This window comes from Rhodococcus sp. ACPA1 (genome assembly GCF_002300195.1).
GTDB classification, from domain to species: Bacteria; Actinomycetota; Actinomycetes; order Mycobacteriales; family Mycobacteriaceae; genus Rhodococcus_F; species Rhodococcus_F opacus.
The window spans coordinates 397,609-455,279 of the sequence record NZ_NSDX01000012.1; the positions used below are offsets into that span (position 1 = coordinate 397,609).

Consider the following 57,671-nt stretch of genomic DNA (forward strand, 5'->3'; position numbering starts at 1 on the left):
TTCGCGGAACGGTGGAACCACAGCGCCGGCTGCCGGCGCTGGTTCAACGCCGTACGCGACACCGCCACCTACCGATTCCACAGCGTCTACCGCTTGGACGAGCAGAAGCCGACGATATCGTGAACGCACCCTTCCGCACCCGCCAGGGCGGTCGCCTCGACCGCGACACCTCCTACACCTTCACGTTCGACGGCCGGGAACTGACCGGTCACCCCGGTGACACGCTCGGTTCGGCCCTGCTCGCGAACGGCGTCCACCAGATCACCACCAGTATCAAGCTCGGCCGGGCCCGCGGCATCACCGCGGCGTGGGCGGAGGACACCGGCGGCCTCGTGCAGATCGAGGAGCCGTTCCCCGAGCCGATGCTGCTCGCCACCACCGTCGAGTTGTTCGACGGACTCGTCGCCCGCGGCATCCCCGGTCAGGGACGGCTCGCGGAGATCCCCGATTCGGCGAAGTACGACGCCAAGCACGTCCACACCGACCTCCTCGTCGCCGGCGCCGGACCGGCCGGTCTCGCCGCCGCGCTCACCGCGGCCCGGGCCGGTGCGCGGGTGGTGCTCGTCGACGAGCAGAGCGAAGCCGGCGGAGACCTCCTCGGCAGCACGGACCTCATCGACGGCGCACCTGCCCTCGACTGGGTCGCGGCCGCGGTCGCCGAACTCGCGACCTACCCGGATGTGCTGCACCTGCAGCGCACCACCGCGTTCGGCAACTACGACGACGGCTTCGTCCTCGCGCTGCAGCGTCGCACCGATCACCTCGGTGTCGAGGCCCCCGCCGCGCTGAGCCGCCAACGGGTCTGGCGTATCCGCGCCCGGCACATCCTCGTCGCCGCCGGAGCGCACGAGCGTCCCGTCGTCTTCACCGACAACGACCGCCCGGGCATCATGCTCGCGCACGGCGCCCGCACGTTCCTGCACCGCTACGGTGTCAAGGTGGGCGAGCAGGCCGTCGTGTTCACCACCAACGACAGCGCGTACGAAGCCGCGATCGACCTGCACGATGCGGGTGTCCGCATCAACTCGATCGTCGAGGCCCGCGACGAGGCACCCGCCCGCTGGCAGCGTGAGTGCGACGCGCGCGGCATCACCATCCGTACGGCGTCGGTGGTGTCCGGCACCCGCGGCAACGGCCGGATCAGCCACGCCGTCGTGTCGCACCGCACGGACACCGATCACCGGTTCCGCGTCCCCCTCGCCTGCGACGTCCTGCTGGTCAGCGGCGGCTGGAACCCGGCCGTGCACCTGTTCTCCCAGGCCCGCGGCAAGCTCCGCTACGACGAGAACCTCGGTGCCTTCGTGCCCGGCGAGGACCTCGATGGAATCTCCGTCGCCGGGTCCGCGAACGGTGTGTTCGACCTGGACGGGTGCCTGCGCGACGGGCAGACCGCCGGCCAGTCGATCATGCGCGACCTCGGGTACACCGTTCCCGATCGCACGATCGACCCGGAACCTGCACCCACGATCGAACAATCCACTCCGCTGGTTCTCTGGCGGGTGCGGGACGTCGCCGGTGAGGACACCCAGTTCGTCGACGTGCAGCGCGACGCGACGGTCGCCGACCTCGCCCGCGCGGTCGGTGCGGGGATGACGTCGATGGAGCACATCAAGCGCTACACGACCATCGGCACCGCGCACGATCAGGGCAAGACGTCCGGTGTGATCTCCTCCGGCATCACGGCCGAACTGCTGGGCAGGCCGATCGAGACACTGGGCACCACCACGTTCCGGCCGCCCTACACCCCGGTCGCGTTCGCCGCCCTCGCCGGCCGCAGCCGCGGCGCCCTCTTCGACCCCGAACGGGTGACGGCGCTGCACGATTGGCACGTCGGCCGCGGCGCGGTGTTCGAGGACGTCGGGCAGTGGAAGCGTCCCCGCTTCTACCCCCTCCCCGGGGAGGACATGGACGCCGCCGTGCTGCGCGAATGCGCCGCCGTGCGCCGCAGCATCGGCATCCTCGACGGCTCCACCCTCGGCAAGATCGACGTCCAGGGTCCGGACGCCGGGGTGCTGCTCGACATGGTCTACACGAACATGATGAGCACCCTGAAGGTCGGCATGGTCCGCTACGGCGTCATGTGCGGCGTCGACGGCATGGTCATCGACGACGGCACCGTGATGCGCCTGGCCGACGACCGGTTCCAGGTCTTCACGACCACCGGCGGCGCCGCGAAGATCCTCGACTGGATGGAGGAATGGCTGCAGACGGAGTGGCCGCACCTGTTGGTGCGGCTCACCTCGGTCACCGAACAGTGGGCCACGTTCCCCGTCGTGGGGCCGCGCTCGCGCGACGTGATCGGTGAGGTCTTCCCCGACCTCGACGTCACCAACGACGCGTTCCCGTTCATGGCGTGGCGCGACACCTCCCTCGGCGGCGTCCACGTACGGGTCGCGCGGATCAGCTTCTCCGGCGAACTCGCGTTCGAGGTCAACGTCGACGGCTGGCACGCACCCGCGGTGTGGGCGCGCCTGATCGCCGCGGGTGAGAAGTTCGACATCACCCCGTACGGCACCGAGACCATGCACGTCCTCCGCGCCGAAAAGGGTTACCCGATCATCGGTCAGGACACCGACGGCACGGTCACCCCGCAGGACCTCGGGATGAGCTGGGCCGTGTCGAAGAAGAAGCGCGACTTCATCGGAAAGCGCTCCTTCACCCGAGCGGAGAACCAGAACCCGCTGCGCAAGCAGTTCGTCGGACTGCTGCCCCTCGACAAGCAGACCGTGCTGCCCGAGGGCGCACAGATCATCGAAGAGGCGTTGGACGGCATCCTGCCCCCCGCACCGGTGCCGATGCTCGGGCACGTCACGTCGAGCTACCTCAGCGCCGAACTCGGCCGCCCGTTCGGGCTCGCCCTCGTCAAGGCCGGCCGGGCCCGGCTCGGCGACACCCTGCACGTCCCGGTGGACGGAAACCTGGTCGCCGTCGAGGTCACCAGTTCCGTCCTCGTCGATCCCGAAGGAGCACGTCGCGATGGCTGACACCCTCGTCCCCCTCAGCCCCCTGCACGGCTGGGACCAGAAATTCTCCGAACTCCCCGAGTCGGTGACCATCACCGAGGAGCCGTTCGTCGCGATGGTCGACCTGTGGGTCGACCCGGCGGGACCGGGAGCCGCGGCCGCCGCGGCGGTCCTCGGGTTCGACCTCCCCACCGCGGCGTCGACATCCGCCGGCACCGACGCGACGACCGCGGTCTGGCTCGGTCCCGAGGAGTGGCTGATCACCACGCGGTCACAGCCGGCGCCCGCGCTCGAGTCGGACCTGCGGGCGGCGGTGACACCCCACGGCGGTGCCGCGATCGACGTCTCCGGACAGCGAACCACCCTGCGGCTGCGCGGCGCTCACGCCCGCGACGTCCTCGAGAAGGGGTGCTCACTGGATCTGCATCCCACGGTGTTCGTCCGCGGCACCGCGGCGCAGACCATGCTCGGCCTGGCGGGCGTGATCCTGATCGCGCTCGACGACCGGGGAACCGACTACCGGATCCTCGTGCGGTCGTCGTTCGCCCGGTATCTCGCGGAGTGGCTGATCGACGCCGCCGAGGAGTTCGGCGTCGACCCCGTGTAAGCGACAGCGTCGGTTCGGTGGACGGCGCGGCGTCGTCCACCGGACCGATTCCCCATTCTGGAAGGAGGTGCGCCCGAATGGTTCCGTTGCCGACGCTCACCGCCACCGGCCCCGGCCGACTGCTCGAGGCTCTCGCACGCGATGTTCCCCTGGTCTGCGGGATCGTCAACGTGACCCCGGATTCGTTCTCCGACGGTGGCCGGTACCTCGACACCACTGCGGCGGTCGAGCACGCCCTGTCTCAGGTCGCGGAAGGCGCCGACCTCCTCGACGTCGGGGGCGAGTCGACCCGCCCCGGGTCCCGCCCGCCGTCCGTCGCGGAGGAGATCGCGCGCGTGGTGCCGGTAGTCGCGGCCCTCGCGATGTCGACGTCGGTCCCGATCTCGGTCGACACCTCGAGACCGGACGTGATGCGGGAGGCGGTTGCGGCAGGCGCGTCGATGATCAACGACGTTCGTGCCCTGCGACTTCCCGGTGCGCTGCGCGCTGCCGCCGATCTGGACGTGCCCGTGTGCCTGATGCACATGCGCGGCGAGCCCGAAACGATGCAGACGTCGCCGGAGTACGGCGACGTCGTGTCCGAGGTGCGCCGGTTCCTCGTCGACCGTGTCGGCGCCTGCCGGGGCGCGGGAATCCCCCTCGAGCACCTCATTGTCGACCCGGGTTTCGGCTTCGGCAAGACCCTCGCCCACAACCTTGCACTGTTGTCCGAGCTTGGGCAGATCACGGATCTCGGTGTTCCCGTGATGGCCGGACTGTCCCGGAAGGGCATGCTGGGCACGATCACCGGTCGCAGCGTCGACCACCGTCAGGCCGCCTCGGTGGCCGCTGCGCTGATCGCCGCACAGAACGGGGCAGCTGTACTCCGGGTGCACGACGTGGCCGCCACCGTGGACGCGGTGTCCGTGCTCCGCGCGCTCGTATATCCTGGTCGCGCCAACTCCAGTCACGCGTCGAATCGAGCCTCCGCACTGTGAACACCTCCGTGTCCGCCGCCGGTCTCGCGACCATCGGAATTGCCGAGGCACAGCTGATCGGTGCCGGTGCACAGCTGATGGAGACGATGTATCACGATCCGCGGACCGGCCTGCGGCACGCGGAGCGTCACCTGCGGCGTCTGGCCCGTTCCGCGGCCGTGCTCGGGTACGAGTTCCGGGAACGAGACGTCCGGCGCCGGCTCACCCAGCGGCTGTCCGGCCTCGGCGCGGCTCGGGTCCGCGTGCGCCTGCACCGCGACGGCGGTGTGGACGTCGACGTCTTCGGGCCGCCGGTCGCACCCGCGTCGGTGTCTCTCGTGCTCGACGACGAGCCCGTCGACTCCCGGGACGTCCTCCTCGGACACAAGACGACGTTGCGCGAGCGATACGACCGCAGACGGCACCGCCATCCCGGGGCCGGCGACGTCGTGCTGGTCAACGAACTCGGACATGTCACCGAGACCACGATCGCCAATCTCGCCGCCCGCATCGACGGCGTCTGGTGGACACCACCATTGGCGTCGGGGTGCCTGCCGGGTGTCGAGCGGTCCTGGCAGCTCGACCGCGGGCTGATGCGCGAACGCGTTCTCACGCCGGGCGATCTCCTGACCGCCGAGGCGCTGGCCGTGACGAGCTCACTCAAAGGCATGCTGCCCGCGACCCTGCAGCCGTAGCCGCTTCGTTTCCGGACGTTTTCCAGACCACCTCTTGACCCGCCTCCGCGGCTGACCTACTGTTATCGCACACACTGATATATCAATATCAGACCTATTGGATCACACGCGCGACTCCGCGACCACAACGCCCGACTGTCAAAGGAAAAGGCATGAGAGCTGGAAAGATTCCCTCGGATCGACGGTTCACGGCAACGCACAGCTGGTTGGCCCTCGCACCGGGACAGAGCTTCTCCGACTACCCGCTCCGGGCCGGGGTCACGGACACGGCACTCGACGAGATCGAGGTGGTCGGGCTTGAACTTCCGGCAGTGCGCAGCACGATCGAGGCGGGCGCACCCTGCGCGCTCGTCTGGACGTCCGCGCGGACCGTCGTCACGGTGTTTGCGCCGATCAGCGGACTCGTCACGATGACGAACACCGACGCCCTCGCAAACCCGCAACTCGTCGCCGACGATCCGTTCCACCGCGGCTGGCTGTTCGCCGTCCTCCCCTCGCCGACGTCGTCCGCCTACGGACTTCTCACCCCAGCGCAATACGCGAACGAACTCAGTGAGGCGGTGTAATCCCATGACTATCAGCGTGTTCGACCTGTTCTCCGTCGGCATCGGCCCCTCGAGTTCGCACACCGTCGGACCGATGCGGGCCGCCGCACGGTTCGTCTCCGACGTCCGCGCCCTCGACGCTCTGCCCGCAGTCGCGGACATCCGCGTCGACCTGTACGGGTCGCTCGCAGCCACGGGAGCGGGCCACGGAACGATGTCCGCGGTGCTGCTCGGACTCGAGGGGTACTTTCCCGAGAAGATCGAGACCGAGGAGATGGAACGACGTCTCGAGGAGATGCGCAGCACCCGGCACATCAGGGTCGGCGGATCCCACGAGGTCGCGCTCGCCGAGGACGAGATCGTTCTCCATCCGCTGACCATCCTGCCGCTGCACCCGAACGGGATGAGAATCACCGCGTCCACCGCCACCGGCGTCGAGATCCACAGCGAAACCTATTTCTCCATCGGCGGCGGCTTCGTCGTGACCGAAGCGGAGAGCGCGGAGCCACCGGCCACCGCCACCGGCGGACTGTCGTTCGGGTCCGCCAAGGAACTCCTCGACGTCGCGGCCCGCCACGGCTACGCCATCAGTGACGTGATGCTCCAGTTCGAACGCGAAACGCGGTCGACCGTGGAGATCTACGAACGGCTCCTCCATATCCGCGACGTCATGGTGGAATGCGAGAAGCGCGGGATCGCGCGCGACGGGATCCTTCCCGGCGCTCTGCGCGTGCGCCGGCGTGCACGGGACTGGTACCTCCGCCTGAATCAGGAAGATCCGCACCGTGATCCCGCCTTCGCCGAGGACTGGGTCAACCTCGTCGCACTGGCCGTCAACGAGGAGAACGCATCCGGCGGCCGGATCGTCACCGCGCCGACCAACGGGGCCGCGGGCATCATCCCCGCGGTGCTGCACTACGCGGTTCACTACACCCCGGCCGGGAAGTCGGATCCCGACGACACCGCGATCCGCTTCCTCCTCGCCGCCGGCGCCGTCGGATCGCTGTACAAGGAACGCGCGTCGATCTCCGGAGCCGAGGTCGGCTGCCAGGGCGAGGTGGGTTCCGCGGCGTCCATGGCCGCTGCCGGGCTTGCGGAGATCCTCGGCGGCACAACGGAACAGGTGGAGAATGCCGCGGAGATCGCGATGGAGCACAGCCTCGGACTCACCTGCGATCCCATCGAAGGGCTGGTGCAGATTCCGTGCATCGAACGCAACGCGATCTCGGCGGGCAAGGCCATCAACGCCGCTCGCATGGCCCTGCGCGGCGACGGCACCCACCGGGTCAGCCTCGACCAGGTGATCGAGACGATGCGCTCGACCGGCGCAGACATGCTGTCGAAGTACAAGGAAACGTCGACCGGCGGTCTGGCCGTCAACGTCCCGGTCAACTATGTCGAGTGCTGACGTGATCACCGACGAACTTCGCCTTCTCCCCGCCCGCGCCGCGCAGTTCATCCGGCGGCACCCGGTTCCGAAGCGCGGCGACTACACGCCCGAGACCCGGCTGTCGGTGCTCGACGTCCTCGTGCACTGTGCACCGGTCCGCGGCGACGCGTTCGTGGCCTTCCAGCTACTGAGCCGGCGCGAGCTGCCCGGCTCGTACCTTCTCCACGTCGACGTCGTGGACGACGCGCTGTCCGCCCTCGACACGTTCGCCGTCACCGAGAACGAATGCGAGCAGAGTTTCGGCCCGAACTGGCAGGACGTCGTGCGACACGCCGTGGAAGCGGCAGCCCTTTTGCACGGGGACTTCGGAGCACTGACGCGGACGACAAGCGTCGTCGACAGCCGCAGGCGGCTCGGCGCGTGGGCCTGCGCACGTGATGCGGCCTGGGAAGCGGGCCGGATCAAATCCTGGTACCGCGCCCAGGACGCCGCGTGGGAACGGCACTTCATGGACGAGGCGACAGTGCGCGAGGACGAGCAACTGTGCGCGGACATCGCGACCGCGGTGCGCGACGCGGCAGCAGCGCACGCCGTGTCGGATCTCGTCGGGCGGCACGATTTCACCAGCGCGCACTTCGACACCCTGCTCGCCCCGTGGCGGACGGCCGCCGCGCACCTGCTGCCGCGAGGCGATTACTGCGCGGCCGCGAGCACGGTGTCGACGAACGTCCGCGGCAGGTCGGGATGACCGTTCTCCCGCAGCGCCGCCAGCGCCGCGAGGACGTTCGGGCCGCCGTCGGGTAGGAACCGGGTAAGCCCGTGCCGGGCGCACTCCGCCGCCGCCGGCAGCAGCATCGCCTGCGCCTCGTCGCGACGTCCGGCCGCCCACAGGCACGACACGAGCAACCGGACCGCCTGCAGCCGGGCCCGGTGCCGCCCGGTCCCGTCGAGTTGCCGAACCCAGTCGTTCGCCCATTCGCACGCGAGATCCGCGTCCGCCGGATCGCCCTGCGCCGCGAGCAACGTGATGGCCGCCTCTTCCTCGAGTTGCGCCGTCGCCAGGTCGAGCCCGTTCGCCGGGGTGCGCCGGGTCTCGCGTGTGACGGGCACGAACCCGGGTGCCGGGGGCAGCCCGATCCGCACCCGCTCGTTGTCGACGGCGGCCCGCAGCCGGGGCAGGGAGAACGTCTCGGCCGTCCGCACCCCCTCGTCGAGTTGTCGTGCCGCGGCGTCGCGATCGCCGCGCACCGCCATGATCCGCGCCCTGAGGCAGTAGTGGCGGATCATGAAATCCGGTGCGCCACCGAGCGCGGCGGCGTCGAACGTCTCGTTGAGCAGCTCGTCCGCTTCGTCGATCCGGCCCTGCTCGTAGTGGACTTCGGCGAGAAGCGTGCGGGTGAGCCGCGCATGCTGCGACTGCGTGTTCTCCGCCTCCCGGACCAGCTGGAACGCCTTGCGGTACAGCTCCATCGCACCGCCGACATCGAGCTGCTCGAACTTCGCGAGTCCGGCGAAACAGTACCCGTACGCAACGGAGTACGGTCCCGTGTTCTGCCGGTGGTACGGGGCCGCCCAGCTCTGCCTGCGGTAGGCGTCCTCGAACCGGAATTCACACGTGTCCACGAACGTCTCGATGAGAGCGGCCATCGACACCACGAAGGGGTGGTACTCCGTGGGATGGGCGAGGCATTCGGTGACGAGCTCCCGCACCCCCTCGATGCGGTCCGCGGTCGCCTCGATGTCGCCCTGCAGGACATCCGCTTCCACCCGGAGCTGGGCGGCGCGACGCTCGGGCATCTCGCCGCCGTCGATCTGCTCTAGCGCGCGGGTTCGGGCGGCTTGCGCGAGTCCGAGTCGCTGGAGTTCGCAGTTCGCCCATCCGATGGTGAGCTGCAGCCGCGGGCTGGCGGCCACCAGGTCGGCGGGCAGTTTCCCGATCAGGCAGAGCAGCGTCGACATCTGTGACCGATCGAGGAGGTACAGGTCGTCTTCCTCGAGCAGTTCCACCGCTCGCTGCGGTTCCCCGGCCGCGAGGATGTGGTCGACGGCCTCGCCCAGCAGGTGCCGCTCCCGGAACCAGTCGTATGCCCGGCGGTGCAGGTCGGTGATGCGCCCGGGGTGGTCCCGTTCGAGGCGCTGATGGAGGATCTGGGCAAACAGGTGGTGATAGCGATACCACTGGCGGTCGTCGCCCGTCCTCCCGAGGAACAGGTCACGGGCGGCGACCTGCTCGAGTCTCGCTTGCCCGTCCTGCACGCCGCCCAGCGCCGACGCCAGGTCGCCGCACACCTTGTCGGGGACGGACGTGGCGAGCATGAAGTCGAGCATGTCGGGTTCGAGGGCGTCGAGCACGTTCTCGGCGAGATACTCACCGATCGCGTCGGTCCCCGTCCGGAGCTGTTCGATCAGGTTCTCCGGAGTTCCGGCTTCGCGCAACGACAACGAGGCCAACTGCAGTGCCGCGATCCAGCCGTCGGTCGATTCCCGGAGTTGTTCGATCTCGGTGTCCTTCAGGGGAACCTGCACCCGGTCCGACAGGAAGTTCTGCGATTCGCCGAAATCGAAACACAGGTCGTCGGACGCTATTTCGTTGAGTTCGTCGAGCACCCGCATCCGGCTCAGCGGCAGCCCCGACCGGCTCCGGCTCGCCACGACGATCTTCAAGTGGTGGCAGCCGTTGTCGAGCAGGAACTTCATCGAGTCGATCGGCCCGGAGTCAGTGATGCGGTGCCAGTCGTCGATCACGACGACGAGGGCCTCCCCACTGTCGTGAAGCCGGTTGATCAGGGACGTGAGGACGAACCGTTCGACCGCGTCCCCGTGCTCCTCCAGCGACTGGCCCAGATCGGTGACGACCTCCGGGCGTACCCGCCTGATCGCCTCGACGAGGTGGGTGAGAAACCACACCACGTTGTTGTCGTCCCGGTCCACGGTCAGCCACGCGACCGCCGTCCCGGCGTCGACCAGGTCGTCGCGCCACTGGGCGACCAGACTGCTCTTGCCGAACCCGGCCGGCGCGTGGACGAGCGTCAGCCTGCGGTCCCGGCCTGCGCGGAGGACGGCGAGGAGCCGCCGGCGCGGCACGAGCTGCCGGGTGGTGGTGGGTGGGCGGAACTTCGTCACCGGCGCGGGCGGGGTCGGCGGCGTCCGCACGTTGTACGGGAGCCCGGGGCCCCGGGACCGGGTGGATTCGGCGGCATGATCGTGCAGCTGCTCGGGTGCCCGCCGAACCGGGATGTACATGTCGTCGACGACGACACCGTTGCGTCGCTCGACCGCCCGGAGCTCGTTGCCGAAGTCGGCGGCGCCGCCCGGCCTGTCCTCGACCGCGCGGGCCATGGCATGTTCGACTGCGCTGCACACGTCGTCGGGGATTCCGGCATCCCGCAGGTCGGGGACCGCCTGCGTGGAGATCCGCAGGAACTGCCCGACGACCTGCTCACCGCTCCGGCGCTCGTACGCCGCATGCCCGGTCAACGCGCAGAACAGGGTGGACCCGAGACTGTAGACGTCCGACTCCACCGTCGGTGGCCGTCCTTCGAGCACCTCCGGCGCCGTGAACGCCGGGGACCCGGTGATCGAGCCTGCCGTCGTCTCGAATCCGCCGGAGACGCGGGCGATGCCGAAGTCGGTCAATTGCGGTTCGTCGTATTCGGTGAGCAGGATGTTCGCGGGTTTGACGTCGCGGTGGAGCATCCCACCGCGATGCGCGGTCTCGAGGGCGCCGGACATCTTGATCCCGAGCCGCAGCACCTCCTGCCACCCGAGGGGACCCGACCGACGGATCTGCGCCTCGAGGGAACCGAACGAGTGGTACGGCATGACGAGGAACGGCCGCCTGCTCCGGGTCACACCGACCTGGTAGACGGCAACGATGTTCGGGTGCCCGGACGTGCGGCCCATCGCCCGTTGCTCGCGGACGAACCTCGTCACGTTGTCGGGGTCGAGGTTCGACGTCAGGACTTTGACGGCCACCGTGCGGTCGAGGTCCTCCTGCAGGCAGCGGTAGACGACCCCGAACCCGCCGCGGCCGATCTCCACGGCATCGTCGAACCCTGCCGCGGCCAGCTCGGTCGTGATCTCCGGCTGGCGCTGGGTTGCCCACGGATCGTCGTTCGTCATCGGCCCTGCACCACCTCTGACACGCTCCACCCAGAATAGTCCGCGGAGTCCATCCGACGAGCGGAGGCGATGCGGTCAGTCGCGGGTCGCGACGGGTGCCCCGAGTCGGGCCGACACCCGCCTGCCGGATTCCGCGACCGCCCGCCCGAGCGACTCGAGCATGGACTCGGGGACCCGGAACCGTGGGGCGGACAACATGACTGCCGCGACCAGTACGCCGCGATGATCGCGGACCGGCGCCGAGATGCCGACCTCCTCGATCGACGTGCGGCCGTCGTTGACGGCGTATCCGCGGTCGCGGGTGTCACTCAGCTCGTCGAAGTACTCGCCGCGTGACTCCTGCTCGTCGGGTCCGACGAGCAGACGCCGGTCGAAGAGCCGCTCGGTCTCCGCCCGCGGCATCTCGGAGAGGAACACCTGGACGGACGAACTCGCATAGGTGTCGTAGCGGGTGCCCACCGCGGCGGTGTGCTTGACCTGTTTGGGACTGGGAATCTGTTCGACGACGACGGATTCGTGCCCGTTCCACACCATGAGCGCGCTGGTCTCGCCGGTGCGGCGGGTGAGTTCCTCCAGTTCCGGCTGCGCCACGCGGCGGACGTCGAGGTTGGCCAGCAGTGGCCCCGCGAGGGCGATGAGACCGAGGCCGAGCCGGTAGCGTCCGGTGCCCTCGTCACGCTCGACGTAGCCGGCTTTCTCGAGGGTGGCGAGCATGCGGGAGACGCTGCTCTTGTGCAGGTCGACCTTGCGCGCGATCTCGGTGACACCGAGCACCGGTTCGGCGATCGAGAAGGATTCGAGCACCCGGAGACCGTTGAGCAGGACGGACGGGGACGGCTTCGCGTCGGCGTCCTGGCCTTCGAGTCGATCGACGTCGTCCACACTCATGATCGTTGCGCTCCTTCAGTTGTGCATACGCCACCGCCGACCCTGCCACACCCGTGGCAGGGTCGGTGTACCGGTCAGACGCCGAGGATGTTGTGCTCGGGTCCGAACGGGAACCGGGTGATGTTCTCCGCATTGTCCTCGCCGACGACCAGGATGTCGTGTTCGCGGTAGCCCCCGGCGCCCGGCATCCCCTCGGGAACCATGATCATCGGCTCCATCGACACCACCATCCCGGGTTCGAGGACCGTGTCGATGTCTTCGCGCAGTTCGAGGCCCGCCTCGCGTCCGTAGTAGTGCGAGAGCACCCCGAAGGAATGCCCGTACCCGAACGTGCGGTTCGGCAGCAGACCCTCGGCCTCGTAGATCTCGTTCAGCTCGGCCGCGATGTCCTTGCAGACGGCGCCCGGCTTGATCAGGTCGAGCCCGCGGCGATGCACCTTGACGTTGATCTCCCACAGCCGCAGGTGCTCCGCCGACGGCTCCCCGTAGAACAGGGTGCGCTCGAGCGCCGTGTAGTAGCCGGCGATCATCGGGAAACAGTTCAGCGACAGAATGTCTCCGCGTTCCACGCGGCGGCTGGTGGCCCAGTTGTGGGCGCCGTCGGTGTTGACGCCCGATTGGAACCAGACCCACGTGTCGCGCAGTTCGGCGTGCGGGAAGGTGGCCGCGATCTCCCGGATCATCGCGTTCGAGCCGGCGATCGCCACCTCGAATTCGGGGACACCCTCGGTGATCGCCGCACGGATCGCGTCGCCGCCGAGGTCACCGATCCGCGCCCCGTGCTTGATCAGTTCGATCTCCTCGGGCGACTTGATCATGCGCTGGCGCATCGTGGCCTTCGCGACGTCGGTGAACGTCATCCCGGGCAGAACCGCCGCGATCCGGGTCCGCACGTCGGGGGTCAGGTGGTCGTCCTCGACACCGAGTGCGCCGCGCGAGATGCCCTGCTTCGCCAAGACCTGCTGCACGGCGTACTCGAAGTTGTCGCGGCGCCAGTCCGTGTAGACGACGTTCTCGCCGAACGACCGCCGCCACGGCATCCCAGCATCGATGTTGGCGGACACGGTGGTCGAGCCGCCCTGGGTGACGACCAGGGCGTACGGACGCCCGAACGCCGTGTAGAGGAAGTCGGAGTAGTAGTTGATGTTGTGGTAGCTGGTGAAGAGCATGGCATCGAACCCGTTGTCCGCCATGTGCTTACGCAGGGCGACCAGCCTGCGGTCCATTTCCACCGGGGAGAACGTGGGAACGACCTTCTCGCCGTTGGGGATGCTCTTGATGCGCTCCAAGTTCATGATGTTCCTTTCGAGTTGCCGGCGGCATCGCGTGATGCCGCACTTCTGTGGGATGTACGGGTGGTCAGGTGTCGGCCAGGGGGCGCCGGGAGGTTTCGCGGGCCATGAGCATCGCCACCATCGCGACGAGGGCCGCGGCGACGAGATACCAGGCGGGCGCGAGTGTGCTGCCGGTGAGTTCGATCAACAACGTGGCGACGAACGGCGCGGTGCCGCCGAACAGTGCATTCGCGGTGTTGAAGCTGAACGCGAAACCGCTGTAGCGGACCTGGGTCGGGAAGATCTCGGCCAGGAAGGTGGGAAGCGTGCCGTCGTTCATGGTGAGGAACGCGCACAGCACGATCTGGATGAGGACGATTCCGACGATTCCGACGGCGCCGAGCGCACTGAACAGCGGGACGGTGAACACCGCGAAGCAGACCGACGCGGCAATGAGAACTCGCTTGCGGCCGAAGCGGTCCGAGAGCGCACCCATCCCGAAGATGAAGACGATGTAGCAGGCGAGAGCGATCGACGCGGCGACGAACGAGGCCGTGTGGCCGACGTTCAAGACCTCCGACAGATACGTCGGCATGTAGCTGAGGATCAGGTAGAAGCCGACCGCATTGAGGCAGGTGACACCGAACGCGATGGCGATCGCGCGCCGATGGTGGGTGAACAGGATCGACAACGGCGCGTTGGACTCCACCTTCTGTTCCATTTCCTGGAACTTCGGGGTGTCCTCGAGCTTCAACCGAATGTAGCGGCCGATCAGGCCCATCGGCGCCGCGAGCAGGAACGGCAGCCGCCAGCCCCAGCCCTCGAGCTGTTCCGTCGACAGCACCGCGGTCAGCAGTGCCGCGATCAACGATCCGAACAGAAGCCCGGCGGCCGTGGACGCGGGCACGACGCTCGTGAACAGCCCGCGCTTGCGGTCCGGGGCGTACTCGGCGAGGAACGCCGAGGCGCCCGCGTACTCGCCGGCGGCGGAGAATCCCTGCACCATGCGGACGAGCAGCAGCAGGACCGGTGCGAGGTAGCCGATCTGATCGAAGCCGGGGATCAGGCCGATGCAGAACGTCGACGCCGACATGATGAGGATCGACAGTGACAACGCCGTGCGTCGTCCGATCTTGTCGCCGAAGTGCCCCCAGACGAGTCCGCCGATCGGGCGGATGACGAACGAGATGGCGAACACGGCGAACGTGGCCAGCAGACCCGTCGTGGGCTCGGCCTCGGGGAAGAAGACCACCGCGATAACCGTTGCGAGATAGCCGTATACGGCGTAGTCGAACCATTCGACGAAGTTGCCGATGAAGCTCGCCGTGATGACCCGCCGGAGAACACGAGGCGAGGGGTTCACCGCGCCGTCCTCGTCCGATTGCGACGGGGCTGAGGGGGAATTGAGGTTTTGGGCCATGCCCACTCCTTCTCGGGGCGTCGGCGCTTGCCGACTGCGACGAATGGCATTTGTTGCTTTCATTGCAACGGCAATTCGTTCACCGACCATATTGTGCCTAGCGTCACATGTCAACGGTGTTTTGCTTCTCATGACCGGACGGTGGTTGCAATGGATGAACCAAGCCGAAACCGCAGCAAACACGGACGGGAGCGGTTGCGCTACCCCGATCCGCGATTCCCGGCGATGTTCACGGGAATGCAACACCGTTGCAACAGCTGAGTCCGGAGGTGGCTTTCCCGGTCACCCGTGAAAGTCAGAGCGCGCTCGCGTCGACCGCACCGCCGAGATAGAGGCGGGTCGCGAGGTGCACGGCAGCGAGACGTGGCGAACCCGTCGGATCCTCGCCGAGTAGCGCGAAGATCTGATCGAGCCGCTGATACAGCGTCTGACGCTGCACGTGCAGCCGGGCCGCCGCCTCGGTCTTGTTGCACCCGCACTGGAGGTAGACGTCCAGCGTGTCGATCAGACGGCGAGCACGTTCGGGACCGACCGCGAGAAGCGGCCCGAGCAATTCCCTGACGAACGACGTCAGCAGGGCCGGATCGCCGATTCGCCGGCCGAGGCGTTCGAGAGCGAGTTCCGCGGCGTCCACGACGGTGTCGGCGATACCCAGATCGGCCGCGAGGTCGAGCGCGAACCGCGCCTCCGCCAGCGTCTCGGGGAGCCCGATCAGACCGGTGACCACCGGACCCACCGCAACCCGCGCCAACTCCGCCTGCGGTGTCGCGCGCAGCGATTCGACCAGCGACGCGCAGGAACCGACTCGGTCGTCGGCCCGGAGCACGACGATCGCGTGCAACTCGTCGCCGGCGATGGACGACACCGTTCCGGCCGCGTACCGGTGCAGTGCCGCATCGACAGCGCCGAGCGATACCGGACCGTCGACCGAACGTCCGACAACCCCGACGTACGACACTCCGTCGGCCATCCCGGCCGCGCGCGCCGCCGCAACGAGACGCTCCGGGGCAGGATTCGGCTGGCAGGCGATCCGCAGCAAGGCCTGCGAGGCGCGGACCGCGGCCGAAGGAGGAAACGATCGCAGGAGGGAGATCGCCAGCGCTGCCGGTGCTCGCTCGACGATCGCCTCTGCGGTGACGCGATCGGCCGGGTGAGCCGGAGAGACCATGAGCGTCGCCACACCGACACCCTGGACGGACACCGGCACGGCGAGCACGCCCGAACCGGTGGCAGGGGCGGCGATCTCGTTCCCGAGGGCCGCGATCACGTCGCCGGTCGCGTCGAGCAGGGTCACGTCACCGGGCAAGAGTCGCGCGAGCACCTCGAGCAACTCGTCGGGTCCGCCACCGCGGGCCAACTCCTCGGACAACGCGTGCGCGACCGCGTCACCACGACGCAGTCGCTGCACCGATTCGTTGACCAGCAGGCCGTTGATCGCCTCGGCTACCTCGACGAACGGAACGACACCACGCAGTTCGACGACCGGCAAACCCGCCTCCGACGCCTCCTCGACCAGCGCAGGCGGGATCTGCGGCAGTTGCGGCCCGGTCTCGATGGCCACTCCGGCGACACGGCGGGCCGACAGTTCACGCACGTACCGCCGCAGTCCGGCCGGGTCGGCAGACGCGAGTGCGAACCCGCCGGTCAGCAGCAACTCGCCGCCGCGAAGGAGGTGCGCGATGTCGATGACTTCACTCGAATGCACCCAGCGCACGGGCTGGGCCAGCAGGTCGGCTCCGGCCCGAACGACCGGGCGTCCGGCAGCGAGGCTCGGGTGTGCGAGGACATCGGCTAACGACAGCGACATGACATTCCGTTCGTTGACGGCCCGAATTTATTGACAAAGTGTAAATGGTGTGATGTGGGTCACGCACCGCATGATGGGAAGCCCCACATGGCCTCACACACCACATGGCCTCACAAAGGAGTCCGATGGTCACCGACACTCCCGCAGACAGTCCCCACCTCCACGACTTCGAAGAAGTACTGCAACCCATCCCCGACGAAGCACGCACGACGCGCGTGTCCGGCCAGTTCTGGATCTGGGCGGGGGCCAATATTGCGCCCATCAACTGGGTTCTCGGTGCCCTCGGCATCGGACTCGGGCTCGGGCTGCGCGACACCCTCATCGTTCTGGTCGCCGGAAACGTCATCGGCATGGCACTTTTCGGCGTCTTCGTTCTCATCGGCCAGCGTACGGGTGTCACCGGTATGGTCTTGTCGCGGGCCGCGTTCGGTCGGCGCGGCGCATACCTGCCGGCCGCGATCCAGGCCTGCCTGGCGGTCGGGTGGTGCGCGGTGAACACCTGGATCGTCCTGGACCTGGTCATGGCACTGCTCGGCAAACTGGACCTCGTCGACCCGCACGAGCGGAACCTGGCAGCGAAGATTCTCGTCGGCGCCGTCATCATGACGATCCAGGTGACCATCGCATGGTTCGGCTACCGGGTCATCGCCGCGTTCGAGCGCTGGACGGTTCCGCCGACGCTGGCGGTACTCGTTCTGATGTCCGTCGTCGCCTGGTTCCACCTCGACATCGACTGGTCCTACGCCGGGCCCACCGGCGAAGTCCTGCACGGCGGCGCCCGGATCGCGGCGATGTCCACGGTGATGACCGTGATCGGAATCGGCTGGGGAATCACATGGTTCACCTACGCCTGCGACTACTCGCGGTTCGTGAGCCGGACGGTGTCCCGTCGCAAGCTGTACCTCGCGAGCACCCTCGGTCAGTTCGTCCCGGTGGTGTGGCTCGGAGTGCTCGGCGCCAGTCTCGCCACGACCAACGGTTCCATCGACCCGGGTGAGCTGATCGTGTCGAACTTCGGCGCGCTGGCGCTGCCGGTGCTGTTCCTCGTGATTCACGGGCCGATCGCCACCAACATCCTCAACATCTATACGTTCTCGGTCGCCGCACAGGCCCTCGACATCAAGGTGCACCGCCGGAAGCTGAACCTGCTGGTCGGCACGTTCGCCCTGGTCGTGGTCATCGTCTTCATCTTCCAATCGAGCCTTGCCACCGTGCTCGAGACCTGGCTGGCGGCAATCGTGGCCTGGATCGCGAGCTGGGCAGGCATCATGCTCGTCCACTACTTCCGCGTCGAGAAACGACAGATCGACGCTCGACGACTGTTCGAGCCGATCGGATCTCGCAGGCTCCCCGACGTCAACTGGACCACGATGGGATGCTTCGTCGCCGGAATCGCCGCAACGTGGCTGTTCATGTACGGCGCCACGAGCCTCACCCAGGGCTTCGCGGCTCGAGCACTCGGCGGGCTCGACCTGTCCTGGCTGGCCGGTGGCGGAGTTGCCGCCGCCCTCTATTCAGTCCTCGGCCCCCGAGCACACCGCCCCTACCGCATCACCGGCCAACCCCCGACACGATCGTCCGCGACCACCGACTCCCCCGACGTCCTCGCCGGCAACTGAACCCTCCCGACACCCAGGAGCACACCGTGAACAACGACTTCACCTGGCCGCAGGGCCACACCGCAGCCGCCGCCTTCACTTTCGACGTCGACGCCGAATCCTGCGTCCTCGCCCACGATCCCACTTCGGCGAACCGTATGTCGCTGATGAGCCACCAGTCGTACGGGCCCCGCGTCGGTGTCCCCCGCATTCTGCGAATACTCGAACGTCAGGACGTTCGCGCAACGTTCTTCGTGCCGGGATTCACCGCCGAGTGCTATCCCGACACGGTCCGCGCCATCATCGACGGCGGTCACGAGGTGGGGCACCACGGGTATTTACACGAACCGATGAAGGGCCTCGACCCTGCGACCGAGGCACGCTACCTCGACCGGGGGCTCGACGCGCTCGAGGAGGTCGCGGGCATCCGCCCCGTCGGATATCGCGCACCCTGGTGGGAAATGAACTGGCACACACCCGAGTTGCTCGCCGATCGCGGGTTTCTGTACGACTCGAGCCTGCTCGACGGCGACAAGCCCTACCTGATGGCGACGAGCCCGGCGTCGGAACGAACACTGATCGAGATCCCCGTCGACTGGGCACTCGACGACTGGGAACAGTATGCGTTCTACCCCGGTGTCACCGGCAGCGGCGTCATCGAAAGCCCCGCCAAGGTCCTGGAGATGTGGACCCTCGAAGCGGAGGCCCACCATGCCGAAGGCGGGTGCTTCGTCCTCACGAACCACCCATTCATCTCCGGAAGACCCTCCAAGGCAGCCGCATTGGAACGACTCATCGAGAACGTCAAGGCAATGGACGGGATGTGGGTGACCACCCTCGGGGACATCGCGGCACACGCCCAGCGTGTCTGCACCGAACCCTTCGTACACACCCGATTCGAAATCCCCACCTTCCCCGACGTCCAGCTCCGGCGGACTTCCCCGGCCCCCGAAACTGTTCGTTCCGAACGGTGAGGGATCCTCAATCGTCGACCGTCACCCCGTACTCGGTGGCGAGCGTGGCGAGATCGTATTCGTACCCCTGCCCCACCGCGCGGAGACGCCACTGCCCGGCGCGTCGGTAGATCTCGGCGAAATGCATCGTCCGTTCGGTCGTGCCGGCGTCCAGAACGAACGATGCGATCGTGCGGTCCGGAGCGTCGACGGTCACCGAGATCGGACCGAGTTCACCGAAGGCGCGATCTCCGCCGATCGCCGCCGATACGGACACGCACTGGTAGTCGGAGTGCAGGGCAGCCAGTTCGATCCGCACTCCTTGCTCGCTGCTGCCGTCGCAGGACAATTCCACGGTGCCGTCCGAACTCGTCGGCGAGTTGTAGAAGAGGAAGTCCTCGTCGCAACCGACCCGGCCGTCTTCGCCGAGAAGAAGCGCAACCACATCCACGTCGAACGCATCGTCCTCGGTGTGGGCGCGCCAAGACGCGTTGACCGTCAGCGATGTCGTCTGTGGTGGCAGGTCGATCACCTCACCGCGAGCGAGCAACGGCGCAACCCACTGAGAAGGCGGTCGGATCGGCTCGCGGAGCGCCCCCCGCTCGGGTGGTGCCGCCGGTTCGAGTGCGGAGTTCACATCGGGGGCGGTGAGCAGAGGCAACTGACGGGCCGACACTCGGTCCATGCGGGGATCGAGTTCACCACCGTCGAGAACGAGGACATCGGTGACTCCTGCGGAGAGATTGACCGACGGCTTGGCACCCAGCTGCACGATGCGGGAGCGCATCAGAACGGAGTCCGCATGCGAGCCACCGACGATGAGCACCCTTCTTCCGTGCCAAGGCTTCGTGGAGGGAACAGTTGTCGCAGGTCGAGGCCGCTGAACTTCGGACGGTGCCGCGGCCCCCTTCGGCTCACCCGGTGTCACGTGCAGCAACATCTCGCCGAGCTGCCGCTCGGTCAGGACAGGAATCCCGTCGGCCACCGCGCGGCGCACCTTTGCACTCGACGAGTGCGGGTCGTTGCAGACGACGACACTCGTCTGACGGCTGACCGAATTCATGACGTCCAGGCCGGCGGCGGTCAACCGTGCGGCGAGCGCAAGACGGGGAACATCCGTACTGCCGCTGACGACCAGTTTCATGCCCTGGACCAGTCCCGCCCCCGGATCCAGCCGACCCGGATTCCGCCACGGAGACTCCACGCGCGGAACCCGATCGGGGTACACCGCCCGCCGATCGGCGCAACCGACGACCGGCAGAGGAAGTCTGAGAGACTCGGCCAGCGAGGCGCTGTGCGCGAAGACCTCCGTCAGCACGAGGGCGTCGTCGTAAGCGTCGTGAGCCCGGTGCTGACGAACCTTCCAGTGCGCGGCCAGAGTGGACAACTTGTGATTGGGGACGTCGATCTCGAGGCGGCGCGACAGGGCGAGGGTGCAGAGCCTCTGCCGTGTCGGCATCGTCATCCCCGCCCGCCGTGCCTCGGCGTCGAGGAAGCCGTAATCGAATGACGCGTTGTGCGCGACCAGCGTCCGACCGTCGAGAAGCTCGAGCAGATCTTTCGCGACCTCTTCGAAACGGGGCGCCCCCGCCAGACGCTGTGGCGTGAGATTGTGGATATGGACCGGCCCCGGGTCGCAGCCCGGGTTGAGCAGAGTCACCAATTCACGCTCCACCGAACCGTCTTCACGCAACGCCAACGCCGCGACGCTGAGCACTCTGTGCGTGGACGAACGAAGACCGGAGGTCTCGACGTCCACGACGACCCAGCGGTGCCCCGTCGGCAATCGCGCCGGCCGGGTCATGGTCGAGGAGGCAGATGACAGCACAGAGCGACTATAGAGCCCGATTCTCGCCGTTCTGATCGACGACACGGAAATCTCCGGCACATATCGTGCTCATTCTGAATTTCTCGGTAGTTTTCTGTTCAAGTACAGGTCGAGGGTTGTGTCATTCGAGTGAATGACACAGAGGGCCATTGCGCCTCAACAGCTTTCGAAGTCCGTTACCAATTGGCTACTATCCTCGTCACACCGAATGGATTGGCCGTCGTGGCTTTTCTCGACCATTCCGTGGAAGCCCCACCCCACCCCTGAACGAGGTAAACATGAAGGCTCGACGGTTAGTTCTCAGCGTCCTCGGTTGCGCCGCCATTTCGATGGCGGCCGCGCCCTCCGCACAGGCGGCAACGATCTTCGACTTCCTCCCCCCGGAGATTGCGTCGCTGATTCCGAGCGGTTCGGCCGACGCCGTGAACCCCCTCCTGCCGCCCGCGCCCGCCGCGCCGGCAGCACCGGCACCCGCGCCGCAGGTCGCGCCGGCCCCGCAGGCAGCCCCCGCACCGCAGGTGGCTCCGGCACCGCCTGCACCCGCGCCGCGGGCGGGGTACAAGAACTGCACCGAGGCCCGCAATGCGGGTGTGACGCCGATCTACCGCGGCCAGGACGGTTACGCGTCGCACCTCGACCGCGACAACGACGGCATCGCCTGCGAGTAGCCCATCCCCGGCGCGCCATCCGACAGACGCACCCCTCCTGTGCCCACGCACCTCTTTTCGAGCCCGGGAACGGGTGCGTCTACCGGGAAGGGGCGTGTCGGTGTCTCGCAATGCCTCACCCGACGTGCCGGTGTCGCGATTCCCCGTGCGGCGCAGTGCGCTCGGCACTAAGTTCGGCGATGACGGTTGAGGTTCTACGCGAGGGGGCGGTCCGGCATGAGCAGGACACATTTCAGGGCTCTGGCACTGGGCGCGGTCGCGCTGGCCGGGGGTGCCACACTCACTGCGGGCGCCGGAACGGCCGCGGCGGATGTTCTGACCGAGATCAACGGCTGCAGGATTGTGGCGAATCCCGATCCCGACGATCGCACGACCTGCCCCGGCGCGGATCTGAGTTCCGCGAATCTCGCGGGCCTGAACCTGAGCTTCGCCGACCTGTCGGGCGCGAACATGAAACGGGCGAACCTCACCGGCACCAACTTCGCCGCCGCGAATCTGTCGTACGCCGACCTGAGCGACGCGAACATCACCGGAACGAACTTCACGGATTCGCAGCGCAATGCGGTGATCCTGTACAGCACGGACATCGACATCCTCGGCACGATCGTCGGAGACATGAACATCACGACCGAACCCGAATGGTCCACCGACGCCCACGAGCGGGCACTCGCCTCGGTTGTCCCGGTGGCCCCGACACCGACACCGTCGTCGCCGTAATTCACTACTGACCCAGTCACCCGGGCCGCGCACTGCGCGGTCCGGGTTTTTGCATGCCCACACCCCTTGACATTGGATACCCTCACTATCCATTATTAGATAGTAGCGGTATCCAACCTTGGAGGCATCCGATGACGACGATCGACCCCACCCGTTCGACGCACCATTACGACGGCGAACTGGTGGTCTTCCTGATCGGGATGACCATCAACCGACCCTGGCGACCGGACCTGTGGCTGCCCACGTTCCTCGCGATGCCGAGGATGCTGCGCGAGCTGTCCGAAGACCCGGATTCGGGTCTGATGGGCTACCGCCTGACGTTCGAGGGCCGCGGCCCGACAGTGATCCAGTACTGGAACTCCGTCGACAAGCTGTACGCCTACGCCAGTGACAGCCAAGCGAAGCATCGTCCGGCCTGGGCCGCATTCAACCGGCGGGCCCGCAAGGCACCCGGTGCGGTCGGCGTCTGGCACGAGACCTATCCGGTGGACCGCGCCGAGTCGATCTACGTCGGCACGCCGGCGATGGGTCTGGCCCGCGCCACCGCACGTGTGCCCGTCGCACAGAAGTTCAGCCGCGCCCGAGACCGGCTGTCCCGCAGTAACAACACCCGCGAACAGTGATCGATTCAGGAGAAGGACCATGGAACCCTTGATCGCCCTCGTTGCCGTCACTCTGGCACTCCTCGTCGCAGGCGCGGCGGGTGTGCGCCGGTTCCGGCCGTGGCCCGTTGCCCTGCGGGGCGGACTCGCGGCCATGTTCACACTGACCGGCATGGCCCACTTCGTCGGGATGCGTGCGGAACTCGTCGACATGGTCCCGCCGTCTCTGCCGAACCCCGAGCTGCTGGTGACCGTGACCGGTCTGCTCGAACTGGCCGGCGCCGCGGGACTGCTGATACGACGCACCGCGCCGTGGGCGGCGGGCTGCCTCACCGCCCTGCTGATCGTGATGTTCCCGGCGAACGTGTACGCCGCCGTGGAGGGACTCTCGACGGGACCGTTCGAAGCGCTGATTCCCCGCACCCTCCTGCAGGTCGTCTTCGTGTCGGCGACTCTCGCCGTCGTGATCTCCTCCCTGCGGAGCCGTGCTACGGAATCGCCCTCCGAAGCCCACTCGCCCTCAGCACCCGGCGTTGCACTCCCGCCCGCACTGCATCCTCGGACCCGATGATCCGCACGTGCTTTCGTGCACGGGTGATGGCGGTGTACAGCAATTCGCGAGTCAGTAGCGACGACGCCTCGCCGGGAAGAACCACGGACACCGTGTCGTACTGACTGCCCTGACTGCGGTGAATCGTCATCGCGTACACCGTCTGCACCGCGGACAGATGCGTCGGATGCAACAGGAACGGTTCGTGGCCCCGCACGAATGCGGCGACGAGTTCGTCGTCGTCGCGGCGCACGATCACCCCGGTGTCGCCGTTGTAGATCTTCGTTTCGTGATCATTGGCAGTCACCATCAGCGGCTGGCCCGGATACCAGCGATCCGGGTTCAGCCGCTGCCCCGTCGCCTCCCCCATCCACTCCATCGCCTGCCGCGCCCACCGCTGCACGCCGTACGGACCTTCCCGGTGCGCGCACAACAGGCGATGCTCCTCCGAATGCCGCAGTGCAGCAAGGGCATCACCGGATTCCGCGGCTGCGGTGACCGCGGCGGCCGTCCCCACCACGTCCGTCCGCAGTGCGTCCAGGTCTTCGGGACCGTGGAACGACACCTCGGGGAAACCGCTCGACAGGATCTCCATGACCTCGTCCGGTTCGCCCTTCCGTACCGCGACGGCCAGCTGCGCGATGCCGCCGCCGAACCGCCGCCCGCGGCTGAGCCGCACCACTCCGCCCCGCAATCTGTCCCGTTCTCCCGCACTCAAGGCGGCTTCGAGCGGGTCGTCGGCTGCCTCCAGGTCGGCGCCGACGATCCTGGCGAGCACCGGATTCTCGGTTCCCGTCACCGGCCGGGCCACGAGATCGGCCAGGACCGCGCCCGCGTCGACGGACGTCAGCTGATCGGGGTCGCCGACGAGCACCAGCCGGGTGTCCGGGCGGACCGCCTCGAGGAGCCGGCACATCATCGTCAGCGACACCATCGACGTCTCGTCGACCACGATCGCGTCGTAGGGCAGGTGATTGTTCGCGTTGTAGCGGAACCGGCTACCACGTCCGCGCTGCCAGCCCAGCAGCCGATGCAGCGTCATCGCGGTCAGGTCGGGCGGCAACCCGAGTGCGTCGGACTGCTCGCGCACCGATTCCTGCAACCGCGCCGCGGCCTTCCCGGTGGGTGCGGCGAGCGCGATCCGGAGGCCCGGGCCGGGCTGCCTGGTCAGCAGCGCCAGCACCCGGGCGACGGTGTGCGTCTTGCCTGTTCCGGGTCCGCCGACCACCACCGACGTCCACTGTGTGGCGGCGACCGCGGCGGCGATCCGCTGCCGATCCGGAGCCGGGGCCGGCGCCCCGTGGTCGTGCTGGTCGCGGAACAACGCGTCCAGCCCGTCCTGCAGCGACTGCTCGTCGACGAGGGGATGCCCGACGGCGCGCTGGTCGAGTACCCGCCGGATGGTCGCTTCCTGCCGGAAGTACCGGTCGAGGTAGAGCAGCCCGCCCTCGGCCGTGTCGACGAGCCGCAGCGGTCGCAGCGGACCCGCCGAACCACCCGTGACCAGCGGGCTCCGCCGCAGTGCCTCGACGACGGTGCCGTCGTCCGGCCACGGCAGTGCGTCGAGATCGACTTCGGACTCCTCGTCGACGGTCACCTCACGAATCCGTGTCAGGTCCAGGCACACCGAGCCGGACCGCACCGCCCGCACCGCCAGCGCCGTCGCCAGTACGACGTCTTCCGACGATTCGCCTCCGAGCGCCGACAACCGCAGTGCGACGTGCACGTCCGCGGCGGCCAGCACACCGGCCTCGTTGAAGACCCGCAGCATCCCCTTGCCGCGCTGCGCCACCTGCACCTCGGTCATCGCGTCCCCTCGCGCTCGGAGGCCGACCCGGACAGCAGATCGGACAGCTCGGTGATCAGCGCGGCGGGTGGCGCCCAGTCGAAGACTCCGCGGCCGGGTGGGGTGCCGGGGCCGACCATTCCGCGAACGAACAGATACCGGACGCCACCGAGGTGCACCGCCGGATCGTAGTCGGGTTGCCGCCAGCGCAGGTAGCGATGCAACGCAACGGAATACAGCAACGCTTGCAGCGGGTAGTGTGCCCGCAACATTTCGGCGGCCATCCTCTCGCGGGTGTAGTGCGCGGTGGTCAGGTCGCCCTGCGCGAGGCGATTGGTCTTGTAGTCGACCACGACGTACCGCGGTCCGGGCAATCGCAGCACGACGTCGATGCTGCCGGTGAGGTATCCGCGCAGCGGGGTCGGTTCGAGTGTCTGCACGGCATCGGCGTACGACCGCAGCGGATCGTCGACGGGAAGGTGGGTGTGCAGCAGCCTGCCGACGCCGTCGAGCATCACGGTGAGCGAGGGTGTGTCGCCACCGGCGAGCGGCAGTTCGAAGTCGAGCTCCGCCAGCAGGTCTGCGGGTGCGATGTCGGCGAGTGTCGGCTCGCCCCCCGCGCCGAGGGGAGTCCGCAGCACGGGCAGCAGCGCCGTCGCCAGCTGGGCGGGGTCGATGTCCGACAGGGTCGACGCGATCACGTCGCGGCAGCACCGCAGGACTTCTTCCTCCAGATCGGGTGCCGCGGTGTCGACGATCTCGAAGACGGCGTGCACGAGCGTGCCGAACGTCGCGCCGCCGGGCAGTTCGTTCATCGTCGACGGCACCCCCGAAGTGACGTCGGCCGGCGCCTGCAACGGAGGCTCGGCCGGTTCGTCCGTCTTCTCCTCGACCTCGGCCTCACTGCCCACCGCGGGCGCGTCGTGCGCGGACGCGGTCAACGCCGAATACGACGTGCGACGCCAGCGCGTGTCGAGCAGCCGCCGGAAACGCGCGGCTTCCAGGTCTCCGTGGGGCTCACGTTGTGGTGTCCACCCGACCCGCGCGATCGGGTCGGACCCCACCGCCTCGACGGTCACCGTCTCCGGAGCTTCCGCACCCCACGCGGACAGCCGTTCCGCGACAACCGGATCCTCGGGGACGGTGACCTTCGGCGGGACCTCCCGCTGCCCGGGCTGCCGCCCCAGGATCATCCGGTGCAGCGGTGCGCCCGCTGTCGTGAACGCCGGTGCCCACCACACCACGAGCCCGCACATCGCCCGGGTCACTGCGACGTACAGCAGCCGCAACTCCTCCCCCGCCTCTTCGGCGTCGTGCCGGTTCCTGCGGTCCGCGTAACCGGGGCTGCCCGGACCGCCGACATCGAGGATGCGTCGCCCGTCGTCGTCGTGCAGCAGCAGTTTGCTCGGTTTCGAGATCTTCGCGGCGTCCCAGGCGTACGGCAGATAGACGAGCGGGAATTCGAGGCCCTTGCTGGCGTGGACGGTCGCGATCTGCACCGCTGCGGCGTCACTGTCGAGCCGTCGGCTGCGGTCCACCCCACCCGAGGACGGATCCTTCATCCGTTCGGTGAGCCAGCGGGTGACGGCCGTCAGACCGAGCGACTGCTCGACGGCGGCACCGTTGAGCAACTGCGCGACGTGCCGGAGATCGGTCAGTGCCCGCTCGCCCGCCGCCACCCGAAGCAGTCTCGCCTCGAGCGCGCCGACCGCGGACAGTCGTTCGAACAGGGCCGCGAAACCGGACTGCGCGAACACGTCGCCGAGCTCGCGGAGCTGCCCGCCGACCTCGGCGACGATGTCGTCGCCGCGAGCGTCGAGTTCCTCGGCGGTGTGTCCGAGCAGCGGGGTGAGCGCGGCCAGCCGCACCCGGTCGGAACGGTGCGGTTGCTCGATGGCCTGCAGAATCCAGAGCCAGTGCTGCGCAGCCGGAGTCGTGAAGACGCTGGCCCCGCCGGCGAGCACGGACGGCACACCCGCCCGGTCGAGGGCGTCGTGGACCAGCGTGATCTGCGCGTTGGTGCGGACCAGGACGGCGATGTCGCCGGGTTCGACGAGTCGGATGCTCCCCCCGACGTCGAGTGTCGCGCCACCGTCGAGGAGGGCGACGATGTCGGCCGCGAGGTCTGCCGCGATCCGCTTCCGGAGCGGTACCACCGCGGGGTATCCCGACTTGTTGATCGGCCCGGCGCCGGTCCTCGGCAGATACCGCAGCCGCAGCGGCACGGTACCCGTCAGACGCGACTTCGGTCTCGCACCGTCGACGCGGTGCACCACGATGTCGGTATGCCCGAGCGCGGCGCCGCCGTGCAGATATTCGAGCCCGTCGAGGAGTTCCTGATCGCTGCGCCAGTTGGTGGTCAACTCCTGGTGACGGTCCGCCGACCGCACCGCGTCCAGGTAGCTGAGCACCTCCGCCCCACGGAATGCGTAGATGGCCTGCTTCGGGTCGCCGACGAGCACCAGCGTTCCGCTGCCGTGGAACGTTCGGCGCAGAATGTCCCACTGCAGCGGGTCGGTGTCCTGGAACTCGTCGACGAGCACGACGCCGTAGCGTTCGCGGACCCGCCGGCAGGCCGCCGCACCGTGCTCGGGATCGCTGAGGACGCGATGGAGCAGCATCGGGAGATCGTCGAAGTCACGCAGACCCACCGCACGTTTGCGCCGCTCGACTTCGGCGCGCACCGCCTCGGCGAACGCCACCCGATCCCCGGCCGGGGTGCCCCGCGCATCTTCCGGTGCGAGCACCGCCTGCGGGTCGAAGATGGCGGCCCGGGCGGCCGCGGTGGCCTCCGCCGGAGTGAACGGCGCGGCCTCGACCCGACTGTAGGCCCGCAGGTACAGGTCGGCGATCACCTCCGTCGTGAGGTCGTCGGCGGCCTCGACCAGCACCGTGTCGGGGTCGCGTTCGCCCGCGATGCCGAGCCCGTCGAGCATGCGCTGACAGAAGCTGTGGGTGGTGACGATGGTGGCGGCGTCGAAGTCGGACAGCGCCTGCAGCAGGCGCCGGCGACGCAGCGTCACCTCGTCGGTGTCGGCTTCGGCGAGATGCCGGATCAGTTGATCCGCGCTCAGCCGCGCCGCTGCGGGATCGGCCAATGCGGCTGCGGCGGACCCGAATCGTTCACGGGTGCGTTCCCGCAGCTCCTGCGTGGCCGCCCGGCTGAACGTCACCAGCAACAGCTGCGACAGGTCCACGCCCCCCTCGGCGACGAAGCGGGCGGCCAGACCGACGATCGCGTACGTCTTGCCGGTACCGGCGCTCGCCTCGAGCACCGTCGTCCCCTCCGGCAGCGGACCGAGGAGGTCGAAGCCTCGCGCGCCGGTCACGGCTGCGCCAACGTCTCGGCGGCGAGCAGCGGCGCCCACAGTTGCCGGGCGTAGTTCTCGATGGTCACCGTGTCGCCGAGGACGTCGATTCCTGGTGAGGACCCGTACACGTACGTGATGTGCCGGTCGCGTGAGTCACCGAAGTCACTGCTCCATTCCTTCCGGGCCGCCTCGATCGCGTCCTCCATGCTGCTGCCGCCGTGGCGTCGTTCGGCATAGGCCGCCGACGCGCCCGTGGCGATCGGCAACGGCGCGTGCAGCCCCAGATCGCGCAGTTCGACGAGTCGCACCAACTCCTCCGCTGCGTTCTCGGGTGCGGTGAGGGTCGACCGCCACGCCGGACGGCTGTACGCGCCGCGGCCGGTCGTGACGGCAGTCCACTCGGTCTCGTTGTCGGACGCCGCGACCGCCAGCAACTGCGCCCAGGCGGCGAGACGGTGTTTCGGCCCCAACTTCGAGTACGTGGTGCTCGCGATCACCGACCCGTGCACACCGCCGACGGTGCCGGTGAGGCGCCGTCCGGAGCCGAGATCGACATCGACGTCCACGGTCTCCGCGCGCCCGACGTGCACGGACCCGCTGACGGCGACGAGCGACTCGACCGCGTGCTCGATACCCCCCAGCACCGCCTCCCCCAACTTGAACGGTGGCAACGTCCCTCGGCGCCACTCCGCGGCGCGGAAGTCGGCCAGTTCGACTCCCGCCAGCCTCGCGACGAGCATCCTCTGGCCGAGATCCCACCGGGCCAGCGGATCGGGCGCCACGTCCAATGCGTCGGCGAGGTCCTCGTCCACGTCGGGGACCCGTAACCCGAGCCGTTGCCGCAGAAACGCCTGCGTCGGGTGCACCAGGAACGCGATGAGGTCGGCGAGATCGACGTCTCCCAGCGGCGGCGGCACCAATGGCGCTGGCAGGAACGCGGGCTCCGGTTCGGGCGGGTGCTGCGCGGCGCGGGCACCGGCCAGCGCCGCCCGGTCGAAACTGAACGGGCGGCCGGGCCGGAAGTTGCGTGCATCGAACGGCTGCAACGGATGCCGGGTCACGATTCGGGGCAGGGCATCGCTCCCGACGGTGGCCGCCACCGCGTCGAGCAGCTCGGACAGCGGGATCGCCGGCGGCCGGGACATGCCGGTGACGGGGTCGGCGCCCGTGTAGAACAGCAGGAGTTTCTCACTCGCCGACATCACGGCATCGAGCAGCAACTGCCGGTCCTCGCTGCGCGGGTCACGTTCACCGAGAAGGGGATTACGGGCCAGCACGTCGTCGCCGTCCACGCTCACGCCCCGCGGGAAGACCTCGTCGTCGAGGCCGAGGAGAACGACCACACGGTGCGGCACCGACCGCATCGGCACCATCGTGCACACCGTCAGCTCGCCCGTGCGGAAGTTCGCGCGGGTGGGACGGCCCGCGAGCCGGGTGGCCAGCATGGCGCGCACGTCCGACAGTCGCAGGACCGTGTCGCCGCCGTGTTCCATCGCCGCCCCGAGTTCTCGTCGCGCCTGCGCGAGTTGCCACGTGTCGGCGGCGCTGACGTCGACGAGGAGGTCGAGCGCCCGGGTGAGCGCGCTCGACCAGTCGGCGACCGATTGCGGCCCGCCGAGCCCGCGCAGCGCGACGTCGAGCCGGTCGACGAATTCGGCCAGCCGCCCGGTGAGGTCGATGTCGTTGCTGTCGACGTCGTCGAGCGGCAGCGCCAGGGCGAGCCATTCGCCTTCGGACTCGTCGGCCGCGGCGCCGAGCAGGATGCGGTCGAGCGCGGTGGTGAACGTGTTCTGGGGGAATTCGCCGAGACCGAATGCGGCGCGCTGCCGCGGCCCGATTCCCCAGCGGGCGCCCGTCGCGGTCGCCCACTCCCGGATCCGTTCGAGGTCGTCGTCGCCGAACCGGAACCGCCTGCGCACCGGCGCGGCCGCCGACAGGTCCAGGACCTGGCTCGCCGTCACCCTCGCGTCGGCGAGTGCGAGGAGAGCCGACACCACGGCGAGAACCGGATTGGTCTGGTGCAGGGCACGATCCGCGAGCCGGACCCGAAGTCGATGGCCGGGATGCCCGAGCACGTCCTGCCCGAACGCGGCCCGGATCAGCGGGGCGTACGACTCGACGTCGGGGCACATGACGAGCACGTCGCGCGGTTCGAGAGTCGGATCGTCCTCGAAGAGATGCAGGAGGCATTCACGCAGGACCTCCACCTGGCGGGCCGGTCCGTGGCACGCGTGGACCTGGACGGACGCGTCGGCCGTGCACTCGGCGAGCGCGGGCGCCCGGTCGTCCCGGACGTCCGCCTGCAGGCACCCCAGCAGGGAGTCGCGCGGCGGAGGCCCCTCGTGGTGGAGGTCGTCGACGTCGAGGCGGGTCAGCCTCGACTCGAGTTCGCGGACGTCCCGCGCCAGGCTCGACAGCAGCGGATGGGCGACGGACAGCGCGGCGTCGTCGTCGGCGCGTGCGAGAACGCTGCCTGCCGTGGACAGCGACGACCACATCGCGGGGCTCGGATGCGGAAGCCATAGGTGCACATCACGATTGACGGCGAGGGCGGCGAGGACGGCGATCTGATCGGTCGCGAGGCGCGTCGGGCCGAACAGCGACAGTCGGACGGGGAGTTCGACGAGGTCCGGTTCCTCGCGCAGCCGGGCGCAGGCGGAGTCGAGCCGCTCGGCGGGAGCGGGGCTGCCGATCCGCTCACGCAGCCGCCGCCACAGTTCGGCCTGCCAGAGAAGGTCGTCGTCGAGTGGACCACCCGCGCCGTCGGTGTCGTGGCCTCCGGCCCAGTCGACCAGCATCGCCGGCCGCTGTGCGGCGTAACTGCGGAACAGATCGGTCAGGTGTGAGGCGGTGGCGTAGCGCCGGCCCGGCCGATGATCGTCCGGGTCGCGGTCCGGGAGGCCGTGCCCGAGGTGTTTCGCGAGGACGGCACACCAGGGCTCACCGAGACAGTCGTCGACGACGCCGAGCAACGCCCACAGCACGCGGGACTGATTCCACGGGTCGTCGGCGGCGGTTACCCCCGTGGCGGCGGCGAGGCATTCGTCGACGAGCCGGGTCGGGGACGGGAAGTCGATGTTCGCGGCCACCCCGTCCCCGACATCGGGTCGGGCACCGAGCGCGGTCGAGAGTCGCTGCGTGAGCCAGCGCTCCACCCCCTTCGCCGGGACCGCGACGACCTCCCGGGCGAACGGATCGGGCAGCGGGGTCGCGAGCACGTCGCCGAGAGCCGACGCGAGAGTGGTGGAACGCTCGGCGCGATGCAGTACGAGCACGTGGCTTCCCTTCGCTCCCCAACTCCGGTCGGCTCAGACTTACCACAACCCACCGACTCGGGAGGCCCACTCCGCAGGTGAGTGGCAAAGTGTGCCGGGGCACGCTTCGCCACTCACGTCAGCGGCCGGGGCGCGCCTGGGTGAGATGCGGGACCCAGCCGTGGTTGGGCCACTTCTTCAGACCGACCTTGGCGGGGACGATGCGCTTGTTGACGAATTGGCTCTCGAGTTCGGTGTCGGGCTCGCCCGCGAACCGCCACAGGGCCGCGTCGCCGGGTCGTGCGACCGACGACCAGGACTTGGCACGGTATGCGGCGCGAACGATGTTGTCCGCGAACACGATCACCGGGATGTCGTCGGTGTTGCGGACGGCAGCGCCTGCCGCCCACGCGCCGCGGGACAATTCGTACACCTCTTCCGGCGTCACGCCGCGCCGGGACGCGGCGGGCACCTCGAGGACGACGCAGGGGGTCGGCAGGTTCGGCACTGGTTCTGCTGCGTACTGCAACACGAGGTCGTCGACGGGTACCGCACGATGCTCGCCCGTGCCACCGGCGAGATTGCTGAGCAGCGCACCCTCGTTCAGCCCCAACGCGCCCACGACTCCGCGCCGCACCGCGCCGGCGACGTCACCGGTGTCGGCGATCCGATGCGCCACGATGTAGTGCTCGACCTCGTGGCCGGAGTCGTAGATCTCGCGGATGCGGGCGATGGTCGCGGCCTTCACGTCGGCGCTGTCGGTCTCCGGATCCTCGAGCGTCTGCCGGTGCTCGTTCTCGGCCAACGCCTCCCACACGTAGCCGTACACCCGGGGGCCCCGCCCGGCGCCGACGTAGAACACCGACCTGTTGCGGGGATCGAGGAGCGCGTAGACGTAGGTGCCGAGTTCCTCGCCCACCCGCTTCGGGAACGGCTGCGGCGCGTGACGGGTCTGATACACCTCTTTCAGGATCAGGCGCAGCGCCGCCAGTTTCAACGCGACGGGGACACCGCCGTCGATGCCGTCGAAGAGTGCGGTGGCCGCGCCCTGCACCGAGGAGAAGGTGTGTCCGATGTGCCGTTCCAGCGACTTCGTGACGTCCGCGAACTGTGCGAACCGCACCCGGGGGTCGGGTGCCGCGTTGTCCAGGTCGTTGGACGCGAGGAAAGTCTGGACCTCGGAATTGTCGAGCCAGCGAGAAGTGATGTCGATCGGGATCGTCCAGACGGTAGCCATGCCCCTACCGTAAGGGAAAACCTGGGTGAAGAACTCGCACGAGGAAGGCTCGAGGAGATTCGAACCCTTTCGACGTCCTACCGAGTGCGGGAGGATGGAGTAGTACCCATTCCGACGCAGGTTGGGAGAACATTCATGACAGCGCCCAGCTACTCCACCCGCACGGCCGTCGACATCGCGGTCGGCATCCTCATCGCTTTCCGCGGATGCTCTGAGAACGACGCGTTCACCGAACTCGCGGAGACGTCCCGCCGGCACAAGGTCGCCCTCGCCCGCACCGCCCGCGCACTGATCGCGTTCATCCAGACCCATCACCACGACCTTCCCGCGTCCGACGTCACCGCTGCCGCTCTGCAGTGGAGCCACGCCACTCCGTACCGTGGCGCGTTCGGCACGGCGGCCTGAATTCGGTCGAAGTCTGAGAATTCTCTGGCTTCGACGGCGCGACGCTGCCCAAACCTTCAGACTCGATGTGAGACCGAACGACCAGCGCACCGAGATACGAAGAGGTAACTGAGTTGACGATCCGCAAAATCACGGTAGCCGCGGTAGCGATCGCCGCAGCCCTCACGATGTCCGCCTGTGGTTCCGACGAGCCGTCCGGGCCGAGCGCGACCACCACGTCCACGACCACCGCAGCGGCCGAGACCACCGACGACCTCGTTCTGCCGACCGCGGCCGAACTCAACGCCCTGCTGGCGAAGGGCCTCGACCCGGCCACTCCCCTCGAGGAGAAAATCGCCATGGTGGAGGGTTCGGAGCAGGACCCGAACCTGTTCAATCAGGTCGCGGCCGCCGCCCAGCAGGCGGGTGCGCAGGTCACGGTCTTGGACCCGGTGATCGACAACGGTGACGGCAGCGCCAGCGCGCAGCTGCAGTTGACGATCAACGGCCAGGTGCAGCAGAACACCCTGCCCGCCATCTTCGTGCCCGGCGAGAACGGGACGTGGAAATTGTCGAAGGCGACGGCATGTTCCATCGTGGCGATCGCGCAGCTGACGTCACCGGCCTGTCCGCCCGCCTGATCCGGACTTCCGCGTCACGCGCCTTCCAGGGCCTCCCCGATCTCCTGGACGGCGCGGTTGCGCTGATCGGTGATCAGGATGTGTCCTGCCGCGATGGTCAGGGCAACGGGCCATTCGATGATCTCGACTGCGGCGAGCAAGCCGATCGCCGCGAAGAATGCCAGTTGCTCGGGTCGCGGGAGCGGCACCCTGCCGAGGATCGGTAGCTGCACCGCGAAGCTGTGGGCCTCCCGCACCCGCTGGACGGCGTCGCTCTGCGAGTCCGCCTCCGACGTTCGTTGGGCCATAGTTCGTCTCCCTTGTCCGTGCCGTTTCCCGGTCAGCCACCTTGATCGCGGACCGTGTCAGCTGTGCTGAGTTCCGTCGCCCAGACCGCTGCCGGTGTCTTCTCCGCCGCCGGGGACCCGGTGACCGGGGTGGTCACCCGCGTCCTCACCCCACCGCTGCGGGAGGTGTACGCCGTGCTGTTGCGGGCGGGCGTGATCGAGATCGTCGACTGATCGCCCACAAACTTTTCGAGCAGCCCCGGTGCGAACGCGGCCGCCGCGGTCGCCGCACCCGCGCAGCCCAGCGCCTGGGCCCAGCCGACCGGTCCGAGCGGGGTGCAACCGAGGAGCTGACTGACACCGGGAGTACTGACCATCACGGTGAGTGCGGCGAGTGAACCGCCCGCGGTGAGCACCACGAGCGGACTCCGCGAATCGATGAGTGTCTGACCCAGCTGCGTGCCGACCAGCGCCACCAACCCGACCGTCGCCGCCCGGCGTTGCCGGCCCGTCACGCTGGCCAGCGCCCACGCCGTCGTCGCGCCCGCCGCGGTGGCGGCGCCGCGGATCGCGACGGTCCGCCACAGTGCCGCACTGTCCGGGCCGCGACCCTCTCCCCGGGCCTGTTCATTGGGCGGACTGACCGCGAGCGCGGCCGCGGGCAGGGCGTCCGTGAGCACGTTCACCAGCAGGAGCTGACGCGCCGTCAGCGGCGACCGTCCGGCGATCGCGCTGCCGATCAGGGCGAACGCCACCTCCCCTGCGTTCCCACCGAGCAGCACCGACACTCCCGCCTGCACTCGCCGCCACAGCTGACGGCCCTCGTCGAGGGCGTCGAGCAACGCGTCGACACGGCCGTCGAGGAGCACCACGTCCGCGGCGCTGCGAGCCGGGTCGCTGCCGCGCGAGCTGACACCGATCCCCACGCTGGCCGCCCGGATCGCGGCCGCGTCGTTGGCGCCGTCGCCGACCATCGCGCAGACGTGACCGACGCGTTCGAGGGTCTGCACGATCTGCACCTTGTTCTCCGGCGACATCCGGGCGAAGACGACGCACTTCTCGACGGCATTCTCCTGCCCCCGGTGCGACAGGGTGTCCCAGTCGCACCCGCTGATCACCTGCTCGGACGACACCGCCAGTCCCAGCTCGTTCGTGATGGCGGTGGCCGTGACGGGATGGTCGCCGGTGATCAGCCGGACCCCGACCTGTAGCGCTTCCAGTTCCGGGAGCAGTCCGGCCGCTTCGGGGCGCGGGGTGTCCGCCAGCCCGAGCAGTCCGACGAGTTGCAGCCCACTGCCGCACAGGTCGTCGAGCACCGCGGTGTCGTCGGCCGCGCGACGCGCCTGGAAGGGCGTGACGGTCCGGCGGGCGACGGCGATGACGCGTAACCCGTCGGCAGCCATCCCGAGAACGGTGTCGTGGACCTCGTTCGCGTCGATGCCGGTGCACGCCGCGACCACGACCTCCGGTGCACCCTTCAACGACACGTGTGTCCCCGACAGCGAGGCGGAGTAGGACCGTCCGGAGCGGAACGGAAGATAGCTGCTCGGGTCGTCCTCCTGCGGTAGCAGGTCCACTGCCGCGTCGGCGATCGCGACGTCGGTGGCGTGTGCGGCCGGACTGCCGTCGGGGGTCACGGCGCTCCGGCCGGCGCACACGAGCACGTCCTCGCGATCGAACCCCGGCTCCGGGACGGCGGTGACGACCCGCAGGCGGTTCTCGCTCAGGGTGCCCGTCTTGTCGAAGCACACCACGTCGACGCGGCCGAGCGCCTCGACGGAACGCGGCGCCCGCACCAGCGCGCCCGACCTCGTCAGTCGGCGTGCGGCGGCCTGCTGCGCCAGGGTCGCGACGAGCGGCAGACCCTCGGGAACCGCCGCCACCGCGACCGCGACACCACTCGTGACCGCCTGCCGCAGTCCGGTGCCGCGCAGGAACCCGACGGCGGTGACCAAAGCGCCACCGCCCACGCTGACGGGCAGCACCCGGTCGGTGAGGCTTCTGAGCTGCGCCTGCAGACCGACGTGCGATGCACTCGCCGGGGTGAGCGCGCCCGCGCGTCCCGCTTCGGTTGCGTCGCCCACCGCGGTGACGATCGCCGCCGCCGTGCCGGTGAGGATCGTGGTCCCCGCGAACACCATGCAGGCACGTTCGCTGAGCGGTGCGCCCGGAGTCGGCGACGTCTGCTTGCTCACCGGCAGCGATTCGCCGGTGAGCGAGGACTCGTCGACCTCGACGCCCGACGCCTCGACCAGCCTGCCGTCGGCGGGAACCACCTCACCGGGACCGATCTCGATCACGTCGCCCGGCCGCAACCGCGAGGCCTCCACCCGCTCGATCGCCCGGTTCTCCGGGGACCCGGCGACGCGGTGTGCGGGCGGATCGCCCGCCGCCAGCAACCGGTTCAGCAGACGTTCCGCGTGCAGGCGTTGCACGGCCGACAGCGCGGCGTTGCCCGCCAGCACGGACCCCACGAGCACCGCGTCGATCGGCGACCCCAGCAGGGCGCTCGCCGCCGATCCGGTGGCGAGGACGGGGGTCAGCGGATCCGACAGTTCCGTGCGCATCGCCCGGCCGAAATCCCAGGCGAGACCGACCGGCCATGCCGTGAGCCGCCCGATCGCCTCGACCGGGGTCAGCACCAGATTCGCCGAGCGACGCCGGGACGCCGCGGCATTCTCGTCGTCGCGCGGGGGCAGCAGGCGGCGCACGTCCGGCACCGGCATCTCGTGCCAGGCCTGCATCGGGGTGGCGGGTGGAACCTCGGCCCGCAGCACACTGCGCGCGAGGGAATGCCCCGTCCACAATCCTGCCGCCGCGCCGACCGTGACGGGTCCGGGTCCGCGGCCACGCACTCCGGGCAGCATGACGAGCGCACCGAGCATCGACGCCGCCGTTGCGATCTCGACGCCGCGCCTGCTCGCCGTCCGCGCGTCCGACAGGGCCCGCAGCACCCGCCAGACTCCGACGAGATCGTCGACCAGCAGGTCCGCACACCACGGCGGCGGGGCGTCGTCGACGAGGACACCGATCCCGACGTCGGCGGACGACAGTGCGTGCGGCGCCCGGCCGGCGACCACCGCGACCGTCGCGCCGTTCGCCTGCAACTGCGCGACGGCGTCGCGAAGGTCCGCGTCCAGTGACCCGCTCGAGGGCAGCAGATCGTCGAACGCCGAGCGGAGTCCGCCGAGCGTGTCCACGTTCACCGACACCACCTGGGCGCCCGACGTGCGAGCCTGCGCGAGCACGGCCGCCGCGCTCGGGTGGTGGGCAGGGGTCACCAGGACAGCGGAATCTTCGTCCACGGCGAGTGCGGCGATATCGTCCGGAAGGTCGGTCAACGGGTGCCAGCCCACCCCGAGAGCGCCGGCCCCCACGGCAGAACGCGCGGCCTCCCACACTCTCGTCCGGTCGGCGTCCCGAACCGCACGGATACCGCTCACCCGGAGCTCGGCCGTGTGCAGCACCGACGGGTCCACGACCACCGCGTCGACCCGGTCCAGGCAGCGCAGCGCGCCGGGACGCAGAGCCAGCACGGTGTGGCGATCGGCCAGTCCACGGCCGAGCGTCGCGGCGAAGGCCTCGCGTGCGGTGCGCGCCGCCTTCGGCGCGGCGACCAGGGCCGCGTCCGCGGCGCCTGCGACACTTCGGGTCGCTGCCCCCACCGCGGTCGCGCCCACCCACTGCGCGATCGCCGCCCGGTCGACATCCCGCTCCACCGGTCCCGATGTTCCGCGCGCGCGGGCGGAACGACCCGTGTCGTCCGCGGGGTGCCGGGCCAGTTCGGGTTCGCGGCGGTGCCACACCCGCCGGCCCGACCACGCCTCCGCCGTGATCGCCGACCGCAGTGCCACGTCCACGGCGAGTGACGCAGGCGCCCGCCGCAGCACGTCGCCGACGGCCTGAGCGGTAGCGAGCAGCAGTTCGGCGGCGTCCGGCCCGAGCCGGTTCTCGACCATGCTGCGCAATCGGGGCTGATAGTTGACGAACGTGACGGCGGCGGCAGGCACCGCCGCAGGCAGTGCGGGCATCGGAAGCAGGCGAAGGCCGGCGGCCGCGACCAGTCCGGTCGTGACGGCGGCCAGTGCGAGCGCGCGTTCGGCGAGTGCGACGTCGTCGCCGGGAAGTTCTCCGGGCCGGTCACGGACGGCACCGCGAGCGATCGGTCGCGCGCCATCCTCCGCGCCCGCGACCACGGCACACAGCGCGGCCACCGACGGTCCGCGCTCGTCGACCGTCACCACCAGCCGAGACAGCGCGCGGTTGAGTTCCGCTCCCACCACACCGGCGGTCTCCCGGACGGCGCCGAGAACGGTCGCGGCCACGTCGTCCCCGCGAGGTCCGTCGAGTCCGCGGACCTCGATCCAGGCACGGCCGTGTCCGGAACTCGTGCGGCGGGCGGGGGTTCCCCCGAGCACCTCGGTGGCGATCTGCGACGCGGTCCGTGCGGTGGTCGCCATCAGATCGGCAGCGACCGTGCCCCCGTAGGACGCCACCCCGAGTCCGACACCGGCGCCGCGCACCGGCAGGGATGCGACGGCAACGAGGTATCGACCGAGTCCCACGGCAGCTACTGCCTGGAACCTGCGCCGAACTGTCGCAGCACGAGCGCCGCCCCGCCCACGGTGACCAGCACCGGCCACTCGACCAGTCCCGCCGCACCGACGGCGGCCAAGGTGAGCGCGGCGGCGGGGGTCGAATGACTGCCGCTCTCCATGCCGGACCGGACTCCGCTCGCCGCCCCTCGGACTCCGCCGACCACACCGCCGATCGCGGCGCCTCCGACCGCACCGACCGCACTGGTCGTCGCGTTCGCAGCACCTGACACGGCGTGCACTGTGCCGTCGACGATTCGCATGACGAGCTCCCATCGGCCGTGGCCACTACCGCCGATGCACGGCGGATCATGTCTGCGGTACCCACCTCAGGGTATTCTCAACCGTCGCGCGCCGGGAACAGTTTCAGGGAACTCTCAGCGATTATCGGATACTGTTCTGCCCCATAGGAATTCGCTCGCCTTGTTCGGTTCGCCAGAATTCCCAGCCGTCGTGGGTTTCGATGTCTCCGCTGATGTGACTGGCAACGGCGGTCGCCGCCGTCGTGGGGTCGGGAAACCGGCGGCCCTGCATCGGACCGCGCATGATCTCCAGAGTCTGCGTGTCGGGGTCGAACCGTCCGACCAGCCGATAACCCTCGAAGTCAGCCACGACCTCGAGGCGGTTGTCGATCAGTTCCTCCAACGCCGCGGTCGCTTTGGCCGGCTTCTTCCGGGCGGATGCGCGGGCGGCGGCGTCGGCGCGCAACGTAGCCGCCGTCGTGGCGCGTTGCGCGTCGCTGTAGCGGCTGGGGTCCTTCTCCCCCGCCAGCCCGAGAAGATCCCAGCGCCCGCGACCGTGCGCGACCCGGCTCAGCGGGATCGCGTGGTGTCCGGTCCGCGTGCGGCCGGGGGTGTCCATCATCCACAGATCCACCTCGGCGCGGATGTCGTCGGCGACCTCGGACGAGGGCACGACGAAGAACTCCTCCGGCGAACTCGCGAGATCCACGAACACCCAGAACTGCGAGCCGGTGTCGTCGTCGTCGAGCGATTCGTCCTGTTTGCGGGCCTGCCAGTCACCGCTGAGCTTGGAGCGCACCCGCACGATGCAGCTCGTGCCGTCGTCGCCCCAGACCTGGACGGGGTTGCGTCGCGAGTGGGTGAGCCGGACTGCCTTGCCACCCCGTTCCACGACATCGGCGATGAAAGCCTGGATTCCCCGGCTGGCGGTGTCTTCCACTGTCTACGTGTCCGTCCCTGATTCTGCGTCCCGTACGCAGGTGGAGAGAGGTGTGGCGACGGGTTTGCGCAGCACGACTCGGCGTTCTTCTCCTCACCTTACGTGCCGAGCCCGGCGCACGGTGACTACCCGACCGCGCGGGCCGCTCCCGCCGCCTCGGCGAAGAACCACGACAACACCAGGGCACCGGGGTCCACGACGCCGCGCGCCGCCTCACCGATGTAGCTGGCCCGGCCGCGCCGCGCGGTGATGTCCGCGGTCGCCTCGGCGCCACGTGCGGCGGCGTCCGCGGCCTCGGCCAGACCGTCGGCCGGACTCTTCCCGGCCGGGGCGGCCGATTCGAGGGCGGCGACGGCCGGGGCGATGGCGTCGATCATCGTCTTGTCTCCGGGTTGCGCCCCGCCGAGTTCCTGGATCGTGTCGAGGCCCGCCCGTGCCGCGGCGGCGATCGCCTTCAGGTCCAGACCGTGCGGTGCGTCGGCGGCCACCCGGTAGAACTGCCGGAACCAGACACCGAACAGCGCGCCCGACGAGCCACCCGCATGACCGAGATAAGCGTCGGACAGTGACTCGAACACCGTCGGCGGGGAGTAGCTGTCGCGGATCCTGGGAACGTCGACGTGGTCGAGTGCGGCCGCCATGTTGGTGCCGAAGTCCCCGTCGCCTGCGCGGCGGTCGAGGTCGGTGAGGTTCGCCTCCTCGGCGAGCACCTTCTCCACGAACGCGCCGATCCACGCGCCCACCGCCGCACGGCCCAGCGTGTCGGCGGTGCCGGACACCTCCGGCTCGTCCTCACGGGAGGCGACGTTCGACCGGAACCGCACCTCGGATTCGTCTGCGATGCCGCGGAATTCACCGGCCGGGGCGTTGGGCCATCCCGGTGCGGCGGTCGGTGCGTCCCACAGGTCGAGGAGCTGGTCGTCGCAGCGCACCAGTGTGATGGATGCGCCGTCCATGTCGAGGGCGGTGACGAAGCTGCCGACCAGCGAGCGCCGGATCACCACACCCCGCTCCGCGAGGTGGTCGGCGAGCTCACCGAACAACAGTTGCAGCTCCAGCGGATGGGCCGCGCCGAGCCCGTTGACGATCGCGATCACCGGCTCGCCCCGCTCCACGCCGAGCGAGGCGAGCACGGGGTCGGTGAGCCGGCGGACCAGTTCGGCCGCCCCCATCGCGTCGACCCGTTCGGTTCCGCGTTCGCCGTGGATGCCTATCCCGAGTTCGATCTGCCCGTCGGGGAGGTCGAACGACGGCGCGTCCGCCCCCGGGACCGTGCACGCTCTCAGCGCGACCGCCATGCTGCGGGAATTCCGGGCGGTGCGTCGCCCGAACTCCGCGACGGTGGCGAGGTCGTCTCCGCGTTCGGCCGAAGCGCCGCAGATCTTCTCGACCGCGATCGTGGCCGCGGTGCCGCGACGTCCGGGCCCGTCCTCCCGTTCGGAGGCGACGTCGTCGTCGACGAGCACGTGCTCGACCGTGATGCCGTCCTCCGCCGCCAGTTCGCCGGCGATGCGGAAGTTGAGGACGTCGCCGGTGTAGTTCTTCACGATGTGCACGACGCCGCCGCCCGCGTCCACGGCCCGGGTGGCGGCCCGCACCTGCAGCGCGTTGGGCGAACTGAAGATGAGGCCGGGGCAGGCTCCGGTGAGCATGCCCCGGCCGACGAACCCGGCGTGCAGCGGTTCGTGCCCGGACCCGCCGCCCGACAGCAACGCGACCTGCCCGGACGGCAACGGTTCCCGCCGGGTGAGATATCCCGGTTCCGGATGCCATTCGAGGTCGTCGGTGGTGGCGACGGCCCCGCGGAGCGCGTCGACGACGAAGGACTTGGGCGAGTTCAGGAACTGTGGGTGCGCCATGCTCCCAGGCTAAGCGTCCGCATGTGAGTGCCGCGGCGTGCCGGAGGACACTGTGCCACTCACGTGGGAGGCGGCGGCCAGTGCTTCCTCGAACTCCCGCCGGCCCGACTGCGATCCGAGTAGGAGCGCGAGCCGGGTCAGGAATCCCTCGCGGTCCGACTCCTCCGCCTGGTCGAGCGCCTCCGACAGTCCCATCCACACGTTCTCGCGCAGCAACTCCTCCGGGTTCGCCGTCGTCTCCGTGTGCGCGGGGACGACGCCCAGCGTGGGGGCGGTCGCCGACTTCAGGTGCGCGTGCACGTCGCCGAGCAGCGACAGGTCGCGGACCCGGCACAGGACGAGCCCGTCCGGGCGGATCACGAAGCACTCACCCGCGGACGCGCCGAGGGCCTGCGCCAACGCGCCGTCGGGGTCGTCGAGGACCGTCAGGTCGGCCGCCCCGTCCACCGCCGCCCCCGGTGCCGGGACGACAACCGCCCGCACCGACTCGGGCGACAGCGCCATCGCGAGCGCAGACGCGTGCGCGGCAAGCATCCGAGCACCGGCCGGGTCGACTCCGACACCCAGCACCGCGAAACCCGTTCCCCGGACACGGTTCAGCGAAGACTCCACCGACCCCTCGGCGGTGACGACGCGCACGCGCCGATCCTCCATCGGATCCCCGGGCAGCACCCCGGTCGTCCCCTCGGCCACCGGCCACGTCAGCGGGGACAGATGCGCGTGCGTCGCACTCGACTGCCGCGGATTGACGAGGTGACCGAACTCCGGACGGGTCGTGGCCAGCGCCAGCACGGCGTCACGAGTGGTGCGGTAGCCGTGGCTGCCGGGCGACATGATGAGCGTCGACTTGCCCGCGTTGTCGACGTTCTGCTGCCAGGCGCCGCGACGCTCCGCCGAATACGCCTGCAGCAGGGCCTCGTCCGCGGTGCCGTGGACGACGGCGGCCAGGGTCCAGGCCAGGGTCTCGGCGTCCTCCATTCCGGAGTTCAGCCCGCGGACACCGAAGATCGGCACCAGGTGGGCTGCGTCGCCGGCGAACAGGATGCGACCGTGCGCGAAATCGTCCAGCGCGAGCGCGTGCGCTCGGTAGAAGCCGTGCCACTCGAGGGTCCACGGCACGTCGTTCTCGAGCCAGTCGAGGTGCCGGGTGATCCGGTCGCGGATGCGGTCTTCCTGCGTCTCGAGTTCGGCGTCGTCGGAGCTGTCGAGCTGGTAGTCGATGCGCCAGATGTCGCGGGGCTGCTGATGCATGATGATCGTCGAGCCGGGGTTGCTCGGCGGGTCGAACCACACCATCCGCTCGGCGGGCAGCGTCGATTCCCAGTGGATGTCGGCGATGACGTAATTGCCCTGATAGCTGTTTCCCTGCAACCGGATTCCGGCCAGTTCACGCATCCGGCTGCGACCGCCGTCGGCGGCCACCACCCAGCGCGCGCGCAGGCGGCGCGCACCGAATGCGGTGTCGACGTCGAGCGTCACGTCCTCGTCCGACCGCAGCACCCCGGCGACGCTCGACGACCAGTGGAACGTGATCAGCGGGTGCGCGAGCAGCGTGTCCGTCATGATCTGCTCGATCTCGGACTGCGACACGTTGACCATGGGCCCGCGGACGTCGTGGTCGCCGTGCGCCATCTCGAAGTGCAGCACCTGCTCGTCGCGGTAGAAGCTGCGCCCACCCACCCAGGGGAGCACGATCTTCTCGAGTTCCGGCCCGAAGCCGAGCCGGGCGGCCACCTCGAGGCTGTGCCGCGAGATACAAATGGCGCGGCTGCCGAACGACACCTGGTCGGCGGCCTCGAGCACGGTGACGGGGATGCCGCGCTGCGCGAGGCCGAGCGCCACGCCCATGCCGACCGGTCCCGCGCCCACGACGACGACGGGCAGGGCCTCGTCGGTTGCACCGGTCGACGCGAACTCCGTCGCCGGGTACTTCTGTGGCTGAAAGTAGGTGGACATGTCAGGCGGCCTCCGCTTCCCGGCGCTTGGTGTTGGTTTCCGGCAACAGCAGGATCGAGACGAGACTGACCACGGCGATCACCACGAAGTAGGCGGTGACGGCCGCCGAGGTGCCGAACGCTTCGAACAGCCACGTCGCCATGAACGGTGCGAGTCCACCGCCGAGGATGGCGCCGATCTGGTAGCCGAGAGACGCACCGCTGTAGCGGATGTGGGCGGGGAAGAGTTCCGCGAACAGTGCCGACTGCGGCCCCGCGGTGGTGCCGAGCACCGCCGCCATCACGATCATCGCGATCAGCATGACGGGGATCGACGCCGTGTCGATGAGTGGGAAGAACACCGCGGCCACGATCACGAGCGCGATCGAACTCCACGTGTACACGCGGCGCCGGCCGAGCACGTCCGACTTCCAGGCCGACACGGCCATGCCCGCCATCCAGACCGGGCACGCGACGATCAGCAGTGTGAGCATGGTGGCGCGGCTGTATCCGAGTTCCTTGGTGCCGTACGTCAGGACGTACACCATGAACACGTAGGCGATGCCGTTGGTCGCGATGAATGTGCCGGCCGCGAGCAGCACCGTCCGCCAGTTGCGGGTCAGCACCTCGACGATCGGCATCTTCACGATCGTGTCGCTCTCCTTGGCCTCCGCGAACGCCGGGGACTCGAAGACGCCGAGGCGAATCCACATCGCGACGCCGACGAGCACGGCGCTCATCAGGAACGGCACCCGCCAGCCCCACGTCTGGAACGCGTCGTCGGACAGCAACTGGGTGACGGCGAGGAACACGACGTTCGCCATGATCACTCCGGCCGGAACGCCCATCTGCGGTGCCGCGCCGTACAGGCCGCGCTTGCCTTCCGGGGCGTGTTCGGTGGCCATGAGCACCGCGCCGCCCCATTCGCCGCCGACGCCGATGCCCTGAACGAACCGCAACGCCACCAGCAGGATGGGTGCGGCCACGCCGATGGCCTCGAAGTTCGGGAGCAGGCCGATGCCGACGGTCGCGGCGCCCATCATGGTCAGCGACAGCACCAGCATCGACTTGCGTCCGATGCGGTCGCCGAAGTGCCCCATGACGACGCCGCCGATCGGGCGGGCGATGAAGCCGACCGCGAACGTGGCGAATGCGGCGAGCGTTCCGGCGAACGTCGACGCGCCGGGGAAGAACTGCGGTCCGATCACCAGGGCTGCGGCGGTGCCGTAGATGAAGAAGTCGTACCACTCGATCGCGGTACCGACGAAGCTCGACAGGACTGCCCTGCGCGCTTCCTTGTGGGACACCGGCGGTGTCGCCTCGGTGATTGCCGTCATCGTCTGCCTTCCCGGGTTCTGCTGCGCGCACACTCATCGCGCTACCGGAAAACAATGACCCGACTCACATACATCTGAAAAGCGGGACTATCCCCACATGAATTGCAGAAAAACCGTGGAAGGCGTGAATGCGCAGCTCAGGCAGTGACGAACCGGATGAATGCTCGCGCGACCCGGCTCAGCGTCGCCTCCTGATGCCACGCCACCACCACGGCCACCGACGCCGGTTTCGGGTCGGCGATCGGTTTCACGACGACGGGCAGACCCTCGTACGTGACGTCCACCCGGGGTCGCTGCAGCAGCAGCGTCCACCCCAGACCGCGTCCGACGAAGGCCCGCGCCGTCTCGAAGTTCGCGGTCCGATACGCCACCCGGGGCGCGAATCCGGCCTCCCGGCAGACGTCCATCGCATGGTTGGTGCTCGGTGGCGCGTCCAGCAGCACCATCGGGTGCTCGGCCAGATCCGCGAGGCGCACCGGCCCGTCGACTCCCGCCAGCGGATGCTCCGCGCCGAGCACCACCATCGGCTCGCGGGTCATGAGCGGCACCGTCTGCCACTCCGGGGACAGGTCGAGGTCGTAGACGATGGCGACGTCCAGTTCGCCGCCCTCGAGCTGCGTCCGCAACCGGTTCTGCGTGTCTTCCCGGAACTCCACGGACGCCCGCGGGTACTCCGCGGTGAACGCGTACAACATCGACGGCAGGATCGTCGGGCCGAGCGCCGGGTAGCAGCCGACGGCGATCGGCCCCGCGACGACACCGCCCTCCCCGGATGCGTCGGCCTGCAACTCCCCCGCCTGCTGCAACAGGGCACGCGCCCGCGACAGCACCGCCTCCCCCGTCGGGGTCAGCTGCACACCGCGGGCGCGCCGGCGCACACACAACTGCGCCTTCAGGGCCTTCTCCAGATCCGTCACCGCCGCGGACAACGCCGACTGCGACAGGTGCATCCGCTCGGCCGCACCACTGATCGTCCCGGTCTCCGCCACCGCCACGAACGCCGCCAGCTGGCGCATCGTGTACACGGGGACGTTGTCGGGGCGGGGCATGCAAGAACGGTAGCGCGGACAATTCAGTGTCCGGTGGCCGCCGGGACCTGCGCGAGCACCTCCCGGGTGGCGGCGACCAGCCGCGCGAGCCACGCGTCCGTGCCGACGGCCCGCCGGAGCGGCTCGTTGGGGAGTTCGATGCTCACCGGCAGGCCCGCCGGCAACGTCGACCAGATGTCGGCGAGCGGGATGCCACCCGACCCCGGAACCAGCCGCTCTTCGCGGGCCTGACGGATCAGTTCGGCGTCGTCCGTGGGCGCAGGCACCGAGCCGTCGCACATCTGGGCGTAGTGCAGCCACTCCCGGGGGATCGCCGCCAGGTCGTCGAGCGTGGTGCTCGACCGTCCGACGTGCAGCCCGTCCACCAGCACGCTGCGCGCCGGCCCGTCGGCCTGCGACACGATCTCGACCGCGGTGGCCGCGTCGGGCACGGCCGTCCACGGCATGAACTCGAGGCTCGCGACGATGCCGTACTGCGCGCACAGTTCCGCGAGCCGGGTGTAGGAGTCGGTGAGCCGGGCGCGGTCGCGGTCGTCGCCGCCGACGAGCACCGCCTTCGCGCCGAGGCGTGCGCCCGCCTCGAGTAGCGGAACGTACGACTTCGGGTCGAAATCGGCTCCCAGCCGGATGATTTCGAGGTCGAACACCTCGATCGGCGAATCGTCGAGACGACGGATCAGCGCGTCGAGGGCGGCGTCGTCCTCGTGCAGCGGGTAGGCGGTGGTGCCGGGCGCGGCGGGCAGCAGCCGGATGCCGATGGTGTCGAAGCCGTGCTTCTCGGCGAGGTCCACCTGCCGCAGCGGCGCGGTGTCGAGCACGGTGAGTGCGGCAAGGCCGAGTGGGGCGGTCATCGCAGATCTCCTGTCGTCGAGGCGAGGCGGCGACCGGTGAGGTAGCCGAAGGTCATGGCCGGGCCGAGGTTGATGCCGCCGGACGGGTAGTGGCCGCCCATGACGCTGGACTGGTCGACCCCGACGGCGAACAGCCCGTCGATCGGCTGGTCGTCGTCGTTCAGCACCCGGGACGCCCTGTCGGTGACCAGACCGGCGAACGTGCCGAAGCTGCCGGGGACTACCTTGACCGCGTAGAACGGGCCTTCCTCGAGCGGTGCGAGGGAGGCGTTGGGCCACGGATTGTCGGCGTCCCCGGAGCCGACGGTGAACGGGGTGGTGCCACGACCGAACTCGGGGTCGACACCGTCGCGGGCGCCCTCGTTGAACGCTGCGACCGTCTTCTCCAGGCCGTCGGGGTCGACGCCGATCTTCTCGGCCAGCTCGCGCACCGTGCGGCCGCGGGTGAGGTAGCCGGACTTCAGGTACGGCCACGTGGGGATCGGCAGCGGCTTGGCCATGCCGAGCGGGAAGTACCGCAGGTACCGCTGGTCGGCGATCAACCAGGAGCAGACCTCTTCGCCGTCGGGGACCTGTTCGACCATCGCAAGGGTGTAGTCGTGGTAGCCGAGGGCCTCGTTGACGAAGCGGCGGCCGTCGGCGAGAACGCCGATGGCGCCGGGCTTTCCGCGGTCGAGGATGTGCGGGAACACGCCCTCCTTGCCGTTGCGGTACCGGATGATCGACACCGGGCAGTACGCCACCGGCGACGCGACCGAGCGGTCGAGTCGCCCGCCGACCGACTCGCCGAGGGTGATGCCGTCGCCGGTGGTCGTGGACGGGGTGAGGGTCCAGTGTTCGCGGCCCGTGGGTGTGCGGGGAAAGAGTTCGCGGCGCCGGTCGACGTCGCGACTGAAGCCGCCCGTCGCGAGGACGACTCCGCGGCGGGCGGACACGGAGTAGGCCCCGTCCGGGCCCTCCAGCCGGACACCGGTGACGGTGCCCGCGGAGTCGGTGGTCAGCGCGGTGGCCGCCGTGTTCACGCGGATCTCGACGCCGGCGTCGAGCGCCGACCGCAGCAGCCGGCCGACGAGCGCGGTGCCGTTGACGAGTTGCTGGCCGCGGCGTGTGATGGCGAGGTCGAGCAGGTGCGTGGACACCCTGCGGGCGCAGTGCACGAACGCCTTCGCCGAACGCGTCGAGTGCAGGAAGGCCTGCAGGTCCGGGCCGGCCATGATGCCCATACCGAGGAACGACGTCTCGTAGAGCTGCCGCCGGAGCAGCGCCGCGACGTCGGGGCCGAGCTTCCGGAGGCTCACCGGTTTCGGCCCGACGGAGCGGTGGCCCGTGCCCGCACCCGGTGTGTCGCCGTGGATGTCGGCGATCTTCGCGCCCGGAACGAACTGCAGCGCCGTCTTCTTCTCGAAGAACTCGACCATCTCGGGTGCGCCGTCGAGCAGGGCGTCGACCTTGGCGGCGTCGAAGTTCTCGCCGAGTCGGTGCTCGAGATAGGTGCGCGGCAGCGAGCGGTCCTCGTTCACGCCGTCGGCCTGCGCGAACAGGTTCCGCGGCGTCCACATCCAGCCGCCGGACCACGCTGTCGCGCCGCCGCACGTGTCCGCCTTCTCGACGACGAGGACGGAGGCTCCCCCGTCGGCTGCGGCGACGGCGGCGGACAGACCGCCCGCTCCGGACCCGATGACGACGACGTCATAGGTGGCGATGGTGTGTTCGGGGGTCATAGCGTCTCCTGAGCGGATGTCGTTGCGAAAGTCGGTGCGGGCGTGAGGTCGACGACCCGGCCGGTGCGCGAAGACTCGTAGATCGCCGCGATGATCGCCAGCGAGGCGCGCGCGTCACGTCCGGTGACGGCAGGGTCGCGACCGGCCAGGACGGCGTCCGCGAAATCCTGCACCTGGAGTGTGTGGAAGTCGGCGAGTCCGGCATTGACTTCCGTGACGTCGAGATTGGCACGGATGTCGGGTGTGAACGGGGCACGGAACTCCACTTCGCCGGGGACCGTCCAGATCTCGTTGACGCCCTCCCGGCCCTCCGGGAACTCCAGGACGCTCGCAATCGCACCGGTCTGCCCCATCACGGTGACCCGGTTGCCGAGGTTGTGGTTGGCGCCGGTGGTCGCGGTGACGGTAGCCGTGCCGCCCGACGCGAACGAGACGACGGCGGACGCGCTGTCCTCGGTCTCGATGTGGTCGCCGTGTGTGTGGGTGCGGATGAAGCCGCTCACCGACACGGCCTCACCCATGAACCACTGGAGCATGTCGATCTGGTGGACGGCCTGGGTCATCAGGACACCGCCGCCGTCGGTGTCCCACCGTCCGCGCCACTCGTCGGCGGAGTAGTAGGACGACGGGCGGTGGAGAAGCACCGACGCCTCACCGAGCATCGGAATGCCGATCCGGCCGTCGTCGATGGCCGTCCTGATCCGCCGTGCGGCCGGCCAGAACCGGCGCTGGAACAGCACACCGAACGTGATGCCCGCGCGGTCGGCGGCCGCGATCATCCGGTCGGCCGCGGCGACGTCGACCGCGATCGGCTTCTCGCACAGCACGTGGATCCCGGCCTCCGCCGCAGCGACGACCACTTGCTCGTGCACCGGATGCGGGGTGCAGACGGTGCACGCATCGAGGCCGAGGGCGATCAACTCCTCCACCGAACCGACGGCCCGCGCGATGTCATGCGCGGATGCGAACTCGCGGGCGCGGTCGACGTCAGGGTCGCAGCAGCCGACCAGCTCGACGCCGGGCACCTGCTGCAGGGCCCGGGCGTGGTTGCCGGCGATCTTTCCGCAGCCGACGATGCCGATTCGTAGTGCCATCAGTAGTGCTCCTCGGTTTCGACGTCCCGGGCCGCGGACTCGCCGCGGTCGAGACGGTTCAGGGCGTCGACGTCCGCGGCGGTGAGCCGCACGTCGAGGGCGGCCAGGTTCTCGGCCTGGCGGGCGGGATTCGCGGATCTCGCGACCGGCACGACACCCTGCGCGAAGTGCCAGGCCAGGACCACCTGTGCGGGGGTGCGGTCGAGGCGCCGGGCGATGTCGGTGACCACAGGCGAGTCGAGCACCTCGCCGCGGCCCAGCGGGCTCCACGACTGCGTGAACACGCCGAGTTCGTCGTTCGCGCGCCGGACGGGCAGCCGGGCGAGCGACGGGTCCATCTGGATCTGGTTGACCGCGGGCGCTTCTCCGGTTTCGGTGACGACGCGACGCAGGTGCGTCTCCAGGAAATTGGAGACGCCGACGTAGCGGACGAGGCCGGCGTCGCGGCACGCGAGCATCGCCTCGAACGCCGCCACGTACCTGTCGTGGCGGGGCAGCGGCCAGTGGATGAGGAACAGGTCGAGCCGATCGAGTCCCAGATTCTTCAGGCTCCGCTCGACCGCGCCGCGGATGTCACCCGACACGTGATCGCTCCCACGCAGTTTCGTGGTGACGAACAGCTCCTCGCGGGGCAATCCACACTCCGCGAGCGCCACACCCACGGCGTCCTCGTTGTCGTAGATCGTGGCGGTGTCGACGAGCCGGTAGCCGGCTTCGATGCCGGACAGCACGGCCCGGGTGGCGTCCGGGCCGGTCAGTGGCCAGGTCCCGAGACCGAGGGGCGGGATGTCCATCACGCGCTGACCTCCTCGCGGGCTTCGGCGGCCGCGGTGATCTTCGCGGCGACGTCGGCTGCGGTGACGAGAGCGGCGTGGATGGAGCCGCCGTCGCCACTCGCGTCACCGACCGTGTGGACGCCGAGTCGCGGTGCCAGCGCCCGCACTGCGGCGAGCAGGTCGGTGCGCGGCTCGACGCCGTGCGACATCAGCAGTTCGCCGGGAGCGTCCACCACCCGCTCGTCCCCGGCGGTCGAGATCACCACCCGGTCTTCCTCGATCCGCGTCACGATCGACGACAGGTGGGTGGTGAGGTTCGCACTCGCCGCGAGCCGCGGCAGCAGCACGATCTTGCCGCGTCGGCCGACGTCGTGGGCGATCGTCTCCTGCGGGCCGATCATGACCACCTCCGTGCCGTGCTGGAGCAGGTCGTCGGCGACCGCGGCCGCTTCCCGGTCGGCGCCGAAGATCGTGACCGCCTCGGGTGCAGGGTCTCCGGCTTCCAGGAACTCGCGAACGTCGCGGACCCTCCGGGTGTCGGCCCCGGGGAGGTCGACCTCGGGTCCGCGGCCGCCCGTTGCGAGCACGACGGCGTCGAAGTCGAGTTCCGCCAGTGCGGCGGCGTCGACCCGCGCGCCGGTGTGGCAGGTGATGTCGAGGTCGGCGATCTCGGCGAGGTACCAGTCGACGATCCGTGAGTACTCGGGGTACTCGTGCAGTCGCGAGGCCAGCGCAAAATCGCCACCGAAACTGCCGCGTTCGTCGTACAGGTCGACGCGGTGCCCGGCGAGCGCGAGGTCGCGGGCGGCAGCCATCCCCGACGGCCCGCCGCCGACGACGGCGACACGCACCGCCACGTCCGCCGGCTTCGACGGCTGCTCGAGTTCGCGGCCCACCCACGGATTGACCGAGCACGGAACGGGTCCGGCGGCGAGGCTGTCGATGCAGTAGTTGCAGGCGATGCAGGGCCGGTACCGGCCGCCGTCCAGCGCGCGGTTCGGGAAGTCCGGGTCCGCGTGCAGGGTGCGGGCCATGCTGACGAAGTCGGCCTGCCCGGATGCGATGATCTGCGCTGCGACCTCGGGTGAGCTGATCCGGCCTGCGACTCCGACGGGGAGGTCGAAGTCCCGCGTGTACTGCTCGGAGAACGGGGCGAGGAGTCCGCGCGGCCACTCGCCGGGTTGGATGATCCACTGCCCGGATTCGTAGTTGCCGGCGGAGACGTCGAGGAAGTCGAGCCGGTCGGTGTCTATCGCGTCGATGCGGGCGCGGGTCGTCTCGGCGTCGAGACCGCCGTCGACGGCCTCGAACGCCGAGAATCGCAGTCCGAGCGCGATACCCGGTGCCATTGTGCGAACCCTTTCGATCACCCTGTTGACGAACAGCGCCGGATCGGCCCACTCGTCGTCGCGGTGGTTGTACGCCGGCGAGAGGAACTGGTGGATGAGATAGCCGTGACCGCCGTGCAGCGAGATCACGTCGACCCCGGCCTGCTGACAGCGCGCGGCGGCCTCGCCGAAGCATTCGATGATGTGCTCGATGTCGTCGCCGTCGAGTTGCTCGGGCATTTCGCCGCCGACCACCGCGCACGGGATCGGTGACGGTGCGACGGGGACGAATCCGCTGACGGAACCCTGCGCGGTGCGGCCGCCGTGATTGAGTTCGACGCCGACGAGCGCGCCGTGCGCGTGGATCGCCTCGGCCATCTTCGCGATGCCCGGGATGCGTTCGTCGACGTCCACGCCCATCTGCCGGACACGGCCCTTGCCGTCGGCCCGCACGTAGCTGGCCTCGGTGAAGACGAGTGCTGCGCCGCCCGCCGCACGGCGCTCGAGGTACGCGATGTACTCGTCGGTCATCGTGCCGTCGACCTCGCAGTAGTTGCGCTCCATCGGCGCCGACACGAAGCGGTTGCGCAGTCGTACGTTACCCAGGTCGAGTGGTGCGGCGAACGGACGCGCGGTCATCGGGACTCCTCGAGTACGGTCGGGGCGCACTGATCGGCGAGCAGTTCGCCGAGGTGACGTCGCATGCGGTCGGGGTCGGGCGTGACCCCGGTGAGGAGGGCGAACGTGTCGGCCGCCTGAGCGACGAGCATCTGACCGCCGTCGAGCACGTCGCAGCCGAGAGCGGTTGCTGCCGCGACGAGTTCGGTCCGCAGGGGGCGGTAGACGATGTCGGCGACCCACAGTCCGGGATGGAGCGCGTCGGTGTCGAACGGCGTTCCAGGATGCCCGACCATGCCGATCGGTGAGGCGTTGACGACGCCGTCGCAGTGCTCCAGGTTCGCTTCGATCGCGTCGAGGGGGATGGCCGTGACCCGCGTCTGCGGGAAGGCCGCCGCGAGGCGCGCGCAGACGTCCGCCGCACGGGCCGGGTCGAGGTCGGCGACCCGCAGGTCCGCCACTCCGGCGGCGGCGAGCGCGTAGGCGACGGCCGAACCGGCACCGCCCGCACCGGCGAGGACGACGCGGCCGAGCGCAGCGTCGGGCAGTCCCCGGCGCAGCGCCGCGAGGAATCCGCTGTGATCGGTGTTGTGACCGATCAGCCGCCCGTCACGGACGACGACGGTGTTGACGGCGCCGAGAAGTCTTGCGTTGTCGGACAATTCGTCGAGGGAGTCGACGACCACCTGCTTGCACGGGTGGGTGACGTTGAGTCCGGTGCAACCCGCTGCGACGGCCTGCCGCAGCGTGTCGCCGGAACTGTCGACGGGGATGCCCTCCGCCGCGACATCGATCAGGTCGTAGCGGTAGTCGGTCAGGCCGAGGGCGACGGCCTCGTGTTCGTGCAGCGCCGGCGACAGGGACGTGGCGATCCCTGCCCCGGCGAGGCGGATCCGGTGCCGGGTGGATACGGGGTGCATGAAAATCTCCTGCAATGGTGAAGGTCCGGGCAGGTCAGGCGTCGTTGCGGACGAGCGCCTGGTGCCGGGTGCCGACCGTCGTCGTGCCGGGTTCGCCGAGCTGATCGGTGGGGGTGCGGTACGTCTCGGGACCGGTGAGCGCGGCGACCGACGACAGCAGCGCGAAGCCCAGGCACATCCAGGCGACCGGGGTCCAGTTCGCGGTGTCGCCCGCCGACAGCCACTGCGCGATGGCCGGGGTGAAGCCGGCGACCAGCAGTCCCAGCATGAGGCTCACGGCCATTCCGGTGTACCGGACCTTGGCGGGGAACTGCTCGGGGAAGTACGCCGGGTACACGCCGTTGGGCATCGCGTAGAACAGGCCGATCAGGACGATGCCGGCCGCGAACACCATCGGCGCGCTACCCGTTCCGATCGCGTGGAAGAACACGAACACCATGCCGGCGGCACCGACGGCGCCCGTCACGAACACCGGTTTGCGGCCGATCTGGTCGGCGAGCATTCCGAACAGCGGCTGGGTGAGGACCGCGACGAAGTTGGCGACGGCGATGGCCCACAGCATCGTGGAGCGTTCGAGCCCGGCGACCTGCACGGCGTACGCCAGCGCGAAGACGTTGACGATGGTGTTGATCATCGCGAATGTCGCGCTGAGGCTGATGCGGATCACGGTGCGCCAGTGCGAGCGGAACATCTCGACGACGGGGATGCCGGCCGTGTCGTCGTGTTCCTTCAGCTCTTCGAAGACCTCCGGCTCGTCGAGCTTGCGACGCAGCCAGACCGCAACACCCGTCACGAAGATGCTGAGCAGGAAGGGCACACGCCAGCCCCACGAGTAGAGCGCGTCGTCCGGCAGCGCGGCCACGGGAATGAACACCAGGCTCGAGATGACGATGCCGAACATGATGCCGCTCATGGTGAACGAGGTGTAGAACGAGCGACGGTTGTCCGGTGCGTGTTCGAGCGTCAGCGCGGACGATCCTGGCGATTCGCCGCCGGCGGACAGGCCCTGCAGCAATCGCAGGAGCACCAGGATGATGGGCGCGGCGATACCGATCTGGTGGTACGTGGGCAGGCAGCCGACGACCACGGTCGCGATACCCATGAGCAGGAGGCACGCCAGCAGCGAATTCTTGCGCCCGTATCGATCCCCGAGATGTCCCCACAGCACTGCGCCGAGTGGACGCGCGATGTACGCCACACCGAGCGTGCCGATCGACAGCAGGGTCGCCGTGGCTCCTCCGCCCGGGAAGAAGATCCGCGGGAAGACCAGTGCTGCCGCGGACCCGTAGATGAAGAAGTCGTAGTACTCGAGCGTGCTGCCGAGGAATCCCGAGACGGCGGCCCGGCGGGCGTTCTCGTTCGGTTGTCCCCCGGTGTCGCGAGTAGACGTGCTTGCCATGGTGTTCCTTTCGTCCCAGGGATCCGGTGCGCCGCGAGGCTTCTTCGGAGGTGATCCACCTCACACGAAGTTCCGGACCGTGACGAGCGTGTCATGGCGGACTATGCGCAGTCCAGCGCAAAAAAAGTCTTAGATATAGACCGAAAACATCCTAATCGGGAGTCGGGAGAATGTCCTCCGATACCGCGAGGGCCACCCGGAGCGCGTCGGAGACCCGACGCGGTGACCAGGCGAGTCCGTGGTTCATGTAGATCGGCTCGCCGGTGAGCGGCACGAACACCGTGCCCGGGGGCGTGAGCGCGGCAATGCCCGACGTCATGAGCGCCACGCCGACACCCGTCGCCACCAGCATCAGGATCATGTACGGGTCGGTGATCTCCTGCACCACGCGGGGACGGAATCCCGCATCGACGCATGCCCGCATCGCGACCTCCTGCAATGCCGAGCCGGCCGACAGCGGTGTCGTGACGAACCCGTCTTCGGCGAGGTCGCGCAGGTCGATCTCCGGCTCCGACGCGAGCGGGTGGTCCGCCGGGAGCACCGCTCCGAACGGCTCGCGGCGGATCAACCGGGTGGACACCGAGGCCGTCTCGACGGGAAGTCCGACGAACGCGAGATCGAGTGCGCCACTGTCGAGTTGAGTGATGGCGTCACGGGTCATGATGCGGCCGACGAGGGTGAGTTCGATGTCGGGATAGCGCTGCCGGAGTGCGCGGGTGAGCGGGGGCAGGGACAGATGATTGAGCACGCCGGTGAAGCCGATCTTGATGCGGCCGTACACGCCTCCGGCGGACGCGCGGGTGGCCTGCCGCGCGATGTCGACACTCTCGAGAATGCGGTAGGCGTGCGGCAGGAAGGTGTGGCCGGCAGATGTCAGGGCGACGCTGCGGGTGCTCCGCTCGAACAACGGCACGCCGATGTCTTTCTCGAGTTTGCGCACCGTTTGACTCAGCGGCGACTGGGCCATCTGGAGCCGCGCGGCGGCCCTGCCGAAATGCAGTTCTTCGGCGACGGCGACGAACGCTTGCAGCCAGCGAATCTCCATCGGATTCCCTTCGGCGAGTTTGACGAGTGTGGCTCAGCCCATATATTCCAATTCGTACACAGTGCGAAACCGATCATTCTGATTTCGCACATAGAACAAGACTAATGCGCACACAGTCGCGAGGAGAAACCACCATGGCCACGTATCCCGAGGGCGCGACCGCGCTCGTCACCGGCGGCGCGAGCGGAATCGGTGCGGCGTGCGCGAAACGCCTCGCCGGCGCCGGGGTCCGCGTCGTCACCGCCGACGTCGCCACGGGGTCCGACGAGCACCTCGACGTCACCGACGCCGACGCCGTCCAGAAGCTCGCCGCCCGGCTCGGCCGCGTCGACATCCTCGTCAACAGCGCCGGTGTCGTGGGACCGTCCACTCCCCTGGTGGACGTCGACCTCGAGGACTGGCGCCGCACGTTCCGGATCAACGTCGACGGGACGTTCCTCCTCTGCCGCGCGTTCGTGCCGGCCATGACCGACGCGGGCTGGGGAAGGGTCGTGAATCTGGCGAGCATCGCCGCGAAGGACGGAAATCCCAACCAGAGCGCCTACTCGGCGTCGAAGGCGGCCGTGATCGCGCTGACGAAATCGCTCGGCAAGGAGGTCGCGCAAACCGGTGTCCTGGCCAACGTGGTGGCACCCGCCGCAGTGGAGAGCCCGATGAATGCCGGCACCGACCCGGCGATCCTCGCGCGGTCGCAGAGCCTGACCCCGATGGCCCGGATGGGACGGCCCGAGGAGATCGCCGAACTCGTCGCATGGCTGTGCTCGGAGGCGCTCAGCTTCTCGACCGGGGCCGTCTACGACGCCAGCGGTGGCAGGGCGTCGTACTAGCGGGACACTCGCTCACAGCCAGTGCGGGGGCTCCGGGATCTCTCCGCCTGAGCCGAGTCCGACGGCGCCGCGTCCGGCGGCCCACCGCACGACTGCGGCGAGGGGCCCGGACACCTTGTCGGCAGGCGGTGAATCCTGCTGCACGGCAACCGGTTCACCTCCGTCGACCGCGAGTATCAGGCCGGCGCCGAGGTCCTTGCGCCGCCACATCCCGACGATGTCGGTGAGCAGCGACTCGAGGACGACGTCGGGGAAGTTGCCGAACCGGCCGCCGTTGCCGAGGTCCACCGCGTGGATCCACACCTCCCGGGTGCGCATCCACGCCGTCTCCGACACCGGCACCAGACGGCCCTGCGCGGTGCGGACCTGCGCATCCCACGCCGAGGCGGGCAGGTTGCGCCACTTCTCGTCGAGCCGGGCGACGGTGTGGTCGAACAGGTTCCGCAACGCCGCCGCCGACAGGGTGGCGCCCTCGGCGATCTCCCGGCCCCGCTGCTCCGGCGACGCATACATCGGGGTCTGCACCCCGGTGGCGGCCCAGTCCAGCAGCCGGCACAATGCGGCGGCGTTGTAGCCGACGTGCGCGAGCAGATGTCGCCGCGACCACCCCGCCAACCCGGTCGGCTCGGACAACTGCTCGTCGGACAGTTCGGCGAGGCGTTGCGCGAAGTACG

The 57,671-nt window shown here is 69.3% G+C and carries 44 protein-coding genes and 1 pseudogene (2 of these 45 only partly in view); 18 read left to right on the top strand and 27 right to left on the bottom strand.

Annotated features, from left to right (window positions below; genetic code table 11):
- From CJ177_RS40900 to CJ177_RS40935, 8 genes are all read left to right on the top strand, one after another.
- Window positions 1-123: the 3' end of a sarcosine oxidase subunit delta gene (locus tag CJ177_RS40900; RefSeq protein WP_005252386.1), read on the top strand. Its footprint begins 156 nt before the window's first position; 123 of the gene's 279 nt are visible here — the last part of the coding sequence; its start codon lies beyond the left edge, outside the window; its stop codon occupies window positions 121-123.
- Window positions 120-2,984, top strand: a complete 2,865-nt coding sequence (locus CJ177_RS40905; protein ID WP_095870374.1) for a 2Fe-2S iron-sulfur cluster-binding protein — start codon at window positions 120-122, stop codon at window positions 2,982-2,984. The genes CJ177_RS40900 and CJ177_RS40905 overlap by 4 nt, the downstream gene beginning before the upstream one ends.
- Window positions 2,977-3,570: a sarcosine oxidase subunit gamma gene (locus CJ177_RS40910; RefSeq protein WP_061044370.1), complete on the top strand. Its 594-nt coding sequence runs from the start codon at window positions 2,977-2,979 to the stop codon at window positions 3,568-3,570. Before CJ177_RS40905 ends, CJ177_RS40910 begins: the two co-directional genes overlap by 8 nt.
- Before the next feature lie 77 nt (window positions 3,571-3,647).
- Window positions 3,648-4,547, top strand: coding sequence for a dihydropteroate synthase (folP, locus tag CJ177_RS40915; protein WP_061044369.1), 900 nt, complete (start codon window positions 3,648-3,650; stop codon window positions 4,545-4,547).
- Window positions 4,544-5,221, top strand: a complete 678-nt coding sequence (locus tag CJ177_RS40920; RefSeq protein ID WP_061044368.1) for an aminotransferase class IV — start codon at window positions 4,544-4,546, stop codon at window positions 5,219-5,221. The genes folP and CJ177_RS40920 overlap by 4 nt, the downstream gene beginning before the upstream one ends.
- Before the next feature lie 152 nt (window positions 5,222-5,373).
- Window positions 5,374-5,787 carry a glycine cleavage system protein H gene (locus CJ177_RS40925; RefSeq protein WP_005252381.1) on the top strand — a complete coding sequence of 138 codons (414 nt, stop codon included), beginning with the start codon at window positions 5,374-5,376 and terminating at the stop codon, window positions 5,785-5,787.
- A 4-nt stretch (window positions 5,788-5,791) separates the two neighbouring features.
- On the top strand, window positions 5,792-7,174 hold the full coding sequence (locus CJ177_RS40930; protein WP_061044367.1) for an L-serine ammonia-lyase: 1,383 nt from the start codon (window positions 5,792-5,794) through the stop codon (window positions 7,172-7,174).
- A gap of 1 nt (window position 7,175) precedes the next feature.
- Window positions 7,176-7,904, top strand: a complete 729-nt coding sequence (locus CJ177_RS40935) for a hypothetical protein (RefSeq protein ID WP_005252379.1) — start codon at window positions 7,176-7,178, stop codon at window positions 7,902-7,904.
- Here the strand turns inward: CJ177_RS40935 and CJ177_RS40940 are convergent.
- The 5 genes from CJ177_RS40940 to CJ177_RS40960 form a co-directional block, all read right to left on the bottom strand.
- Window positions 7,850-11,278, bottom strand: coding sequence for a serine/threonine-protein kinase (locus CJ177_RS40940; RefSeq protein WP_061044365.1), 3,429 nt, complete (start codon window positions 11,276-11,278; stop codon window positions 7,850-7,852). The two genes, CJ177_RS40935 and CJ177_RS40940, sit on opposite strands and share 55 nt — an antisense overlap.
- A gap of 75 nt (window positions 11,279-11,353) precedes the next feature.
- A complete protein-coding gene (locus CJ177_RS40945) occupies window positions 11,354-12,166 on the bottom strand; it encodes an IclR family transcriptional regulator (RefSeq protein WP_061044364.1) in 813 nt (270 codons plus the stop codon).
- Between the two features lie 74 nt (window positions 12,167-12,240).
- Window positions 12,241-13,461: a M24 family metallopeptidase gene (locus tag CJ177_RS40950; protein WP_095870375.1), complete on the bottom strand. Its 1,221-nt coding sequence runs from the start codon at window positions 13,459-13,461 to the stop codon at window positions 12,241-12,243.
- Between the two features lie 64 nt (window positions 13,462-13,525).
- Window positions 13,526-14,860: an MFS transporter gene (locus tag CJ177_RS40955; protein ID WP_095870376.1), complete on the bottom strand. Its 1,335-nt coding sequence runs from the start codon at window positions 14,858-14,860 to the stop codon at window positions 13,526-13,528.
- Window positions 14,861-15,155: 295 nt separating this feature from the next.
- A complete protein-coding gene (locus CJ177_RS40960; protein WP_095870377.1) occupies window positions 15,156-16,667 on the bottom strand; it encodes a PucR family transcriptional regulator in 1,512 nt (503 codons plus the stop codon).
- A gap of 104 nt (window positions 16,668-16,771) precedes the next feature.
- Between CJ177_RS40960 and CJ177_RS40965 the strand changes: the two genes are divergently transcribed.
- Window positions 16,772-18,286, top strand: coding sequence for a cytosine permease (locus CJ177_RS40965; protein ID WP_005252373.1), 1,515 nt, complete (start codon window positions 16,772-16,774; stop codon window positions 18,284-18,286).
- Window positions 18,287-18,312: 26 nt separating this feature from the next.
- Window positions 18,313-19,239, top strand: coding sequence for a polysaccharide deacetylase (locus CJ177_RS40970; RefSeq protein ID WP_061700552.1), 927 nt, complete (start codon window positions 18,313-18,315; stop codon window positions 19,237-19,239).
- A gap of 7 nt (window positions 19,240-19,246) precedes the next feature.
- On the opposite strand, the gene CJ177_RS40975 is transcribed toward CJ177_RS40970, so the two are convergent.
- A complete protein-coding gene (locus CJ177_RS40975; protein ID WP_061700553.1) occupies window positions 19,247-21,022 on the bottom strand; it encodes a TerD family protein in 1,776 nt (591 codons plus the stop codon).
- 302 nt (window positions 21,023-21,324) lie between these two features.
- On the opposite strand from CJ177_RS40975, the gene CJ177_RS40980 reads away from it, so the two are divergent.
- The 4 genes from CJ177_RS40980 (at window position 21,325) to CJ177_RS40995 (ending at window position 23,604) form a co-directional block, all read left to right on the top strand.
- The gene (locus CJ177_RS40980; protein WP_025433080.1) at window positions 21,325-21,714 is read left to right on the top strand and encodes an excalibur calcium-binding domain-containing protein; all 390 of its coding nucleotides are present in this window, start codon (window positions 21,325-21,327) and stop codon (window positions 21,712-21,714) included.
- 216 nt (window positions 21,715-21,930) lie between these two features.
- On the top strand, window positions 21,931-22,431 hold the full coding sequence (locus CJ177_RS40985; protein ID WP_095870378.1) for a pentapeptide repeat-containing protein: 501 nt from the start codon (window positions 21,931-21,933) through the stop codon (window positions 22,429-22,431).
- A 131-nt stretch (window positions 22,432-22,562) separates the two neighbouring features.
- The gene (locus tag CJ177_RS40990; RefSeq protein WP_095870379.1) at window positions 22,563-23,054 is read left to right on the top strand and encodes a DUF4188 domain-containing protein; all 492 of its coding nucleotides are present in this window, start codon (window positions 22,563-22,565) and stop codon (window positions 23,052-23,054) included.
- Between the two features lie 19 nt (window positions 23,055-23,073).
- Window positions 23,074-23,604 carry a DoxX family membrane protein gene (locus tag CJ177_RS40995; protein ID WP_061044361.1) on the top strand — a complete coding sequence of 177 codons (531 nt, stop codon included), beginning with the start codon at window positions 23,074-23,076 and terminating at the stop codon, window positions 23,602-23,604.
- Here CJ177_RS40995 and recD read toward each other — a convergent pair.
- From recD to CJ177_RS41015, 4 genes are all read right to left on the bottom strand, one after another.
- On the bottom strand, window positions 23,522-25,390 hold the full coding sequence (recD, locus tag CJ177_RS41000) for an exodeoxyribonuclease V subunit alpha (protein WP_095870380.1): 1,869 nt from the start codon (window positions 25,388-25,390) through the stop codon (window positions 23,522-23,524). The two genes, CJ177_RS40995 and recD, sit on opposite strands and share 83 nt — an antisense overlap.
- Complete coding sequence (locus CJ177_RS41005) at window positions 25,387-28,737, bottom strand: UvrD-helicase domain-containing protein (protein WP_095870381.1); 3,351 nt, start codon at window positions 28,735-28,737, stop codon at window positions 25,387-25,389. Before CJ177_RS41005 ends, recD begins: the two co-directional genes overlap by 4 nt.
- On the bottom strand, window positions 28,695-31,955 hold the full coding sequence (gene recC / locus CJ177_RS41010; RefSeq protein ID WP_095870382.1) for an exodeoxyribonuclease V subunit gamma: 3,261 nt from the start codon (window positions 31,953-31,955) through the stop codon (window positions 28,695-28,697). The genes CJ177_RS41005 and recC overlap by 43 nt, the downstream gene beginning before the upstream one ends.
- A gap of 118 nt (window positions 31,956-32,073) precedes the next feature.
- Window positions 32,074-33,171: a GIY-YIG nuclease family protein gene (locus CJ177_RS41015; protein ID WP_095870383.1), complete on the bottom strand. Its 1,098-nt coding sequence runs from the start codon at window positions 33,169-33,171 to the stop codon at window positions 32,074-32,076.
- A gap of 135 nt (window positions 33,172-33,306) precedes the next feature.
- Here CJ177_RS41015 and CJ177_RS41020 point away from each other — a divergent pair, with 135 nt between their 5' ends.
- Together CJ177_RS41020 and CJ177_RS41025 are read left to right on the top strand one after the other, a co-directional pair.
- Window positions 33,307-33,576 carry an ANTAR domain-containing protein gene (locus tag CJ177_RS41020; protein ID WP_025433084.1) on the top strand — a complete coding sequence of 90 codons (270 nt, stop codon included), beginning with the start codon at window positions 33,307-33,309 and terminating at the stop codon, window positions 33,574-33,576.
- Window positions 33,577-33,689: 113 nt separating this feature from the next.
- Complete coding sequence (locus CJ177_RS41025; RefSeq protein WP_005252352.1) at window positions 33,690-34,196, top strand: hypothetical protein; 507 nt, start codon at window positions 33,690-33,692, stop codon at window positions 34,194-34,196.
- A gap of 14 nt (window positions 34,197-34,210) precedes the next feature.
- Here CJ177_RS41025 and CJ177_RS41030 read toward each other — a convergent pair whose 3' ends face one another.
- On the bottom strand, window positions 34,211-34,483 hold the full coding sequence (locus CJ177_RS41030; RefSeq protein WP_095870384.1) for a hypothetical protein: 273 nt from the start codon (window positions 34,481-34,483) through the stop codon (window positions 34,211-34,213).
- Between the two features lie 129 nt (window positions 34,484-34,612).
- On the opposite strand from CJ177_RS41030, the gene CJ177_RS49600 reads away from it, so the two are divergent.
- Complete coding sequence (locus tag CJ177_RS49600; RefSeq protein ID WP_241031662.1) at window positions 34,613-34,696, top strand: Rv1535 domain-containing protein; 84 nt, start codon at window positions 34,613-34,615, stop codon at window positions 34,694-34,696.
- A gap of 101 nt (window positions 34,697-34,797) precedes the next feature.
- Here CJ177_RS49600 and CJ177_RS41035 read toward each other — a convergent pair.
- The 15 genes and pseudogenes from CJ177_RS41035 to CJ177_RS41105 all read right to left on the bottom strand — a co-directional run.
- Window positions 34,798-38,922 (bottom strand): annotated as a pseudogene (locus CJ177_RS41035) (HAD-IC family P-type ATPase); the annotation flags it as partial.
- 110 nt (window positions 38,923-39,032) lie between these two features.
- Entirely contained in the window at window positions 39,033-39,320 is a 288-nt protein-coding gene (locus CJ177_RS41040; RefSeq protein WP_005252344.1) for a hypothetical protein, read from the bottom strand.
- A gap of 121 nt (window positions 39,321-39,441) precedes the next feature.
- Entirely contained in the window at window positions 39,442-40,239 is a 798-nt protein-coding gene (locus tag CJ177_RS41045) for a hypothetical protein (RefSeq protein ID WP_061700559.1), read from the bottom strand.
- A gap of 125 nt (window positions 40,240-40,364) precedes the next feature.
- Window positions 40,365-42,098: a dihydroxyacetone kinase subunit DhaL gene (dhaL, locus tag CJ177_RS41050; protein WP_095870386.1), complete on the bottom strand. Its 1,734-nt coding sequence runs from the start codon at window positions 42,096-42,098 to the stop codon at window positions 40,365-40,367.
- Between the two features lie 9 nt (window positions 42,099-42,107).
- The gene (locus tag CJ177_RS41055) at window positions 42,108-44,054 is read right to left on the bottom strand and encodes an FAD-dependent monooxygenase (RefSeq protein WP_095870387.1); all 1,947 of its coding nucleotides are present in this window, start codon (window positions 44,052-44,054) and stop codon (window positions 42,108-42,110) included.
- 1 nt (window position 44,055) lies between these two features.
- Window positions 44,056-45,369 (bottom strand): MFS transporter, encoded by a 1,314-nt coding sequence (locus tag CJ177_RS41060; protein ID WP_095870388.1) that lies wholly within the window; start codon window positions 45,367-45,369, stop codon window positions 44,056-44,058.
- 137 nt (window positions 45,370-45,506) lie between these two features.
- Window positions 45,507-46,418, bottom strand: coding sequence for a LysR substrate-binding domain-containing protein (locus tag CJ177_RS41065; RefSeq protein ID WP_095870389.1), 912 nt, complete (start codon window positions 46,416-46,418; stop codon window positions 45,507-45,509).
- Window positions 46,419-46,441: 23 nt separating this feature from the next.
- On the bottom strand, window positions 46,442-47,269 hold the full coding sequence (locus CJ177_RS41070; protein WP_095870390.1) for a sugar phosphate isomerase/epimerase: 828 nt from the start codon (window positions 47,267-47,269) through the stop codon (window positions 46,442-46,444).
- Window positions 47,266-48,990, bottom strand: coding sequence for an FAD-dependent oxidoreductase (locus CJ177_RS41075; RefSeq protein WP_005252334.1), 1,725 nt, complete (start codon window positions 48,988-48,990; stop codon window positions 47,266-47,268). The genes CJ177_RS41070 and CJ177_RS41075 overlap by 4 nt, the downstream gene beginning before the upstream one ends.
- Window positions 48,987-50,084: a Gfo/Idh/MocA family protein gene (locus CJ177_RS41080; RefSeq protein ID WP_095870391.1), complete on the bottom strand. Its 1,098-nt coding sequence runs from the start codon at window positions 50,082-50,084 to the stop codon at window positions 48,987-48,989. Before CJ177_RS41080 ends, CJ177_RS41075 begins: the two co-directional genes overlap by 4 nt.
- Window positions 50,084-50,878, bottom strand: a complete 795-nt coding sequence (locus CJ177_RS41085) for an aldo/keto reductase (protein ID WP_061044348.1) — start codon at window positions 50,876-50,878, stop codon at window positions 50,084-50,086. Before CJ177_RS41085 ends, CJ177_RS41080 begins: the two co-directional genes overlap by 1 nt.
- On the bottom strand, window positions 50,878-52,827 hold the full coding sequence (locus CJ177_RS41090; protein WP_095870392.1) for an FAD-dependent oxidoreductase: 1,950 nt from the start codon (window positions 52,825-52,827) through the stop codon (window positions 50,878-50,880). The genes CJ177_RS41085 and CJ177_RS41090 overlap by 1 nt, the downstream gene beginning before the upstream one ends.
- Window positions 52,824-53,726, bottom strand: a complete 903-nt coding sequence (locus CJ177_RS41095) for a shikimate dehydrogenase (RefSeq protein WP_095870393.1) — start codon at window positions 53,724-53,726, stop codon at window positions 52,824-52,826. The genes CJ177_RS41090 and CJ177_RS41095 overlap by 4 nt, the downstream gene beginning before the upstream one ends.
- A gap of 34 nt (window positions 53,727-53,760) precedes the next feature.
- The gene (locus CJ177_RS41100) at window positions 53,761-55,125 is read right to left on the bottom strand and encodes an MFS transporter (RefSeq protein WP_095870394.1); all 1,365 of its coding nucleotides are present in this window, start codon (window positions 55,123-55,125) and stop codon (window positions 53,761-53,763) included.
- A gap of 151 nt (window positions 55,126-55,276) precedes the next feature.
- Window positions 55,277-56,170, bottom strand: coding sequence for a LysR family transcriptional regulator (locus CJ177_RS41105; protein WP_005252314.1), 894 nt, complete (start codon window positions 56,168-56,170; stop codon window positions 55,277-55,279).
- Window positions 56,171-56,304: 134 nt separating this feature from the next.
- Between CJ177_RS41105 and CJ177_RS41110 the strand changes: the two genes are divergently transcribed.
- Window positions 56,305-56,997: an SDR family NAD(P)-dependent oxidoreductase gene (locus CJ177_RS41110; protein WP_095870395.1), complete on the top strand. Its 693-nt coding sequence runs from the start codon at window positions 56,305-56,307 to the stop codon at window positions 56,995-56,997.
- A gap of 12 nt (window positions 56,998-57,009) precedes the next feature.
- Here CJ177_RS41110 and CJ177_RS41115 read toward each other — a convergent pair whose 3' ends face one another.
- On the bottom strand, window positions 57,010-57,671 hold the 3' portion of the coding sequence (locus tag CJ177_RS41115) for a maleylpyruvate isomerase family mycothiol-dependent enzyme (protein WP_095870422.1). 58 nt of this gene lie beyond the right edge of the window; the window shows 662 of its 720 coding nt (coding positions 59-720); its start codon lies beyond the right edge, outside the window; its stop codon occupies window positions 57,010-57,012.

Bases quoted from the DNA above. Each gene is read 5' to 3' on its own strand.
- CJ177_RS41055 (WP_095870387.1), bottom strand. From the start codon at position 44,054: ATGTCCACCTACTTTCAGCCACAGAAGTACCCGGCGACGGAGTTCGCG.
- CJ177_RS40930 (WP_061044367.1), top strand. From the start codon at position 5,792: ATGACTATCAGCGTGTTCGACCTGTTCTCCGTCGGCATCGGCCCCTCG.
- CJ177_RS41095 (WP_095870393.1), bottom strand. From the start codon at position 53,726: ATGCACCCCGTATCCACCCGGCACCGGATCCGCCTCGCCGGGGCAGGG.
- CJ177_RS41105 (WP_005252314.1), bottom strand. From the start codon at position 56,170: ATGGAGATTCGCTGGCTGCAAGCGTTCGTCGCCGTCGCCGAAGAACTG.
- CJ177_RS41070 (WP_095870390.1), bottom strand. From the start codon at position 47,269: ATGACCGCCCCACTCGGCCTTGCCGCACTCACCGTGCTCGACACCGCG.
- CJ177_RS40980 (WP_025433080.1), top strand. From the start codon at position 21,325: ATGAAGGCTCGACGGTTAGTTCTCAGCGTCCTCGGTTGCGCCGCCATT.
- CJ177_RS40950 (WP_095870375.1), bottom strand. From the start codon at position 13,461: ATGAACTTGGAGCGCATCAAGAGCATCCCCAACGGCGAGAAGGTCGTT.
- CJ177_RS40965 (WP_005252373.1), top strand. From the start codon at position 16,772: ATGGCCTCACAAAGGAGTCCGATGGTCACCGACACTCCCGCAGACAGT.
- CJ177_RS41100 (WP_095870394.1), bottom strand. From the start codon at position 55,125: ATGGCAAGCACGTCTACTCGCGACACCGGGGGACAACCGAACGAGAAC.
- CJ177_RS40940 (WP_061044365.1), bottom strand. From the start codon at position 11,278: ATGACGAACGACGATCCGTGGGCAACCCAGCGCCAGCCGGAGATCACG.
- CJ177_RS40985 (WP_095870378.1), top strand. From the start codon at position 21,931: ATGAGCAGGACACATTTCAGGGCTCTGGCACTGGGCGCGGTCGCGCTG.
- CJ177_RS41015 (WP_095870383.1), bottom strand. From the start codon at position 33,171: ATGGCTACCGTCTGGACGATCCCGATCGACATCACTTCTCGCTGGCTC.
- CJ177_RS41090 (WP_095870392.1), bottom strand. From the start codon at position 52,827: ATGACCGCGCGTCCGTTCGCCGCACCACTCGACCTGGGTAACGTACGA.
- CJ177_RS41085 (WP_061044348.1), bottom strand. From the start codon at position 50,878: ATGGACATCCCGCCCCTCGGTCTCGGGACCTGGCCACTGACCGGCCCG.
- CJ177_RS41030 (WP_095870384.1), bottom strand. From the start codon at position 34,483: ATGGCCCAACGAACGTCGGAGGCGGACTCGCAGAGCGACGCCGTCCAG.
- CJ177_RS40995 (WP_061044361.1), top strand. From the start codon at position 23,074: ATGGAACCCTTGATCGCCCTCGTTGCCGTCACTCTGGCACTCCTCGTC.
- CJ177_RS40945 (WP_061044364.1), bottom strand. From the start codon at position 12,166: ATGAGTGTGGACGACGTCGATCGACTCGAAGGCCAGGACGCCGACGCG.
- CJ177_RS40925 (WP_005252381.1), top strand. From the start codon at position 5,374: ATGAGAGCTGGAAAGATTCCCTCGGATCGACGGTTCACGGCAACGCAC.
- CJ177_RS40955 (WP_095870376.1), bottom strand. From the start codon at position 14,860: ATGGCCCAAAACCTCAATTCCCCCTCAGCCCCGTCGCAATCGGACGAG.
- CJ177_RS40910 (WP_061044370.1), top strand. From the start codon at position 2,977: ATGGCTGACACCCTCGTCCCCCTCAGCCCCCTGCACGGCTGGGACCAG.
- CJ177_RS40960 (WP_095870377.1), bottom strand. From the start codon at position 16,667: ATGTCGCTGTCGTTAGCCGATGTCCTCGCACACCCGAGCCTCGCTGCC.
- CJ177_RS40990 (WP_095870379.1), top strand. From the start codon at position 22,563: ATGACGACGATCGACCCCACCCGTTCGACGCACCATTACGACGGCGAA.
- CJ177_RS41060 (WP_095870388.1), bottom strand. From the start codon at position 45,369: ATGACGGCAATCACCGAGGCGACACCGCCGGTGTCCCACAAGGAAGCG.
- CJ177_RS41075 (WP_005252334.1), bottom strand. From the start codon at position 48,990: ATGACCCCCGAACACACCATCGCCACCTATGACGTCGTCGTCATCGGG.
- CJ177_RS41065 (WP_095870389.1), bottom strand. From the start codon at position 46,418: ATGCCCCGCCCCGACAACGTCCCCGTGTACACGATGCGCCAGCTGGCG.
- CJ177_RS41040 (WP_005252344.1), bottom strand. From the start codon at position 39,320: ATGCGAATCGTCGACGGCACAGTGCACGCCGTGTCAGGTGCTGCGAAC.
- dhaL (WP_095870386.1), bottom strand. From the start codon at position 42,098: ATGGCGCACCCACAGTTCCTGAACTCGCCCAAGTCCTTCGTCGTCGAC.
- folP (WP_061044369.1), top strand. From the start codon at position 3,648: ATGGTTCCGTTGCCGACGCTCACCGCCACCGGCCCCGGCCGACTGCTC.
- CJ177_RS41110 (WP_095870395.1), top strand. From the start codon at position 56,305: ATGGCCACGTATCCCGAGGGCGCGACCGCGCTCGTCACCGGCGGCGCG.
- CJ177_RS41020 (WP_025433084.1), top strand. From the start codon at position 33,307: ATGACAGCGCCCAGCTACTCCACCCGCACGGCCGTCGACATCGCGGTC.
- CJ177_RS40975 (WP_061700553.1), bottom strand. From the start codon at position 21,022: ATGACCCGGCCGGCGCGATTGCCGACGGGGCACCGCTGGGTCGTCGTG.
- recD (WP_095870380.1), bottom strand. From the start codon at position 25,390: ATGACCGAGGTGCAGGTGGCGCAGCGCGGCAAGGGGATGCTGCGGGTC.
- CJ177_RS41080 (WP_095870391.1), bottom strand. From the start codon at position 50,084: ATGGCACTACGAATCGGCATCGTCGGCTGCGGAAAGATCGCCGGCAAC.